The organism is Bacillus sp. FJAT-29937, from assembly GCF_001509555.1.
GTDB lineage: Bacteria > Bacillota > Bacilli > Bacillales > Cytobacillaceae > Cytobacillus.
In genome coordinates this window covers 1-57671 of the sequence record NZ_LMAS01000014.1, presented here as the reverse complement: position 1 = coordinate 57671, position 57671 = coordinate 1, and the positions used below count along the sequence as shown (strand labels likewise).

Here is a 57671-nt window from a genome sequence, read left to right as displayed (position 1 = left end):
CTTGTTATAGCAAGGAATCATGCGGGTTACATTAGGTCATTTGCCTAAAAAAGTCACATTTTATTCATAAAAGAGGTTTCTCATAAGTTCAATGAACTTTTGAGAGGCCTCTTTTTTCGTCTACTGAAGAGTATCTAAAGAAAAATAAGCGGAAGATTTCCGATTGAATTTAGAAATACCCAAATTTCCTTAAAAATAAGGGGAGGTTTTCGGAGGTTTTCCGTTTATAGTATCCAAATCAATGGATTTTGACATATTTTGAGCAGTTAGTCGGAATATCTCCGGTTATATCAGCTTTTTATGCTTCTACTATATACATTATCCGGAAATTCTCCGCCTATGAATTCTCATACCACACGAAAATCAACAAAAAAACACCTACTCAAATAATGCGAGTATGTGTGAGATTTTGTATGCGATTTACTTATTTTGTCCCCTTTAAGAGAACCCGTTGGACTTTTATAGATGGCTCAAAAAAAGTAAAATTAGTTTAAAATCTAATCAATTATATAGAACAAAATAGAAGAGGGTTTTATAATGTTACAAGAATACCCAGAAACCGTTCGAGGAGTGACAGGCACCCTTCATGGGGTTTATAGAGAGTAATTACAAAATCATAAGTTTTATAGATTGTATTTGTCTTTTTTTCTAGAAACATTTCCAAATATTTGTCACTCTCTTGTGACAAGATTTAAGCGCTGGTATCATTGTAATAAGACTATATTCTTATTTAGTATAATAGAAATCCAAAAAGGTAGAAGAAATCTGTCATCTGCTGACTGAAAAGCAGCGTTGAAACTAGAGGCTTCATAATATGAGAAAAAGGAATGCAAATAAGAAAACAATCAAGAAAATAGAAAACAGGAGAATAACAATGAATGAATTGAATCGTAATTTACAAACAGCAATCAATGTTCAGAAGCAAGCCAATCTTATATGGAACGTAGCAGACATTTTACGAGGGCTATACAAGCCTCATGAATATGGGAAGGTTATCCTTCCGATGACAGTTATTAAACGACTTCATGACACCTTGATATCAACACGTGATGAAGTTTTAAAAGCTGCTGAACAATATAAAAATATGAATGAAACAATGCGCAATCGCTTTTTAGAAAAAGCATCTGGTTATTCTTTTTATAATACAAGCTTATATACATTTGAAACGTTGCTTGCAGATCCAGCAAATATCGAAACAAATTTTAGAGCATATTTAAACGGATTTTCAGATAATATGCAAGATATTTTGGCGAACTTTAAATTTGATGTTGAAATCACAAATATGGCTGAAAATGATGCGCTGTATTATGTAATTCAAGAATTCAACAAAAAGGAATCTTATTTAGGACCTGACAAGGTAACAAGTACAGATATGGGCTATGTTTTCGAAGAATTGGTACGAAAATTCTCGGAGAGTTATAACGAAGAAGCAGGAGCACACTTTACAAGCCGAGATATCATTTATTTAATGACAGACTTGTTATTAGTTGAGGATCGAGACACATTAACTGGTCAAGATGTAGTAAAAACAGTTTACGACCAAACGATGGGAACATCACAAATGCTGTCTGCTATGATTGAGCGTATTCATGATTTTAATGAGAGTGCTGAAGTACGTACTTTTGGACAAGAATTAAACCCAGAAACTTTTGCCATTGCGAAAGCAGACACGATGATTCGTGGAGGGAATCCAGACAATATGGCTTTAGGTAGCACGTTATCGAATGATCAATTTGAAGGCTATACCTTTGATTATTGTATTTCAAACCCACCATTCGGAATAGATTGGAAGAAAGATAAAAACAAAGTTGAAGAAGAGCATCAAAAAGGTGAAAATGGTCGATTTGGTGTGGGATTACCTAAAATTAGTGATGGTCAATTGTTATTCCAACTAAATGGTATCTCAAAACTAAAAGAAACAGGACGTATGGCAATTGTTCACAATGGATCGGCATTATTTTCAGGAAATGCAGGTGGGGGCGAAAGTGCAATTCGTCAATATGTAATTGAAAATGATTGGTTAGAAGCGATTGTCCAATTACCTACAGACTTATTCTACAATACAGGTATATCAACGTATGTGTGGATTATTACGAAAAATAAATCGGCTGAGCGTCAAGGTAAAGTTCAATTAATTGATGCTTCTAAAATATTTGAAAAGCGACGTAAAAACATTGGGGAAAAACGTGTTGATATTAGTGAAGAATGTCGAAATATTATTGTTCAAGCATATGGAGAGTTTGATAACAAAGAATATTATTTAGATGAAAAGTTTGTAGAATCAAAAGTGTTTGAAAATGAAGAGTTTGGCTTCACTAAAGTCACAGTAGAAAGTCCTCAAAGAGATGAAGAAGGTAACATCATTTTGAAAAAAGGAAAGCCTGTAGCGAATACAAATTTACGAGATACGGAAGATATTCCACTGAAAGAAGATATTCAGGAGTATTTTGAACGTGAGGTATTACCATTTAATCCAAATGCTTGGATGGATCGTAAGAAAGATAAGGTTGGATATGAAATCCCACTCACACGTTTGTTCTATAAATATCAAGCTCCAGAATCTTCTGAAGTGATTGCAGTACGAATAAAAAAATTAGAAGAATCGATTGTAGCGAACTTTGAGGCTTTGTCAGGTAAGGATGTGAGTAATGTTGACTAGGGCAATGAAAGACTCAGGTGTTAGGTGGATTGGGGGAATTCCAAGTAATTGGGAATTATCAACGATAGGCGCCCATTATAAACAAAGAAATGAAAAAGTATCTGACCTTGACTTTGCACCTTTATCTGTTACAAAGAATGGGGTTGTACCACAGTTAGATACGGTAGCAAAGTCTTCTAATCATAATGATAGAAAATTAGTAAAAAAAGATGATTTTGTTATTAACTCGAGGTCGGATAGAAAAATGTCAGCTGGCATTGCAAATGAAGATGGATCTGTATCTTTAATTAATACAGTGTTATTTTCTAAAAGTATTTCAAAAGAATACACAAAATATTTATTGAAAAATACATCTTTTGCAGAGGAGTTTTATCGATGGGGGACTGGAATTGTTGCTGATTTATGGTCAACAAAATGGGATAAAATGAAAAAAATTTCTATACCTGTACCATTGTTAGATGAACAAATGAAAATAGCAGATAAACTAAATGAAATCACTAATACGATTGACTTAATCATTTCTGATACTCAACAATCTATCGAAGAACTAAAGCAGTATAAGCAAGCCTTAATTACTGAAGTGGTAACAAAGGGGTTAGATAAGAATGTTGAAATGAAGATGGTTGATGATATTGAAATACCTAATAATTGGGAATATATATCTTTAGGGAATATTTTTAATTTTATTGGTGGGAATGCTTATAAAAGTGACAAGTTTAAATTTAAGACAAATAATCAGGTTATCAGAATTTCTAATGTTAAAAACTTTGAACTGAATTTAGATAAAGCACCTGTTTTTATAGATGATGATTATGCAAAAGAAACCGTAATTTATAAAATAAAAGAAGATGATATTCTATTTACTATGACAGGAACAAAAGGAAAAAGAGACTATTTTTATTCCAAATTAATCACCAAATTTGATGTTGATTCTAAGAATTTATATTTGAATCAACGAGTAGGAATTTTAAGAAGGAAATCACCAAATTTAATTATAAATTATTTCGACTATGTTTTAAAAATTGATTCGGTGTTAGATCAAGTTTTTGATTATGAAACTGGTACTGCTAATCAAGGAAACATAGGATTTGAGTATACAAAAAAAGTAAAAGTTCCTGTGCCTAGTATTGAAGAGCAGAAAGAGATAGTCATATATCTTGATAATAATGTTAGTAAAATAGATACGTTGCTTTGTTATAAGGAAGAAATTATCGAAGAGTTTGAACAATACAAAAAATCACTAATCTATGAATACATAACTGGTAAAAAAGAAGTTTAGGGGGTGAAAGGGTTGATAGAGGACAAGGAGATTCGTTTTGAACACGATATAGAGACGAGTTTAATTCAATACGGTGGCTGGCAAAAAGAGAGTTTCAAAGATTCCAATTTTGATGCAACTATTGGGCTTGATTTGAATAAATTAATTGCTTTTATTAAAGAGACGCAGCCAAAGAAATGGGAACGTTATGAGAAAATTTACAAGGAAGATGTACGACGAAAGTTTTTAAAGCGTTTTGAGGAAGAGGTACATATGCATGGTATGCTTCATGTTTTGCGCACTGGCATTAGAGATCGTGGTGTTTCTTTAAAAGTAGCGTTTTTTAAACCTGTTTCAGGGCTCAATTATGAGTTATTGAAAAAGTATGAAGCGAATCGGTTTACTTGCACACGTCAATTTGCATACAGTCCAAATAATCGCAATACTATTGACATGGTGCTTTTGTTAAATGGTATTCCTATCATTGCTTTAGAACTGAAAAATCAGTATACAGGTCAATCTGTTGAAAATGCAAAAGTTCAATTCCAAAAAGATCGTGACCCTAAAGAGTTAGTTTTTCAATTTAATACTCGTTTCTTAGTTTGTTTTGCAGTAGATCATTATGAAGTATTTATGACAACAAAACTGGCTGAGAAAAAGACGTATTTCTTGCCATTTAACCAAGGTTCGAATGGTCCGGGGAATGTAGGTGGGAAGGGGAATCCCGAAAACCTAGAAGGGTACCCAACAGCTTACCTGTGGGAACAAGTGCTGCATCGAGATAATGTAATGGATATTATTCAACGTTTTATGAACCTAGAAGTGAAGAAGGAAAAACAAGGTGACCGAGAAGTTACGAAAAAGACACTAATTTTTCCTCGCTATCACCAACTAGATGTTGTTCGTAAACTGCTTGCAGATGTAAAAGAGCATGGCAGCGGTGAAAATTATTTGATCCAACATAGTGCTGGATCAGGGAAATCAAATAGTATTGCGTGGTTAGCATATCATTTAGCGTCTGCTCATGACAATAACAATAATCCGATATTTGCATCAACCATTATTGTTACTGACCGTACAGTGTTAGACCGTCAATTACAAAATACAATCATGAGTTTTGATCATACAACAGGACAAGTTGAAACGATTGATGATAAAAAAACTTCACAGGATTTAAAACAAGCCATTAACGATGGCAAGAAAATTATTATTACAACGCTTCAAAAGTTCCCTATTATTTATCAAGAGATAGATGCTTCTAATGGTAGAAATTTTGCGGTGATTGTTGATGAAGCGCATACTTCTCAAACCGGTAATAGCGCACAAAAATTAAAAGCAGCTTTAGCAGATAAAGAAGCGACACTAAAAGAATATCAAGAGATTGAAGAAGATATTGAAAACACTACATTAGATGACCAAGACGAGTTAGTGAAAACATTATTAGCTCAAGGACGTCATCGGAATTTAAGCTTCTTTGCTTTTACAGCGACACCAAAAGAAAAAACAATTGAACTGTTTGGAACGAAACAAGCTGATGGAAGCTTTGCGCCATTTCATGTGTATAGCATGCGCCAAGCAATTGAGGAAGGATTTATTTTAGATATCTTAAAAAACTATATGACATATAAAACTTCGTATCGTATTGCGAAGGAAATTGAAGATAATCCTGAGCTCCCTAAAACAGAAGCTGTGCGTGCTATTGCTCGCTATCAGTCTTTCCATCCTTGGGTATTGCGCCAAAAGACAGAGGTTATGGTTGAACAATTCCGATCGGTAACAAAAAAAGCGATTGGTGGTCGTGCCAAAGCTATGGTTGTCACCCCTTCCCGTTTACATGCAGTGCGATACATGCAAGAATTCAAAAATTATATTGAAGAAATGGGATATAAAGATTTAGATGTGTTAGTAGCTTTCTCAGGTTCTGTTACTGATGAAGGTGAGGAATATACTGAACCGAGTATGAACGTTACAAAAGACGGGGATCGCATCAAGGAAAGCCAATTAAAAGAAACGTTCCACACAGATGATTTCAATATTTTAATTGTAGCTGAAAAATATCAAACAGGATTTGATGAACCTTTATTGCATACGATGTTTGTTGATAAAAAGTTACGCAGCGTTAAAGCTGTTCAAACATTATCTCGCTTAAATCGTACAATGCAAGGGAAAAAGGATACGTTTATCCTTGACTTTGTAAACGGTGAGGAAGAAATTTTAGAAGCATTTCAACCGTTCTACGAAGTTACTACTTTGGATAGTGAAATCAATATTAACTTAATTTATGATACGCAAAGTAAATTGCGAAAATATACTATTTACAATCAAGAAGATATTGATCAAGTATTAAAGCTAGTCAAACAGGCACAAAGAAAACAAGATGAAAAGTTACTCGGGCGTATTTCCAGCCTTTTTAAACCAATTATTCAAAGGTATGAAGATCTCCCTAAAGACACACAGTATGAGTTTCGAGTAACCCTTCGTAACTTTGGTAAATGGTATAACTATATCTCTCAATTAGATCGCACATTTGATATGCAACTTTTAGAAGAAAGCATTTTTACAAACTATCTTTTAAAATTCATCCCGAAAGAGCAACGTGAAAAAGTAGATGTGGCTGACAAAGTGAAACTAGAATACTACAAACTTCAAAAGGATTTTGAAGGTGAAATTATGCTAGTGGCAGAAAACTCCGAGAGTGGGATACTAAGCAATCCAAAAGAAATTAATGCAGGCATTAAACCACCGGAAGAACGAGATTCTTTAGAAGAAATCATTTATCGAATCAACGAACGATTCCCAGACGATTTCACAGAGGGAGATAAAGTATTAATTGAAACCCTATATAAATCATTTAAAAGAGAACTAGATTTAAAAGTAGTGAATATGGCTAAAAATAATAGCTCAGAAATGTTTGAGAACAATTTATTTAAAGATATCTTCCAAGACAAAGTGATGGAAGAATACGCTCAAAATCAAAATGCATTTGAGAAGTTAGTTGGTTCTGACGAAAATTATTATAATGTGGTGTACTCTTTACTTGCGAAAGATTTGTATAAATGGTTTAGAGCACAGGCTTAAGAAATTGGAATAATATACAGCTAAGAAATATTTGCATGTGTCTGATGCTGGGTGTGGATTGTTAGAAAAATGAGCATAAGGAAAAACTGATGCTATCACTTTCGGTGATAGATCATGCAAAGCCTGATGTTTCCGTGATATCAAAATAAAAAAGTATGTCAAAAGTGTGTGACAGTAGAACATTACTTTGTCACACGCTTGTGACACCACTAAATAAAATGTCCCCACCCAAATATCAGGCTTTGCCTGATTCCCCTCCGCAAGTGGGGACACATTTCCCTTATACTCTTCTAACTAAATGTCGTAGTATTGGTTGTTTAATTTACAATAAAGGTATTAAAAAAATGTGAGTCTTTCTATTCAACGAACGGTCCATATTATTGAAGATTATGGTTAAACTAAGAATAAAATTAACAAAAAATAAACGGTGACTTTTATGCACATTTCATTTCAATCTGGATTGTTGATATCTTTATATTCCTGACTGTATTCTCTAATGATAAACAGAACTGGAGAAAACATCTCCTTAAGTTTATTTATTTTGCTGTTGGTTTCTCTATTTTGTACTTTCTATTAGAGCTATTGTTAGACAAGCCTTTGTAATTTTTCACCGACAGGGTGCGTTTCTGAAAAAGTTGTATTAGTTTAACAAGACATATAACAATGATCTTCCATAATCGCGATTATGGAGCAATACAGGTATGAAATGATCAAACTTTTTTATAAGCCAACACAATGGTAAAATAAACTAAAAGGGAGATGAAGATGGTGAATGAAGAACTTATCGAAGAACTTGAAGATTTAGAAAGTGAAGATGATAACTTTTTATCAGTAAGAAACCAACAGGATACAGATAATATCTATCCCCAAGCCAATATTAAAGTAGAGAGAGATCAATATTCAATTTTTGAATTGAATCGTAAATTTGAGAGAAATCAGTTAGTATTGGATCCGGATTTTCAAAGAGAAGCAGTTTGGAAAAAGGATCAACAATCAGAATTAATAGAGACAGTTTTAATGGGGATTCCATTACCAATATTTTATTTGAATGAGACAAAAGAGGGGAAATTAGTTGTAGTGGATGGTAAACAGCGATTAACTACATTTTTCGCCTTTTTAAATAATGATTTCAAATTAAAGAATTTAAAAATACTGAGGGAATGTAATGGCATGTATTTTAAAGATTTGGAGGAAAAGTTGCAAGCTAATTTGGAAGATTTTCAAATAATTGCACAAGTAATAAAGCCTCCGACCCCTGACAGAATAATGTTTGACATCTTTGACAGGGTAAATAGAGGTGGAACTTCTCTAAATAATCAAGAAATGAGAAATGCTTTATATCAAGGAAAATCAACTGAGTTAATACAGTCTCTAATAAATTCAGAAATTTTTAAAGTTGTTACATGCAATTCTATAAATTCCACAAGAATGAAGGATCGTTATCTTGTTTTGAGATTTGTATCTTTCTATTTGTTGAATGAAGGTCTATTAATGGATGAAAATAATAAGCCTGTTGAATATAAAAATGATATTGATGAATTTTTAGGTAAATCGATGGAGTTTTTAAATAAGAGAAATGATGTTGAGATAAATAACATAAAAAGTAACTTTGAAAAATCAATGCAAAATAATTTGTTGATTTTTGAAGGAAATGCATTTAGAAGATTGCCAAACGGCGATAGGAAGAAACCGATAAACATGATATTGTTTGATGCATTTGGATATCTTTTTACTCAATTTGATACATCATTTTGTAAAAACAACAAGGATGAGATAAAGAAAATTTGTAATGAACTATTAGCCAATAATCGCTTAAATAAATTACTTACAGATGATAGGGGTAGAAGTATTATTATTACTGAAGTTTTTAATATGGTTAATGATTTGAAAGTGAGGATTAAGTATGATATCAAGATTAAAAATTAATAATATTAAGAGTTTTGATAGTACAATCTTGGACTTGCAAAATTTCACTTTACTTGTTGGTATGAATTCGGCTGGGAAGTCAACTATCATACAGTCATTGTTGTTGGCAATACAAAACATTAATGAGGAGGGGCGTTCTCCTCTAAATGGCAGATTGGTCTCATTAGGTGAATTTTCTGATGTTAGAAACTTTATTAAAAATGCTAAATCGTTTTCTATTGAATTGACATCAGTTAATGAAAAATTAACCTTAACATTTTATGAGGATAATGATTCCGTTATTTGTGAAGTTGAACCAAAAGAGAATGAATTAACTGAATATCTTAACCAGAAAAATAAGAGGATACATTACTTGTCTTCAAAAAGAATTGGATCTCAAGATTTATATGGGAAAAATTACGATAAATATAATGACTACGGTATTTTAGGGGAGTATGCAATTGATTACTTTGATAAGAATAAAAATAAGCAAGTTAACGAGTATCTCATCAAAGATAAGTCGATTGGTTCTACACTTGGCATACAGTTGAATTATTGGTTGAAATATATATTAAATAGTGAACTTCTTACAGAAGATATTACTGATACAGACCAAGTAAAAGCAAAATTTCTTTCCGTTAATAATAGGTATGTAAGACCAAAGAATATTGGTTCCGGTTTAAGTTATGTTATATCAATTTTAGTTAGTATATTGTCATCACAAAGAGGTGATTTAATAATTATTGAAAACCCTGAGATTCATTTGCATCCAAAAGCACAATCAAAATTGACTGAGTTAATGACTTATGCTGCACAAAATGGTATTAAATTAATTGTTGAAACTCACAGTGACCATATTTTTAATGGAGTTAGAAAAACAATCTTCAAAAAAACAATTTCAAAGGAGAATGTATCGATATACTTCTTCGAAATTGATCAAAAAGAATTGGTTACAAAGGCTACGAGAATTAATATTAAAAATGATGGGAACGTAGAAAATCACCAAGATGGATTATTTGATCAATTCGATGATGATCTTGATGAATTATTGGGGTTAAAATAATGGAAGTATTATTAAATGAGTTATCTTTAGAAGCACAATTTGAAAGTCCTGAAACATTTTTAGATTCACTAAAGGATATAATTAGTATTCAAAATATAATGGATTTATGTTCAGTCACATTATTAAAGCACCAAGATTTATATAATTTTAAAGTTACAGGAAATCGAACTTTACATGATATTCTTATTGACAAAAAAATAAGTACTAGAAGTGAGGCTCGTAAATTTAAAATCTTTTTAAAAAAATTAATGTCTGATCCACCTTTTTGGCAGGAGAACCAAAGGCATATAAATAGTGATAGGTATTTTTGCGAATACACAAATGAGGTAAGTGGATATTCATTAGCCGAAGCATGTGAAAGGGACAAAATAGTTTTATCATTTGTTAGTCAACGATTTAGAGAAATATCATTAGATATAAAAAAAAATGGACAATCTATTAGTTTGTTAAATATAATTGATCCTAGAACATTCGCAGACTATTTACTGGAAGAGAAGAAAATTGATTATAAAGAATATTGTAATAGTAGATTTGAAGGTCTTAATATATCATTCTTAAAGCTAGAATCTAATTATGATTTTAATAAATTAGAAGAAGATGAGGCTAAGGCGTTTATTTCCACATTTAAAAATTTTAGCGAAATGACATGGGATGCAATTCAACAGTCTACAGGATTAGATTTCAAAAAATATCAACCTCCTTCGAGAAAAGTTGATTGGTTTTTAAACTCTCCCAATGCTGATAAACAAATTTATAAGTTCAGAACTAGTCAAAAATATAGGTGTTTTGGGTATAGAGAAGGAAATGTATTTTATGTTTTAAGGTTTGAAGTAGATCATTCTGTTAGTGATAACGGCTAATAAAATAATAATAGTTACTACAAGGTTTACATGACTGTTGGCGAATCCCTTCATAAATTTCAAGGTCATATTCTCCATAGACTTTTCCATCTTTGATATAGTAAATGGCATTCACATGCGACATTTCATAATGGAATGGGTTTTTACTTAAACCATCAGCATTTTCGTTTTCACCATCATTTCGAAAGACGTTAAATTGTAAAGCCGTTTCCTTTTTTTCTAGTAACGCTTTTTGAACTTCATCTAAGAATGTGGCATCTGTTTCATTCGTAATTATGACGAACCCACTTTTTGATCATCAATAATTTGTTGGATAACATCTGTTGAAGCTATTTTAGCTCCATAATCGTGGTTACATCCTGATACAACTCGCAACAAAAGCCATTTTAATTAGCTTCATTGTTGAAACCCTCCTTAACAGGTTTATTAATAAAGTTTTATACTTCATCTAAACCTTTCTAAAATATGTGGTCACACACATGGTCATTTTTTTGGTCATGAGAGATTGCGGAACCATTTAACGGTATTTTCTGATTTTATTCGAAACGTTGATTTTAATGGGTTTCTTTGAAGCTATCTTAGAGGATTTATGTGGCGAGCTTATTGGCGGCATGATGTAATCTGCCCCTCAATCCCTTGATAGACAAGGATTTGAGGTTTTTAACGGAGGCTTCCCATTAGTTCACCGAACTTTTGAGAGGCCTTCTTTTTTAATCTCTTGCGTTACATGGAGATACAAATTATAGCCAACTATAAACCTCAATTAGGGATAAAAAACCTTATTAGGTATCAGAAGATGTAAATTGAAAAAGTCCTTGAAGTTTGCAGTTATACAGATGAAAATAAAATGGACATGGTTATATCCGATTAGCAAGATTATAAGAAGGTGGAGATGGGTATGAATCATATTGATTCTTTAACAGTCCATGAATATCTTGAAAAATTGGCTGCCCCCGATTTTCCGGGTCCGGCAAGTGGCAGTGCTGCAGCAACCGTTGCTGCGATGGCGGCTGCCTTGCTGGAAATGTCCTGTAAAGTGACAATAAGAAAGGGATGCGAAAACATACCTATATCCTTAAAACACATAGAAGATGTTCGTAATCAGTGCCTGGCCCTTGCGACAGATGATATGAAAACACTCGCAGTAGTAGTGAAGGCAGCAAAATTAAAGGCAGATTATCCGGATGAGCATGAAGAGGCGATGAAGAATGCGACAAATACGTTAGCTTCAGTTGTGAAAAATTGCGAAGAAATTTTAACTGGAGTCGACCAATTCTTTCATCTATCTGACAAAAGAGTGATAGGGGAACTTGCTGGAAGTGCCAACATGGCAGAGACTGCAGCTGCTTCGGCAAAACATGGGGTAAAAGTAAATCTCTCATTGATACAGGATGAATTCTTCAAAGAAAATGTATGGAATATTGTTCGTGAGAGCTATCAAAATAGTAATGAAATGAAACAGCGAATTGAAAGAAGTATTAATAGATATTAGAACGCATGTAGGGTGATGGCTCTTTTTTTGGTAGAGAAGAAGGTAAGAGCCGGCGTTACTTAAAACAAAATATGTAATTGAAAATGAATGAAGCTGTTGCTACCAATGTTCGCAACAGCTTCCACTTAGATATTAAAGGTGTAGATCCTTGTCAAGCTCAGCTTCTATAGGTATAGGGGCTACCTTCGAACGTTCTAATGCCGGTGTATCAGGACGGGCTGCCTGATAGATAGCCGCACCTAGTACTTGAGCTGTTTTTAATAATTTTTCTTTGCTTATTAATTCAATGTTATCGCGAGAAGTATGGTATTCCGGTTCTAGGGGGGCATACGAAAAGACAGCTGCCGGAATGCCAACCTCTGTGAATGGCTGGTGGTCACTTCTTCCGACTTGGTTATATGAAATCGCTTCATACAATCGAGTTCCGGCCGAATTTCCTAAAGTGGTGACGGTGTTCGGCTTGCCATCTACTGTAAACATGGCAAATTCCCCGGAATTTTTGCTTCCTACCATGTCCATATTAAACATTGCAACCGTACGGTTAATTTCATCCTCGGAAAGCTGCTTAGTATAATGATAGGATCCCAGCAAACCTCTTTCTTCTGCACCAAACGTAATAAAACGAATTTCGGTATCAGAAGGGGTGTTTTCAAGTACTCTAGCTAACTCCAATAAAACAGACGTTCCTGATGCGTTGTCACTCGCGCCTGTACCAACAGCAACTGAATCATGATGAGCTCCAACCATGATAATTTGCTTCGTATCCTTATTGGCTTGCGGCTTTTTGGTGGCGATGACATTATGGGAGGTTGCCACAGTAAACTTTGCACCTTCAATTCGCATTGTGCCGATAAGAGGTGTTTGATCCAAAGTAGAAACTAATGCGTCCCCATCTGATTTGGTCATGAATAAGGTTGGAAGATTCGATTCATCAGCTGCAAGGTTGGACGTGGGTAATCCTGCCACATCGTTGATAATAACGACTCCGCTTGCCCCGGCATTTTTGGCATTTGACATTTTTGTTGCAAAGGGAATTCCTCCGCCTCGATGAATCAAAGCAATTTTTTTGGAAACATCTTTTTCAGCCACTTCAGCTTCACTTCCGAGGCCAACATATACCAACTCACTGCTCGTTCCGTCGGATGGTGTATTTTGCGAGTAATTAAAAGCCGTTACCTGATAACTCGTGCCATTTACAGAAAAAGAGGATGTCGTTGGTCTGTTGTAGCCGGTTACAAATTTAAATGGCTGGATCTCTACATTATTGAAACCATATTGCTTAAATTGATTTGCTATGTACTCTACTGTTTGGTCTTCCTTTGCTGTGCCGGCTACACGCGCGCCGATGGTCTCTGCCAAATAAGAAACATTTTCATAAATACGATCGACATCAATCCGTTTTACAACCTTGTTGTCAAAGGCTTGTTGAGATGGATTGTCCTTTGTCTGTGCAAAAGCATTGTGTGAAGAGGCCAATAAACTTCCAATAAGAACTGTTGTACCTACAATCTTCAAAACCCTTTTCAAAGTCGTTCCCCTCCCTATTTTATTATCAAGTTAATTATATAGTCATAGTGTAAACGCTCTCAATAGGTGGTTTTGTCGTATTAAGACTAGTATTGCTGAATGATTGTAAGAAGGTTGTTTAATAGGGAATCCTTCAAAGAAGGGTTCTTCTTTTCCTTTCAAGTTTTTTCACATCTTCTAAGCGGTCTGATTTATAAAGTCCTGCATGCCATGCGATAATGTGTATGAGAGCTAACATTTTGCTAAGAAAAAGAGCTTCTCTTTAGTCATTGGACTATTGAGAAGCTTCTTTTTTGTTATTAATCAAACGTTTTGATTAATATGCCCTGTGTTTCACAATTTACATTTTCCACCATGATAAGACAGGAACAGATAGTTCTCCAGTTAATTGAACCGTTTCGCCAATTTTAGGGGCGATGAGATTCCGTTCGACTTTCTTTGCCTCTATTAATGCGCGTTCAATAGGGTCAGTCCAACTATGATACGCAAGCGTAAAAGCCCCCCAATGAATTAACATCATATTCTTTCCATTTACATCTATACTGGCCTGTACAGCTTGTTCGGGTGTCATATGAACCCAAGACCAATGTCGGTCGTATTGACCGCCTTCAATTAAAGTGATGTCAAAAGGTCCGTATTTTTTTCCGATTTCTTTGAAATGTGCATCATAACCACCATCCCCACTCGTATAGAAACGGGTATCTTTACCAAGAATGACCCAACCACCCCATAATGTCGAATCCCGATTAAGAAGTCCTCTTCCAGAAAAGTGTTTGGATGGAGTGAATGCAATCGTTAAACCTTGGAAATCCGTTTCATCCCACCAATTAAATTCTGTAATGTTTTCTTTTGCAACTCCCCACCGGATCAAGTGAGTACTTACACCGTAAGGAACGAAGAAATGACCGACCTTGTCCTTCAGCTTTCGAATGGATGGATAATCGAGGTGATCGTAATGATCATGGGTAATGAAGACAGCATCAATAGACGGCATTCTGTCAATAATAGGCAACATATCCTCACTGTAGCGTTTGCTTCCTGCAAATGAAACGGGTGAAGCCACTTTACCTAGCATAGGGTCCACAAGCATCTTTTTGTTATCGATACTGAGTAAAAAAGCTGAATGCCCAAACCAGGTTAAACTATCTTCTTTACTGTTAATTTTGTGCCAATCAATCTCTGAAACGGAAACTTGACCGGCAGGATTGCGATCTTTACGACCTGAAATAGACTCCTTCATCAAAGAGAGGTAATCGGATAAACTCATATTTAACTTTGTTGGCACCTGATTGACAAATTTTCCTCCGACATAATTACCAAGCTTCTCATACACTTTTTTTTGTTCTTTACTAGGTTTTCCCCCGAATGTCGGATGTAAGTTAATAAACAATGAAATGGCAACACAGAATACAACGAAAAAAATGAATAAATAAATCATTATTTTTTCAAAATTCCTTTCCTAGCGGTTATATAAATTTGATGTTCATATAAAAGTAGACATGAGTGCAAAGGGGCGCATATGTATATAATTTAAAATAAAAACATGATAGTTTCAATTGATTATACTTGTGCGATTATGTTTTCAGGAGAAGGAATAATATTGTTAAGATTGAGTATAACGGTTCTCATCACGCAACCGTGAAGTTGCTTATGATTGACAGGCAACTGTGCAGTTGCTTATAATCGATATATGAATGGGAACAAAGATGCTATATTCAAAGCACTCGGCGACTCGACTCGGCGACTGATACTAGACGAATTATCCGAACGCAACGAGTTGACGTTGTATGAACTTACGGTCCGTCTCATTATGAAGCACCACCTTTCCATTTCGCGACAAGGGATAGCTAAACATATTTCCGTATTGGAGGATGCGGGACTCGTAATATCAAAACGAAAGGGAAAGTATCGAGTACTTACGTTCATCAACGAGCCACTTAAAACCTTGCTAAAAGGATGGATAGAGTAATCGAAGTCCTCCCTGATGGTAAATATTCTTTTCGGGGAACGACGAAATTTAGGGTTTTGCTGGAAGCTAGATTGTTAACTGAGCACATACATCGTAAAATTTAGGGAGGCAAAACAGTATGAAAATCATTGTTAAAAGTATATTCGTACAAGATCAAGACAAGGCACTGGAATTTTATTCAGAAACTCTCGGTTTTATAAAAAAAACGGACGTTCCCGCAGGAAAATTTAGATGGATTACGCTTGTTTCTCCAGATGATCAAAACGGTACCGAGCTTGTGCTCGAACCAAATGACCATCCAGCAGCTAAAGAGTTTCAAAAGAAGATATATGCCGATGGAATCCCAGCAACCATGTTTGGCGTTGCAGATGTTCGCAAAGAGTACCAACGATTAGTGGAAAAAGGCGTGAAGTTTACTATGGAGCCGACAGACATGGGCGTAGTCACAATAGCTGTCTTTGACGATACATGTGGCAACCTTATTCAGATAGCTCAGAAATAACTTTATAACGAAATGGGGTTAAATGGCTCATAGGGAGTTTAATACGACGGGCGGAATGATGTAATAATGGCTTACCAATTAAAAGAAGCTTCTTAATTAGTCATTAGACTTATGAGAAGCTTCTTTTTTTGCTGTTAACCAATCGTTTGATTAAAATGAAATGCAATTTGTTTAAAATAATTTGTGGAACTAAGGAGTTAGGGATTACACCTAAGAGTTAAATTAATAGACGGATGAATTCCGCCTATTTAGTAATAATTTCAAAAACGGGCTAAAATAGACGGAGAAGTTCCGGCTATTTTCTTAAAAAGCGCAAATATGGAGGATTTTTCAACCCTTAACCGGAAAAACTCCCCTTATTTCCTCCGAAAACGAGCTCCATTCTGCATTTAACCGGAATAACTCCGCTTATTTTCCCTTTTACATACCAATAACAATGACAATACAATTATCATATCAGGCACGTATTTTTATAAATACAGCTCAAAACGGAACCCTCTGAATAAACTCCCACGAGATTTTTTTCCTCCTCTTCCAAAAAGGGGATTTTGACTTTCAATATATTTTATTTATAGCTAATATTTAAACTAATCACTCAATTTCCGAACATTAACCACTTATTTTTAAAGAGTATTCGTGTTTTTATTGACGACCTGAATTTCGGATGTTACTATGGGTTAGTATAAAATTAATGTTATTCTCGTATAATATTGGGGATATGGCCCAAAAGTTTCTACCAAGCTACCGTGAAGAGCTTGACTACGAGGTTGTGTATATAAATATGGAACAAAACTCCATTATCTACCATCCTAAAGTCAAGCACCGGTGTAACTCGGTGCTTTTTATTTTTCACAATCAGCAGCAATTCAAAATGATGAAAATTTAGGAGGATTATTTCAATGAAAAAGAAAATTGTCATGATATTATTCATAGCTTTAATGACTGCAGTAATGGCAGCATGCGGAAATAACTCTGCGAAGAATGAAAACGAAGCTAAGTCTGGAAAAGGTGAAGAAGGATTAAAGATTGCCATTGTAACAAGCCCTTCAGGCGTTGATGATGCAAGCTTTAATGAAGATAACTATAAGGGAATATTGAGCTTTATTGATAAGCATCCAACAGCAACAGTAAAGGCTGTTAGAGAAGAAAGCGGTGACCCTGCAGCGTCTGTACAAGCTGTTGCTGATATTGTGGCAGATTATGATGTTATTGTCACACCTGGGTTCCAATTTGCTGGAGTTTCTAGTATTGCTGTAGAAAATCCTGATAAAATTTTTATTATAAATGACTCAGAGCCCGCACCTGTAGGGGATCAAACAGAATTCGATAATGTATATGCGATGAATTTCGCTGAACAAGAAAGTGGCTTTTTTGCAGGAATGGCTGCAGCACTTGAAACAAAAACAAATAAAGTAGCAGTTGTAAACGGTGTAGCGTATCCTTCAAATGTAAATTATCAATTTGGCTTTGAATCTGGTGTAAATTATGTAAATAAAGTATATGGTAAAAAGGTTGAAATGGTAGAACTATCTGGTTATGCAGGAACGGATGTAACGGGTGCCAATGTAGGTGGCAACTATGCAGGATCTTTTGCAGATGAAGCTACTGGGAAAGTGATTGGAAATGCGTTAATAAAACAAGGTGTAGATATCATGTTTGTTGCTGCAGGTGGTACTGGTAATGGGGTATTCACGGCAGTTAAGGAAGCTAAGGGCGATATTAAGGTAGTTGGTGTGGATGTTGACCAATTTGATGAAGGTGCAAATGGTTCCGAAAATATCGTATTAACCTCTGCGGTAAAGTTCATGGCTATGAATATTGAAAAGGTCTTAAATTCTGTTGCTGATGGAAGCTTTAAAGGTGGAAATGTCGTTCTTTATGCAGATACAGATTCAACTGGTTTTATTAAAGAAGAAGGCCGCCATCAATTATCAGAGGATGCACTTAGTAAAATGAATGAAGCTTACAAGTTAGTTCAAGAAGGTAAAATCGTACCTGCATCTAATTTTAATGGTCATACTCCAGAAAAGTTCCCGGGGTTATAACATTAAATAGAAAAAACAATGAAATGAACCATTAGAAGTTTATCATTTCCTAATTTAAGTAAAACTAGGGAATGATGAACTTCTTTTAAATTATTTTTCCTGATAAAGGAGACGAAAGATGTCTGATTATATTGTAGAAATGAAACATATAACCAAACGATTTCCTGGAATAGTAGCGAATGATGATGTATCCATTGGTATTAAAAAAGGAGAAATATTTGCCTTGCTTGGAGAAAATGGTGCAGGTAAATCAACTCTGATGAGTATTTTGAGTGGAATGTATGAACCGGATGAAGGTGAAATCTATATCCGGGGAGAAAAGGTGGAAATTAGTTCACCGAACCATGCGGCAAAGCTTAACATCGGAATGGTCCATCAGCATTTTAAGCTCGTCCCTGATTATACGATTACCGAGAATATCACCTTAGGAATTGAGCCAATCAAAAAATTTGCGGGACTCTTCCCATATGTAGATATTCGAAATGCCAATCGTAAAATTGAAGAACTGTCTAAAAACTTTGGCTTAGAAGTGGATCCTACGAAAAGGATAGCTGATCTTACTGTTTCGATGCAGCAGCGGGTGGAGATTTTGAAGGTGCTTTATCGTGAAGCAGAAATCCTTATTTTTGATGAACCGACAGCTGTCCTAACGCCACAAGAAATTGAGTTCTTGCTCGGAATTATCGAAGGCTTAAGAAACGGTGGAAAAACAATCATCTTAATTACACATAAGCTGGATGAAATTAAGAAAGTGGCCGATCGATGTGCTGTATTGAACAAAGGCAAATTAATTGATGTGTTGGATGTAAAGACGACCTCGGTCAAACATATGGCCCAATTAATGGTGGGCAGAGAGGTAAACTTTGAATCTGAAAAAGTACCTGCTCAGTTTAAAGAGGCAGTATTAAAGGTAGAAAATCTAACTGTTAAAAATGAAGATGGTTTTGAAGTGGTGAAAGACGTATCCTTTACCATCCACAGCGGCGAAATATTTGCAATTGCTGGCGTTGCAGATAATGGCCAAGTTGAAATAGCGGATGCCATTGCTGGATTAACAAAGGTGAGCGGCGGGAAAATCTTCCTCGAGGGCAAGGACATTACGAGTGAAAGTATAAGAAACCGAACAGAAACTGGAATATCTTATATACCAGAAGATAGACAAATCTTTGGGCTATTTTTGGATTTTGATTTATCAACGAATTTAGCATTAAAGCAATACTATAGGGAGCCCTTTTCAAGCAAGGGAATCTTAAATAAAGAGGAATTTGAGCAATTCGGCAGTCAGTTGATTGATAAATATGATATTAGAAGTGGACAAGGCAATAAGACGCAAGTTCGTTCGATGAGTGGCGGTAATCAGCAAAAGGCCATTATTGCTCGTGAAATCGAGTTGCAATCACCGCTTATGATATTCGTTCAGCCAACACGGGGAGTAGATATTGGGGCGATCGAAAATATTCATAAAATGATGATTCAAGAACGGGAAAAAGGAAAAGCGATCTTACTTATTTCATTAGAGTTAGATGAAATTATGAATGTAGCGGATACCATTGGAGTGATATATAATGGCCAACTTCAAAAAATTGCTAGCAGTGAATCATTAACAACGAATGAAGTCGGTGAATATATGATGGGGGCAAAGCATGAGTAAAAAGAAAAAAACCTTAAGTTACAGTCTTATTCGACCAATAAGTAATGAGAAATGGCAGCCATTCACCATTCCGTTAGTATCCATTATCATAAGCTTTATCGCTGCTGCTATTGTCATCCTATTAATTGGAAAAAACCCCTTACAGGCATTCTATAATTTATTCCAAGGGGCAGGAATCTTCCCTAAGCCTTTTTATGCTGGCTATAAGAGCATGTTAACAGACTTTTTGATTTTGCTAAATGCCATGACCCCACTTGTGTTTGCAAGCCTTGCAGTTGCTGTTGCATTTAAAGCGGGTCTATTTAATATTGGGGTTTCCGGTCAAATGCTCGTCTCTGGTTTTTTGGCGACGATTATTGTTGGTTACAGTGGTTTAGATGCCATAATCGCAAAGCCGCTAGTTTTAATCATCGGATTTATTGCCGGAGGGTTAATTGGCGGATTAGTAGGATGGCTAAAATATAGATTTAACATTAATGAAGTCGTATCTACGATTATGTTAAATTATATTGCTCAATATGTCATAAGCTTTTTTATTCAGATGTATTATATTGATCCTGTTTCAAGGCAATCCAAATATATTTCAGAAGCAGCAAGATTAACTTTAGTAAATGTTGAAATGGCCAACTTGAAAATGGATATTCCATTAGGCTTTGTTTTAGCCATCATTACCGCTATTTTAGTAAAGTTTGTCATGGACAAAACAGTGGTTGGTTTTGAACTTAAAGCGGTAGGTTCCAACCGAAATGCAGCAAAATATTCAGGAATTAATGTTGGAAGAAATACAGTTTTAGCCATGGTTATATCAGGAGGCTTGGCAGGTCTTGCAGGTGTCACTTATTATTTAGGTTATTTTTCTTCCATCCAGCCAAAAGTATTATCGAGTCTCGGTTTTGATTCCATTGCTGTATCACTGCTCGGAAACTCCCATCCAATTGGAGTAATTTTTTCATCATTTTTAGTATCGATTATCGATCAAGGAAGCACGTATATGAGTTCACAGTCTGGAATTAGACAAGAAATTGCTTCTGTTATCATCGGGTTAATCCTATTGATTAGTGCATGTGGAGAATACATGAAATTTAAAGTCAAACGCCTGAAGGAAAAAGAAGTGGATCGAAAGGAGCGTGAATCATAATGGATACAATAATTATTGATGGATTATCCTTTGCTCTGCCTCTTTTTATATTGGCAATAGGCGGAATTTATAGTGAAAAGAGCGGTATTATTAATTTAGCGCTTGAGGGCTTCCAAGGTTTTGGGGCATTCATCGGGGCACTGTCAGCTGTTTTAATCGCGAATGCTTCTGGCAGAGATATTCAAGATCTATTCTACGTGGCGTTACTATTTGCGATGATTGGCGGGATGACTTTTTCTATTATTCATGCTGTGCTATGTATTAAGTTTAAAGCCAATCAAGTAATCAGTGGTGTCGTAATTAATATTTTGGCGTTAGCACTAACAACTTTCTTAACAACACAAATAAATGCACTTGTATTTGGGGCTGCTTCGGACAAGTTTCGATTAGGTGTATCGCAGCGGTTTACGATTGAAGGCTTAGCCAATATCCCAGTGATTGGTGCGGTCTTTACGAATGTGTATCCGTTTGAAGTGATCATCGTCGTGATTGCCATTTTTGCTTGGTATCTTTTATATAAAACAAAATTTGGCATGCGTTTAAGAGCAAGCGGGGAAAACCCTCAATCGGTTGATGCAGCAGGTGTAAACGTATCAAAAATTAGGTTTTCCGCAGTTCTCATATCGGGTCTATTATCAGGCCTAGGCGGCATGTGTTTTGCCTATTCCATTTCAGCTAACTTTTCTTCAAATATTTATATGGGATATGGATTCTTAGCCATTGCCGCATTAATTTTTGGCAATTGGAGGATTCTCCCTACTTTAGCCGCTTGTCTATTATTTGGCTTTGCAAAATCTGGGGGAGCATATATTGCTCAATCCATGGCATTGCCAAGCAGCTTCACCGATTTATTCATGATTTTACCGTACGTTTTAACGTTGTTGTTATTAATCTTTTTCTCGAAATCTAATCGCGCACCGAGAGCATTGGGTGAGATTTATGATAAAGGGAAGAGATAGAAGATTTTCTAGGCAGTTTCCCCACCACATAAACGTCAAAAGGAGTTTGTACTCTGGGATATTCCGGAGTACAAACTCCTTTTCTGTTGGTCCTAGGGTCTAATTCAAAAATGAAAGGTTCATAACGCTCGTTTTGGGCTGTAGCTAAAGAAAACACGGACTATGAATGGTTCATAACGCTCGTTTGAGGTGGTAGCTAAAGAAAACACGCACTATGAAAGGTTCATAACACTCGTTTGGGGCGGCAGCTAAAGAAAACACGCACTATGAAAGGTTCATAACGCTCGTTTGGGGTGGCAGCTAAAGAAAACGCGTACTATGAATGTTTCATAACGCTCGTTTGGTGTGGTAGCTAAAGAAAACGCGTACTATGAAAGGTTCATAACACTCGTTTGGTGTGGCAGCTAAAGAAAACGCGCACTATGAAAGGTTCATAACGCTCGTTTGGTGTGGCAGCTAAAGAAAACGCGCACTATGAAAGGTTCATAACGCCCGTTTGGTGTCGTAGCTAAAGAAAACACGCACTATGAATAGTTTTTAAAACAAGAAAAGACCAAAACTCCAATAAAGAATAAATATGTTAATGAAGTTTGTGGGGGAGACTTTGTTAATGATATGAATGATTTAGAGTATTAAAATCAAATTATTATTTCAATCAATTGAAGAAGGAGCGTTTTTGGCTCGTATCGCTGGGCGATATAAGTTGCAAATATAACTTAAAACCTTCATATTTAATAGTATAGGAGGTCCGATATGCGACGTGATATACAACCGAATGAACGAGCCTACTCTTCTAAGGAAGTGGCAGAAGAAGTAGGGATTGCAACTCCCACTGTCCGAAAATATGGCCAAATCTTAGAGCGGAATGGATATGAGTTTTTGAAAGATGGCGATCGACGAATCTTTGTTCAATCTGACATCGAAGCACTTATAGCGTTGCGCGATACAGACAAGCCCCTGGACGATACAGCTAAAGATCTTGTGAATCAACAAAAAGAGAGATTAGAAGAATCCAATGAAGCCGAGATAGCGGTAATCGATACATATGAAAATTTGCCTCATGACCCCAATCAATTAAAAGAGGTCTTAATGGTATTAGCCAATGAACTCGCAGCCACACGTGAAATGAACGTCCAACTGACAAACGATATGTCAGAGCTTAAAACAAAGGTTTCCAGACTCCAGCAAGATCATCATGCTATAAGTTCTAGTATTGGAAATTCAGCTCAAAAAACGAATGCTAAAATTGAAAAATTAACTGAACAACAAAATATCCATTACGAAACATTGCTGCAACAAGAAAAACAAAAAAGTGAACTTTTACAAAAAGAAATACAAAATATGAGGGACGAACAAAAAAGAGAATGGAGTTCACAAAGTGATTTTAATAAACGTTTAGAAGAAGCGATACAAAAACCTAAAGAAAAATGGGGAGGGCTTTTCTCCATATTCCGAAAATAAGGGAACAGTTAGACTCCTTAAGAAGTATGTAAAAGCTCTTTTTTTGTGCCGTATCGCTGGGCGATATACTTTGAAATATGTACCCAGAGTCGCTTTTTGTAATTCTGATATGCGATATGACATGCCCCTCGACCCGATTCAATTTAATAAAACACTATTTTTCAAATTTCAACAAATTTCCGGGGAAATATCGACAAATTATGATTTTAAATATACTGACTGATAAAAAGTCGATATGTGGATAGGAAGGATGTATTATGAGGCGATGATTTGCAGCATTCCTCATTCACAAGAGAAACGCCTGGATGTTTATCGATTATTGGCACGGGAATTGCTCAAGTAAAGTGAAGGGCGATTGAAAAGATTCTGACCCCAAATACGGTATTGCTTGATGTATCTGGGGTCAGGAACCCATTTCAATTTTTTCAAGAAAATCTACTGCTTTTTTTTCAACCAGCTAACGACTCCATAAATAATGAGCAGCAACACTCCTATCTCAATTGCATGGTCGGCTAAGTTAAGAATTCCACCAGAGCGAATGATAAAATCTGTCACTTGCCCAAACAAGAACCTATCAATGCCGTTTCCTATTGCTCCACCGACTAGAAATCCAAAACTACTATCGATGAGGGCGCCCTTCATTTCTCCCGTTCTGCGAAAATATAAAACACCTATCACGAACAACACAGCGACAACTCCGAAGAGCCGTGCATAGCCTTGAAATAAACCTCCTGCCATCCCGCTATTTTCGATATGTGTGAGTGGTATTCCCCACAATGAAAATCTAACATTTATGTCAATGTAAGTACGAATTAAATATTTAGAAACCTGGTCCATCACAATAACGAGGATTGCAATGACATTAAAAAGCATATATTGTCCTACTTTCTTGCAGAATGATTTGCATCTTATCATCATTATAATGGAAGGCTATTTTCTATCCTATTATGACGCTTTATTATGTTTGTTCAATAATCCCTGGGTATTAAAAGCAAAACCATTGTTTACAAACCTTCTTTTTTCATTTCTTATGTTACAATGGTGATATCCATATTAGGGGATTTATGAATGTGAGGGGATCGGAAAAAAATGTCCACTGTTCTTACATATTTTGTTACCCTTATTGCCATTGTAATTTCAGTATTTGCTACACTTTATATTAAGTCTGAACTAGAGCGGATGTTTGGGGAAGAAAAAGATGAGTTCGCTTTTCATTTATGTAATGTGATTATTATCTTAATGGCTGCTTTTGTAGTAAATGCTGTCATGACTATTTATATCAGTGGGAATGGATTCAATTGGATGGTCCAGGTAGTCATTCTCCTATTCATGATCATACCCATTTATATTCTGGGGCACCTTGCATTTGAAAAATATAAATTAGTTTATCGAAAATACACTGCTGAGAATGGAAAAGTGATTGTCCTTAATGAAAGGTACATAAAGAAGAAAAAACCATTTTCAAAACTTAAACATTATAATGCTAGTGCAAAAGAAAATAAATCAAAAGAATATAAAAATAAGAGGTTTTCCAGGAGTTAAGAAACTTAGGGGAAGCCTTTTTTCAATCCAGGGGGCGCCTTGGCCCCGTTCTTATTTCGCTAGGCTTTCTGCCAATTGATTTTCTTTCCACATGACTGTAATTCCGAAGCCAATGACCATGATGACAGCGGCAAACAAATAAGGATAATGGATGTTTACGTCAAAAAGTACTCCGCCCATTGCTGGTCCAACGATATTTCCTAAGCTCGTATAGGTAGAATTCATTCCGGCAACAAACCCTTGCTCTTTCCCGGCAGCCTTTGATAAAAATGTCGTCAATGCCGGGCGAAGCAGGTCAAATGCTAGGAAAATAAAGCTAGTTACTACCAGCATTGCCAAAAAGCTAGAAACTAGCGTGGAAACCACTGCTAAAATTGCACCAACTACTAAACATAATTGGATTAGCTTCTTCTCACCGAGTTTATCTACCATTCTACCAAACAAAAATACTTGCACAATAACGCCGAAAATGGAGCTTACTGTAATAATGATGGCAATATCCTTCGGGGTAAAGCCAAATTTATGATCAGAAAAAAGGCTAAAAACAGTTTCATATGCCGACAAACCGAATGCGAGTACGAACACAATCATAAAGGCAATAAAGTATAGTGGGCTAATTGATCTTTTTAAATCGCCAAAAAAGTTTGTTTGATTTGTTTTGGCAGAGATTTCAGCAAGCTGTTCCTTTGTCAGCGGTTCTTTTAAAATAAATATCGATAAAATGCATGCTAAAAAGGCAATAGCTGCCGCAAAGTAGAAGGGGACGCGTATCCCATACTCTGCAATAAAGCCGCCAATCCCAGGTCCTATAATAAAACCAGTACTTATAGCAGCAGAAAGATATCCCATCGCTTTCGGCCGTTCCCTAACGGACGTAATATCCGCTACATACGCAGTAACACCTGGCATAATAAAGGCCGCACTAATTCCCCCTAGAGCCCTTGACAAATAAAGTACTGATACATGCGTTCCTAAACCAAAGATAAGTTCCGAAATGCCAAAAAGGAATAAGCCGATGATAATGATTTTCTTTCTTCCATATCGATCAACCCATCGTCCCGCAAGTGGCGACATAAGCAGTTGTGCCACAGCAAATACGGCAACAAGATACCCCATCGTCTTTCCAGATAAATGCATGATATTCATAAAAGACGGCATAACGGGAATAATGAGACCAATTCCTAAAAATGCAATGAATATATTGCTTAAAAGAATAATTAATACCGATTTTTGTTCTTTAATTGTTTTCGTCATGTAACCTCACCTTTTTCTTCACGAATCACTGATGTGAAATACCCCTCCAAAACACGGACCATGATGCTTCTAATTTATCCTTTAGCCGTTTCTCATCATTGCCGTATACGAGTTCCAGCATGATTGAATCGACTACTCCTAAGAAGGCGAAGGTCGGTGTTTTTGCAGCATTCCAGGCAATGACTCCGGTATCGATCCAATCCTGGAATTTATCTTCTAGTACCCCTTGAACCTTATCCTCGAGATCGATGACTTCCTTTTCAATTGCTTGTGCAAGGTGTGCCGGCGGAAAAAAAGACATACGCAGCCAAAACTTTAAATGCTCATTTTTTTGAAAAAGATCGATAACCAATTTTAGAAATCCGTATAAATCCTTTTCAGGCTTTTGTGAATCAATTTTACTGAAATATTGGAGTTTTGAAGATAGCTCAGTCTCTTTCGCATCCCATAATACTTGCAGAAAAAGATCATCCTTCCCTTTAAAATGGGCGTAAATGGACTGCTTTCTCATCCCAACTTCTTCAGCTATTTGGGAAAGCGAGGCTCCTTCATAACCATGAATGGTGAAATATTTTAAAGCCGCCTCTTTAATTTCAATGCTTTTCAAAAGAATCACCTCGAATTTAACGAACGTTCGTCAGTTATAATAGCAAATTAGGTAAGTATAATCAAGCGGAATATATCATAAATTTTAACTTATAAAAGCGGGTAATCTTATGGACACAACTTGATATATAAGATTCTATGTTGAAATGGAGGATTAAAATGATTGTTGATTGCCATTTTCATGTGGATGAAACAATGCTGACTTTAGAGAGAATGATAGAAGGTATGGATAAAAACGGTGTAACTAAAACAGCACTAATTGCTCCTATGAACGAAACAATGTTTGAATTGGATAGCGGTTTTCAACGAGCTTTACAATACCTATCCCGTTATTTAATACTAAATGCAACTCAAATTGGGCTCAAAGTTTATGATGGTCTAGTAAAAGGTGGCTATTTGAAACTCTACGGCAATTCATACAAGATTTTTACCAAGCCGAGCAATGATATTGTTGCTGCTGCAATTGATAGATTTCCAGATCGGTTTCTAGGCTGGGCAGCAGTCAATCCAACCCTTCCTGAATCAGTAGAAGAAGTAGAATTATATCTTAATAAACCTGGCTTTATTGGGGTGAAAGCTCATCCATTCATGCATGAATATAGTATTAAGGCACTTGACCCAGTTGCGGCTATGTGTGAATCAAAAGGCATCCCGATGATTATCCATCTATCTTCAGAACCAGAATCCTATAAATATTTACCTGAAAATTATCCTAAACTTAAATTAATTTATGCTCATGCAGGTCTTCCATTTTGGAAAAAGCTATGGAAATACATTAAGGATCAACCAAATGTATTTGTTGACACATCAAGTGATTATCTTAATCCTGCTATTGTAAAGAAGGCGGTGGAAACTTTAGGATATCGTAAAGTTCTTTATGGTTGCGATGGACCATATGGAATGGAAAAATTTAATGAATATGACTATTCGGCAAAGAAAAGTTGGATTGATTTGCTTCAAATTCCTGATAACCAAAAGGAATATATACTTGGAAAAAACTTTTTAGAATTGATTGGTTAAATCAAAGGGAAAGTATATTCATTACATCAATCTATACGAACTTTTTTGTTCAGAATACATTGATTAATGGACAAGATTAAAAGTTGAATGACCTTACTGTATGGAGCGATTATTTTATAAAGGAAGGTGTTTAAATGGGAATTTTGTGCGGTTGTGGTGTAACTGCAACTTCGAATGCAAGTCCTGTAAACTATCTTATAAATGGAATAGCTCATTCGGGAACTTTGACTGTGGATTTAAGTGTTTGCCCAAGCTGCCATCAAAGAAACGACTTTGTAAAAGTTTTATATGCAGATAATGTAAATGCAGATTTCGACTTTTCCTTTACCTCACAGTCAGTTAATTTGCCTTCATGTGAATTTTTGGGAGAAGGAAATTTTGCTACCTTAAATTCCATCGTAAAGGGGAATGCTGTTGGGACAATTATTAATGGAGCGGCTACAGTAAACGTTTTTGCCGAATCAGAGCCAGATATTGTTGTTTTTCCAACTAATCAGTTTTTTTTCGGGATCGATTTAGAAGATGAAAATGGAAACAAATTCATACAGGACTCACCTATTCAGCGTGATTCAGGAGAATTTGATTTTTGTGCTTTTGTTTAGGGCTTTGCTTTTAAAGTAACATAACTTCAAGGACATAAGTCTCTTAAGTGTAAATGGCATTTATTATGCAGGGGATGATTTCACTTTTAATCTTGCCACCTATAGGTTGCACGCTTGTCCGCAACCAATTTTTGTCCTTATTTTTAAAAAAATGCTTACTCGAAAGGGATTATTGGTTCTGTAATTATGTTGAGTTTACCGTGTTTGAAAATAAACGGATAAATTCCGGCTATTTTTAGAAATACTCATTTTTCCCTAAAAATAAGGGGAGGATTTCCGTCTATCTTATCCAAATCTATGTATTTTGTCCTTTTTAGAGCAGTTTATCGGAATTTCTCCGCTTATATTGACCTTTTAAGCCTTTCCAAATACATTAGCCGGAAATTCTCCGCCTATGAATTCTCATACCTGCATGAAATTCTTAGGCATATCAAGCCGATAGTTCTAAAAAGGTAATCATGTTGACAAATAAACAGGAAATCCAAGCATTTATAGAGAACTTTAGTAGATAATTGGGTTAAAATCTATAATATAAAAAAATAAATAAGAAAAGTGATAATCTATCATTCGTAGAAAACTCTTAAACATAATATGAATATTTTAAAGACAATCTCGGGGATATTAATCATTTCTAAGGAAGTGTAAGCCTTGTCTAATCTAATTAAGAATGACAATAGCTTAAAAGCAGACTGTGAAAATTGTTTTGCCTTATGTTGTGTGGCTTTGCCCTATGCAAAGTGTGCAGATTTCGCACATAATAAAGATGGGGGTACTCCTTGTCCCAATCTGCAATCAGATTATCGATGCAGCATTCATAGCAATCTAAGAGAAAACGGGTTTCGAGGCTGTACGGTTTATGAATGTTTTGGTGCTGGGCAAAAAGTTTCACAGGTGACATTTGGCGGAAATGATTGGCGGGGCAGCCAAACTTTAGCTAAAGAAATGTTTGACGTATTTCCGATCATGCAGCAGCTTCACGAAATGCTATATTACTTATATGAAGCAATTGGTTTGGAAGAAACAAGATCCATCTATGATGAATTACAAACAGCCATTAAAAAAACAGAAAACCTTACCTATTTAGATTCGCAGTCAATTTTAGACTTAGATGTACCAGCTCTACGTGGACGCATTAACGAGCTGCTTCTGCGTACAAGTGAACTCGTTCGTGCAAAAGCTCCTAAAAATCCAAAGCAAAATAAATGCACCAAAGGAAAAGATCTTATCGGTGCAAAGCTAAAAGGTGCCGACCTGAGAGGATCTAATTTACGGGGGGCTTTGCTCATAGCCGCTGACCTCCGACAAGCAGATTTAAGATGGACCGATTTTATTGGTGCCGACTTAAGAGCTGTTGATTTAAGCGGTGCTAATGTGACAGGCAGCCTCTTTCTCACTCAAGCACAGGTGAACTCGGCAAATGGTGATAGGCACACCAAACTACCATCTTCCTTAAGGTTTCCCGATCATTGGCTAAAATAACCTGAACTAACATCTTTGTTAAAGCAGAGGTGTTTTTTTATTACTCGATTTTTTATCCCTTTAAAGCCCAAAAGATTTTTTCAATTTTCTGTTGTTTATAAGTAGATAGACATGGTATTATCGAAATATTAACAATTTATTACTTGATTTCAAGTAGAGAAAAAACTAGTAGAGTAGAGGAGCGTAATACCATGAGAAAAATTTGGATGACCCTATTATGCGGGATGTTGCTCATACTTGCGGCTTGTGGTTCCAACAGCAGCGGGGGAAGCAGTAGCAGCAGTAGCGATAGCAATAGCAGCAGCTCGGATGGCGGCGGAAGTAAAGAGGCAGAGAAAACGGTTAAAGTTGGAATTATTCAGCTAGTAGAACACCCGTCTTTAGATGCAGCACGGGAAGGTTTTGTAGCTGCATTAAAGGATGCAGGATATGAAGAAGGAAAAAATTTAAAGCTTGATTATCAGAATGCTCAAGGTGATATGAATAATAATATGTCAATTGCACAAAACCTTGTGGCAGATCAAAACGATGTTATTCTAGCTATTGCCACTGCTAGTGCTCAAGCAGTTGTACAATCTACTAAAGAGATCCCGATTCTCTTTACAGCGATTACAGATCCAGTTGGCGCGAAACTAGTCGAAAGCTTTGAAAAGCCAGGCGGAAATGTATCAGGTACATCAGATACACATCCGGACGCCATCAAAAATACAATTAACGCTATTAAAAAATTCATCCCTGATGCGAAAAAGGTTGGAATTATCTACAACTCAGGTGAGCCAAACTCTGTGGTAAACGTTGAGAATGCGAAAAAGGTTATTGCAGAAATAGGACTAGAAGCTGTGGAAACATCCGTATCTACAAGCTCTGAAGTGAAGCAAGCTGCTGAATCTTTAGTCGGAAGAGCAGACGTATTCTATATTCCAAAGGACAACACAGTCGTATCGGCTCTTGAATCTGTTATCACAGTAGCAAATGAGAAGAAAATTCCAATGTTTGTAGGAGAAGGCGATTCCGTAAAGCGTGGAGCATTTGCTTCATACGGGCTTGACTATCATGACCTTGGCTATTCTACTGGAAAAATGGCATTAGACATTTTAAACGGTAAAAAGCCAAGTGAGATCCCAGTTGGCTTCCCTGAAAACTTAGAGCTAGTCATTAATAAAAAGGCAGCTGAGCTTCAAGGAATTACATTAACTGACGAGATGTTGAAAGAAGCAAAAATAGTAGGGGAATAAGATAAAAATCACACTGCAAAGTTTAAAGCAGTGTGATTTTTTATTTTAAGATATTTTATGATAATTTTGCAGTAAATCTCAAATATTAAACGTGAACTAAATTTTATAAGCACTTTATGATCCTAATTAGGAGGAAAAACAATGGAAGCAGCTAGTTATAAAGGTACAAATAAATTGATCATTGGAATTGTGTTTGGGGTCATCACGTTTTGGCTATTTGCTCAGTCAATGGTTAACGTAGTTCCGGCTGTTCAGAAGGATTTAGGCATTTCACTTGGCACATTAAACATCGCCATCAGTTTAAGTGCTTTATTCTCGGGTTTGTTTATTGTGGCGGCCGGCGGGCTGGCAGATAAAATTGGGCGAAAAAAAATGACATATATCGGGTTAAGCCTAAGTGTGATCGGCTCCCTTTGCATCGTTTTCACACAAGGATCACTTTTACTGATCATCGGGCGAGTTATTCAAGGACTGTCAGCAGCTTGTATAATGCCTGCAACAATTGCTCTTGTGAAAGCTTATTTTGAAGGTGCAGATCGGCAGCGTGCTCTAAGTTACTGGTCCATCGGATCTTGGGGCGGCTCAGGAGTGGCTTCTTTCGCAGGTGGTGCCATTGCAACTTATCTGGGGTGGAGATGGATTTTCGTTTTTTCAATCATTTTCTCTTTACTCGGGATGTGGCTGATTAAAGGTACTCCAGAAAGTAAAGGTGAATCAAAAGGTGCATTTAAATTCGATTACACTGGATTAATCGTATTTATTGTCACCATGGTTGCATTAAACATATTTATCACCTACGGTTCAGATTTAGGCTGGACAAGTTTCATTACGATCGCTCTTGCCGTTGTAACCATTATCGGAGCCATTGTTTTTATCAAAATTGAAAAAGGGAAAGATATCGCTCTCATTGACTTTTCTATTTTTAAAAACAAACCATATTCAGGTGCAACGATTTCCAATTTTCTATTAAACGCAATTGCTGGAACACTTGTTGTGGCAAATACTTATGTTCAAGTAGGCAGAGGCTTTAGTGCCCTTCAATCAGGCATGCTCTCTCTTGGATATTTAGTCGTTGTCTTAGCAATGATTCGTGTCGGCGAGAAAATTTTGCAAAAAATAGGCGCAAAAAAACCAATGGTTTGGGGAGCCCTTATCACGACTATCGGTGTAGCCATGATGGGGTTGACCTTCTTGTCTGATCTAGCCTACACAGTGGTCGTTTTCAGCGGATTTGTATTATTCGGACTTGGGCTGGGAATGTATGCCACACCATCAACAGACACATCTGTATCGAACGCGCCTTCAAACAAAGTTGGAGAGGCAGCAGGCGTTTATAAAATGGCAAGTTCACTTGGCGGGGCGTTCGGCGTTGCGATTTCAGCTACTGTATATGGTGCGATTTCCGTCGCTTCAAGCTTGGAAATGGCTGCAACAGCGGGGATTATCGTAAACGTTATTTTCGGAGTTCTTTCTATTCTTTCTATTCTATTCATGGTTCCTTGGGATGCTGGAAAAACAGGGAATGAAAAAGCGTCAAAAAAACTAAAAATACCAACTCCTGGTCAACCAGAACCAGAGCCTAGTCACTAAATAAAAGGAGAATAGACAGATGTTGCTGAACGAAATAATGAAAAAGCTAGATGATAAAAATGAGCGGATTATTGATATTCGCCGCTATCTTCATGAACATCCGGAGCTTTCTTTCGAAGAAGAACAAACAGCTAAATATATAGCTGATTTTTATAAAGAAGTACCAGTGGATTCGGTAGAGACCAATTTCGGAGGACAGCGTGGAATCGTTGTAACCATTAAAGGTTCCAAGCCGGGAAAAACGATTGCCATTCGTGCTGATTTTGACGCCTTGCCAATCAAGGAAGAAACGGGGCTTCCTTTTGCATCGAAAAACGAAGGAGTCATGCATGCTTGTGGCCATGATGGTCATACAGCCTATATGTTGGTATTAGCTGAGACATTAGCTGAGTTTAAAGATCATTTAAAGGGAACGATTCGAGTCATCCATCAGCCAGCAGAAGAAGCTCCTCCTGGCGGCGCAATCGGCATGATTAAAGCGGGGGTTCTTGATGGTGTAGATGCAATCATTGGGATCCATGTCATGTCTACAATGAAAACAGGTCATATTTATTACAGAAGCGGGAATACACAAACTGGCCGATCCTATTTTAAATTAGTTGTTCAAGGGAAAGGCGGACATGGGTCGTCTCCTCACCTGGCAAATGATGCTATTGTGGCAGCAAGTTCATTCGTCATGAATGTACAAACAATCGTTAGCCGCCGAATCAACCCATTTGATACAGCTTCGGTTACGATTGGTAATTTCGATGGAAAAGGGACATTTAATGTCATTAAAGATGCCGTAACCATTGAAGGAGATGTCCGGTCCATGTCTTCTGAGACGCGTGATATCATCGAAAAAGGTGTAAATGCTTTTGCAGAAGGACTAGAAGCTTCATACGGAGTAAAGTCTATTCTTGAATATAAAAATGATTACCCTGTTCTTTATAATGACCCTGAAGTAACCGAACATGTACATCAAGCTCTGGAACAAGCATCCATCCCCGAAGTTGAGGCTGTTTTGGAAACACCGCCGCAGCCGCCTTCTGAAGACTTTGCTTACTATCTTGAAAAAGTGCCAGGATGCTTCTTTTATGTAGGTGCGACGCCTGAGTCAAGTGAGGCCTATCCACATCATCATCCTAAATTTAATATTAATGAAAAAAGCCTGATCATTTGTGCGAAAGCGATGGCAGCCGTCGTCACCTCTTACTGCGATGGAAGCGAAAAAGATACTGAATAATGATAAACAAAAATGCAAAAAACTGCTGTCAGAGATGACAACAGTTTTTTGCATTTTTCAAGTCTACTTTTTTAGGACGGTTTTACTAGTTTTCACAAAACCGCTTTCATTATTCGACAATATTAATTTTTATTTAAAAACCAAAAAATAATAAATAAGCCCTATGAATTGTAATTTTTGACATATAAGATTTACGGAAATTTTAGTTATATTTTTATTACTCAATTGAAAAATGATAAATGGACTACTTCTGTCTGATTCATTATTCCTAAAAAACATTCTCATTTCAAGATATTTACAGGAGTAATATAACAGACAATATTCGACAAAAAACATGGGAGTATTTGACCAAATTGTGAACAGATGTTACTAAATATATAACGAACAATTAATTTCAATAAATTGGATTTTAATGGTCAATGATACAGCGCTGTTAGGAATGGTGAAAGATGAAGCAAAGTGAGAAAAGCTGTTCAGGATTATTACGGAGCTATTAAAAACTGAATATTGACTAAAAGAATAGTACCTCTTTCATATTTTCTAAAAAGGATCCGGACTATACCGACTTTTTGCTGAGATATAAAACGCTCGATTGGAGCAATTTTAGAAGTTAAGTGCAATATTACACTTATTTTTCCAGAAGGGAAAGTTCTTAGAATGATTAAGTGCCTAAAAGGCAATGTAACACAAAATAATAAAAACTAAGAAAAACAGGATTAAAGGTCTATAAAATGTAATATTTGTAAAAAAACTACAAGACATTTCAATAAAAAAACTGAAACATAATTTTCTCTGCCTAGATACATATGATCCATTTGTACTAAAAATCATCTTGGGATTGAGATATTACAGGGATTAAATTCATAGATAGATTTTCATGTAGCGATATGCGGGTTTGACGGGAATTTGAGCCCATGCTAGAAATTAAATAACAAAAAAGAAAATGTATTCGTCCAGATAAAAAACCTACATTGGGAGAGAATCGAAGAATGTTAGAGTCAAAGAGAAGGGCCATTATATTTATTTCCATCTCGTTAATTCTTGCGCTCGTTGCAGGATATATGCTGCTAAAGAAAGTCCAAGAGCTTAATGAAGACCTTGGTGGAATGACAAAGATATATGTAGCAAGTGACAATATCGCATCAAGAGCCATTATTACACCTAAACAAGTGGAGACAATTGATTTACCCAATAAGTTTGTTACTCCTTCACATGTTACAGATCCAGCAGATATTACGAATCGAGTTTCGGTTGTTCCATTATCAAAGGGAGACATGATTACAAAAAATCTGTTAAAGCCAATATCGGAAGTTGCAAATGAGAATAACCGCCTTATTTCCTTCTTTGCAAATGAAAAAATTTCATTTGATCAAGACTTAGAGGCGTTAGATCGAGTTGACATTATTGTCTCTCAGCAATTTGAAGGAAAGCCAAAAACGGAAATTTTTATGACAGATGTTCCGGTTTCAATGGTAGCGAAATCGGAAGGCAATTTAAGAGGGGTTGCCTTGGAGGTTTCTAAGGAACAAGCTCCTAAATTAATTCACATGCAGCATTATGCAGATAGTATAAGAGTTTTAAAGGCTAATGTAGGAAAAACAAATCCAATCGAAAAGCCGGAAAAAGCGGAAGAAAAACCTGCTGAAAAAATAGAAGAGAAACCTGTAGAAAAGAAAGCGGAGGAAAAACAAGATTCTAAGCCTGCTGAAGAGAATCCAGCTGAAAAACAGGGTGAAAAGCCAGCAGAACAAAAGCCGCCTGGACAGGGATAAATTAAGAATGTTTTTTGAATGAATTTCATTTTCGGAGGTAATATTCATGGGTACAGGAAGCAATATTTTGCTTGTTAGTGATGATAAACAAATAAGCGAACAGATCACACAGCAAGCGTTACAGTTGTATCCTAATTTTCAGAAGGTCACACCATTTGAAGTAAAAAAAGAGATTGATCGAATTTCTCCAGATGTTGTACTTCTTGTGAATCCTGATGATGAATCAGGTATAGAGATAGTCCAATATATTCACAGTGAATATCCGGATATCATTATCGTGTTTATAGCTAAGCAGCAGGACTTTCTATTATTCCGCGATGCTTCAAGGGCAGGGGCAAATGATTTCTTCGTACTCCCGGATGAGCTAACACAGTTTAGTGACAGAATTGAAAGGATTCTTCTGGTTTCAAAGGAGCAAAACAAAAAGAACACGTTAAACACATTGACAAACCAAGGTTTGCGTCGGGGAAGAGGGCAAATTTATTCCTTTTACAGCGGAAAGGGAGGCAGTGGGGCTACGCTGCTATCAAGCACATTTGCTCAAACAATCAAATTAGAATCAACGGCACAGGTCATATTTATTGATATGAACCTGCAATTTGGAGGGGCAGAAACCTTCCTTGGTATTGAGAGTAACCGTTCGCTAGCGGATCTAAAGCCAGTTATAAACGAATTAAATGAAAATCACATTCGAAATGTTAGTGAGAAAGAGCCATTTTCCAAATTGGAAATATTATTGAGTCCAAGGGATGCAGAAATTGCAGAAGGCCTAAACGATGACTTCTTTACGAAATTATTAAGGGCATGTCGACGCAGCTATGATTTTGTCATTGTTGATTTGCCTTCCAATATGACAGCCACTACATATGTAGCCTTAGAAGAAGCGGATACTATCTTTTATGTAATGAACTTGGATACACCTTCTTTTAAAGTATTTAAACATGTAGAGGAATTATTTAATCGCCTAGGGATGGATGCGGAAGGGCGCTTGCAGATCGTTGTCAATCAAAAAGGAAGAGAGAATGAACTTACTCCGTCTGATGTAAAGAATTTTATTTCTTCTCCTGTAGGTGCTGAAGTAAGAAGGGATATTAAAGGAATCCAGTCGTTTGTTAATAAAGGGGAGCCGCTTAGAAAAGCAACGAAAGAAAAGAGATTAACTCCTGTTGCTAAAGATATTCGCAAATGGGTTTTAAATGTTTTGAAATGATGAAGTGAGGAAGGAGGGGGAATCATGTCATTATTTAACCGCTCAGAGAAAAAACAACCAGAAGAAGCATCAGAAACCCAGGTAAGCTATTCAACTTATAATAGCCCTTATATTGAAGAACTGATTGAACATTATAAGGGAAGGCTGTTAAGAGAAACGAACCTTGAGCAGTTAACAAGCATGACTCAAGGAGAGATGCGCCTTGCTATTGAAAGACTAATCAGCCAATTCATGACAGAAGAAAAGGTGATTATTTCAAGACGGGATAAAGAAACTCTCCTAACTCGCTTAATTGATGAATCGGTAGGATTTGGCCCGCTTGAGCCTCTTCTTCAGGATCAAGAGATTACTGAGATCCTGATAAATGGTCATAAAGAAGTATATATCGAAAAGAAAGGTCAATTGCAATTAACGAATTTACAATTTCGTGATGAAAATCATGTTAGGCATATTATTGACCGAGTTGTCGCTCCATTAGGAAGACGAATTGACGAAAGCTCGCCAATGGTAGATGCAAGGCTGCATGATGGAAGCCGTGTCAATGCTGTTATCCCTCCAGTTAGTTTAAATGGCACACTTATTTCCATTCGAAAGTTTAGAGCAGATCCCTATAAAATGAATGATTTAATAGATTTTGATTCGATAAATACAGCAATGGCTGAATTTTTAAATGCGGCTGTATTTGCTAAGTTAAGCGTTCTTATTTCCGGAGGTACAGGTAGTGGAAAAACGACCTTACTTAACGCATTAGCGCAGGCTATCCCGAATGGGGAAAGGGTTATCACCATAGAAGACTCAGCTGAGTTGAAGCTGGACCGCCCGAATGTAGTAGGAATGGAAGCGCGTCCACCTAACGTTGAAGGAAGCGGGGAAATTTCGATTCGGCAGCTTGTGCGAAATGCACTGAGAATGAGACCTGACCGAATTATTGTTGGGGAGGTACGTGGGGCGGAAGCATTTGATATGCTTCAGGCTATGAACACAGGACATGAGGGCTCGCTAACGACTGTCCATGCAAACTCCCCGCACGATGCCCTAAAACGTGTTGAGGGGATGGTGATCATGGCTGGTATGGATCTACCCTCGAAGGTTATTCGAGAGTACATTGTCGGTGCATTAGATCTAATTATTCAGGGAACCCGCCTGCCTGATGGTCAGCGGAAATTAATGTCTATTTCTGAAATTGTAAAAAAGCCAAACGGTGAAGCTGAGATTCAGGAGATTTTCAGATTTAAACGGACGGGAATTGACGGAAATGGAAAGGTATTAGGCTATTTTACTCCAACAGGTATTATCCCAAAATGTTTAGATAGATTAAGAGTGTTTGGTGCAAATATTGATGAATCTATCTTTCAAGCAGATGAAGAGGTGAGTACCCGTGACCATATCTATTCTTTATAGTCTAGCTGTTCTTTTTGGCATTTGGGGAGTGTATTACTATTTAGGTTATCGTTCATCAAAGAAGGAATGGCGAATCAAAGTTGGCAAGTGGTACGGCAATCAGAATAAAAGAAAAAGCGTTGTGCTCGTATTAGGGGATAAATTCGATAAAACCAAATTTGGCGAAAAAACATTACTCCAGTTAAAAAGGGCTAACATTCAATTAATGCCATCAGAATTTTACGGGATTCTTCTGCTTGGCGGATTCACGCTTGCTTTTGTTTTAAACAACTTTTTCGGTATAAAATTCCCGATAAATATGGCCGTCTCCATTGGTCTTATGGAAGTAATCAGGCGCAGTTTATTCTTTATTCGAAAAAACAAGTTTCAAGAGAGAATGAATAGTCAGCTTCCGGAAATATGTCGGATACTTGCCAACTCTACTAGGTCCGGAATGACCTTAACGCAAGGAATAGGTGTAGCTGCCCAGGAATTAAACGAACCAGCAAGAGAGGAATTCCAAAGATTATACGGTGAATTACAGCTTGGTGTTAATTTTAACCGTGCATTAAGAAATTTACAAAAAAGGGTTCCTAGCAGAGAATATCAACTATTTATTGCATCCCTGCTTATCCAGAAACAAGCAGGAGGGAATATCCATGCTGTACTTGATGAAATGGGGCATACGCTTGAGGAGAGAAAGCTACTGCTTCAGGAAATTAAAACGATGACAGCAGAACAAAGATTTGTCGCCTATATCATTCCTGTTATGCCAGTTTTTCTTCTATTAGTGATGAATAGCATGAACGAAGGATTTATTGACCCATTGTTTTCAGGAATTGGATTAATTCTTTTAGCGCTATTCCTCTTTGGGACATTTTTAACGTTCTTTTTAGTAAAAAAAGTAACGAATATAAGGGTGTAGTGAATGGATGGGTTTATTTTAATTTGTGTAGTCATGTGTTTATTCTTATTAGCGCTAGGTTTAAAGTTTCTCTTTGATTATGCTGTGGCAAAACAAGAATTAAAACAGCATATTGAGGAACAAGTTATCGATCATTCTTTTAGTTTAAAAATGAAAAAGTCCAGACGAGAAAAGACATTGGAAAAGATGTTTCACTATGCAGATGATTTTTCTTCATTGGGCAATAGAATAAATTTCTTTAGTGAGTCCCATGAAGTAGAAAGATGGTTAATGCAAGCAAGCTATCCGTATAAATTGACTGTCGAACGTTTTCAGGGTTTGAAAATTTTCATGCTGCTTGTAGGCTTTGTAGTTGGATTTATGCTCATGATTATTCGATTTCCGCTATCACAGTTATTGATTATCTTGCTTCCGCTAGCGGGGTACTTTAGCACAATTATATGGCTGAAAGGAAAAGCAAAGGCAAGACAGGATGAGCTAGGATTTGTCCTTCCTGACTTTTTAGATACTGTCAGTGTTACTTTACAGGCTGGAGTGGGGCTGGATCAGGCTTTGCGGGATATTGTTCCTTACTTTGAGGGACCGGTGGGAGAGGAGTTCACGCGCTTTAACCAAGAAGTTAACCTCGGGGTATCAAGGGAACAAGCATATAGACATCTGCTTGAACGAAATGATAATGAAGCTTTTCAATCTTTAATAAAATCGTTGATTCAAGGGTCAAGACTAGGAGTTCCAGTAGCAACGACATTTAAAATCCAAGCCAATGAAATGCGCAGTATGAAGAAGGAAAAGGTGAAAGAAATAGCAGCAAAAGCTTCACCCAAAATAACATTAATAACAACCTTTATCGTTATGCCTACAGCGATGTTTTTAATTGGCGGCTTATTATTGTTAAATATGTTCACAGGTGAAGATAGTCTATTTAAGTTATTTGAATAGAAAGGCAAATTTATATATTGAAAGGAGGTGGGAATCTTGAAGAACATGGCAATTAAAGTATTCTCAAGGTTAAAAAACACAGTAAATAACGAACAGGGTGCACAAACTTTAGAGTGGATTGCAGTTGGAGCAGTAGTAGTTACGATTGCTGCATTTCTTGCCAATGCTTTCGGTGATGGAGGCGGAATCACGGATGTAGTTGATACTATTATAAACAAAATAAAGACTAGTGCAGGATAAGTCATAATATATTTTTATTTCAAGTATTTAGTGGTAAGGGATTATTAACCCTTACCATTAAATATTCATTTTGTTTAGGAGTGTTATATCTTATGGGAAAGAAACCATTATTCGCAGTCCTTATCTTGTTCGGAGTTTTTTTCCTATCAGGATGTAGCGAGCAGGAAGCAAAAACACCGGCTAGTAAGACTGACCAAGTGGAGATAAAGAAGAAAACAGATTCACAAACAGAAGGGGAAAAGGAAAAGGACTCAACAGTGCAAACGGTTTCTTCCTTACTAGAAGAGGTCCCGGCCCCTACAACAACCATTGAAGAGCTTGCAAATGCGGTTCCTGGACCATATTCAGGAAAAAGATATAAGGACTTGCCCCAGGAACAAAAAGAAGAGATTATTCATGAGTTTATGAAGTACCCGAAAATAGGTGACAACCCGACAGAAGAAGAAATAGAGCTGTATTGGAGAAAGGCAATTGTTCTATTTCATGAGGATTATCCAAATCCAACTGAAATTATTGAACAGCTCGCAATAGAATCCTTTGGAAGCCCAGAAATCGAGGATGAGAGATACCATTTCAAAGATCAGCTAAATGTTCAAATTCTTTTAGATGCGAGCGGAAGTATGGGGAATTATATTAATGGAAAGATGATGATGGATATAGCAAAGGAATCTATTCGGGAATTTGCTGAGTCTTTACCAGAGGGGGCTAACATCGCTCTTCGGGTATACGGACATAAAGGCAGTGGATCGAATCAAGATAAAGAGCTTTCTTGTAAAAGCAATGAGCTAATATATGATCTTAAAACCTATGATCCAAAAGAATTGAATCATTCATTAAGTTCAATTAAGCCAGCAGGCTGGACTCCCCTTGCAAAGGCAATTGAAGAGGCAAAAAATGATTTAATTCAATATAAAGGTGAAAACAATACAAATATCATTTACTTAGTAAGTGATGGTATAGAGACATGTGGCGGTGACCCGGTTTCAGAGGCTGAAAAGCTTGCGAATTCTGATATTCAGCCAATAGTGAACGTAATCGGCTTTGATGTTGATTCAAAGGGGCAGCAGCAATTAAAAGAAGTGGCATCCGCGGCGAAAGGAATTTATAGCAACGCTAGAAATCAGGAAGAATTAAAGAATGAGCTAGAAAAGGCTCAAAGGATTGCGGACAAATGGAGTGAATGGAAGGATAAGGCCATAACAAGTGCCTCAAATGAGAAATGGAATAAAAAGATCTACGATATTCCCAATTTCAATATAGAATGGCGTCATGCACATGGCAGTGAATTTACTAATATTCGGGCTCCGTTATGGGAGTTATATGAAATGGAGCATATTAGTAAGAAGGCGTATCAGTTACTAGAGGATAAGACAAGTGAAAGGGCTGAAAATGGCAGAGTACTAGGAAATCAATTATCAGATGACCTAAGAAATCTGGCTGATCAAAATTTTGAAAAAATGAAAGAAGAAATCAATAAGAAATATAAAGCCAATACAAAATAATCGATAGCTTTGCAGAAATAAAACATTGCTTATTTCTACAAAGCTATTGATATAAACATAGAGTGATTGTTTCAGCAGCATTAAGGAGGGGTTTAAATGTTAATGAACAAAAAAATGCTGCGCGAAGAAAAAGGCTCAATGACCCTTGAATTCCTAATGGTCCTTCCTTATTATTTTTTCTTTTTCTTGCTTCTTTGGCAGGTTGTAGCTTCAGGAATCACATTTATGAAGGCGCAGTCTGCTGTTAATGAGGCGGCCAAGGTGTATTCAATTACAGCTGATATTGACGAGGCAAAAATTAAGGCTAAGGAAATTCTTGGTTCAAGTGATATGATGACTTTTAAAGATTTTTATATAGATCCGCCGCACTCCTCGGATGATTTTAAAGCAACAATTGAGTTCGACCATGGTTTTGTGTTCATACCAAAACAATGGCGAAAGGATGCTGCGATTGAAAACATATCCTTAAATGTTCACAGCAAGGTGATTAAATGAGAAAGATTATTCATAATGAACGGGGAAGCGGCCTCTTTTTTACGATGTTTTATATAATGATTTTTGGCATAGCCCTTATTCTAATCCTCAATATTGCCTTAGTTTTCATGGAAAAGGGTCAGGCTAATATTGCTGCCGAGCAAGCAAGCTTGGCTGCTACGAGTGTTATATATAAAGAGGTTATACCTATTGTTAATAGCCATGTAAAAATTATAGAAGTTAAAGATGCAGATGGAAATATTATTGAAATAATAAAGGAACCCTTAATAGACAAATTCAATATAGTGAAAATTTCAATTGGAAATGCTAATTCGGAACTATCCCATAATGAAGTGGACTTTCTAGCTGCAAATAAAGTATTAATTCAAGAAATTCCCGATGACGAAGAGCTTAGTAATAAAATATCAGGGGCTTTAAGTTCAGCAAAAAGTAAAATTTCTTCAGTTGTAGAAAGAATAATTAGAGATAATGGCGGAAAGGATTCCCCAACAGAATATGACTGGTTTCTTAATGAACACAATCGTATTGAAGTCTTGGCAAAATCCGAGTTTGAGGCTGTCCATCATAACGGCATAAACTTTGGAAGTGATAATGACATTTCACAAAAAGGGGAAGGTCCAACTATATCCCTTTTTGAAATTATTAGCTGGTAAGAATCTTTTTAGAAAGGCGTGAGTAGAATACTTGATAAAAAAGCGAAATTAATGATTCGGAAGGTCGGTGCGGGCTTTTTCGCTTTCTTTTTTGTGTTAATGAGCTTTTTACCTGCCGCAGTCTTGGCTGAAGGAAATTTTAATCCTGGTACCTTTTCACCTGGTTCTTTTTCACCTAACTCTTTCAGTCCAGGAAGCTTCAAACCTGGCGAATTTAACCCGGGGGAGTTTAGTCCTGGCCAATTTGACCCTGGTGAATTTAATCCTGGCCAATTTAGTCCGGGAATTTTCAACCCAGGTCAGTATAATCCAGGTCAATTCAGTCCGGGTCAATTTAACCCAGGTGATTTCCAACCAGGTGCCTTTACGCCCGGTCAAACTTCTCCTGGACAACACTCTCCCGGCAACAATACTTTTGATCCTACAACCAGACCTGGAAACCATACTGGAGAGCCAAAACCTATTTCTCCGTTTGATCCACCAACAATAGACCTGCCTGGTAATGTAAAACATCCTAATGATAATACTGATAATAATTCAAATGATCCAAATACAACAAACCCCGGTGAGAATGGTTCGGACAATCCGCCTCGTTTTGACTTTGAAGATAACGAGAATTATAAGAATTTTAAATTTGTTCTTGACAGTATGGTTGTTCCGGCTGTTGAAGGAATTGACAAATTTACGCTGACTGATATTGATTGGGATAAGTATGGAATGGATTATCAAAAGAGTTTATCATTAGGTTTATTAAAAAATCAGTTAGAGCGGACTTTTACTGGTGAATCCTTTATTAGTGATGTGGGGAATATTGGATTAGATGTCTGGTCTGGAGTTGAGCATGCTAAGCATATTGGGGGCTTCGTGAATTCCTGGACAGATATTAAAGCAGCATGGAATGCAGCTCAAACAGGAAGCAGCTTTAGTACTGCAGCTTCAAGTACGGGATCAATCCTCTCCAATGCAACAAAAACCTTTGATATGGGAACAGGAATAGCCGGCAAGGCAGCACCTTGGATGGCAGTAATCAGCACGGGTATTTCTAGCGCCGAGACAGTTATGCACTTTGCTAATGGCAATAAGCTAGATGGATTCGCTAGTTTAGGAGAAACATTAATGTCGGGTGCAGTTGTTTTATCAGCATCAGGTGTTGGAGCCCCGATAGCTGCTGGGGTAGCTATTGTTGGAGGAGTACTTTGGGGCGTATCAACAGTCATTAAGAATAAAGACAAAATTGCTAGGACCGCTAAGAAAGTAGGGAAATTCTTTAAAGACGGCTTTAATAAAGTGAAAGGCTGGTTCGGCAAATAGAGTATGGGTCCCTAGAGTTATAGGGGGCTTCTCAAGGAGGAAAAGATCATGATTAGAATGAACAACTTACCAGAACATATCAAGAATTCATTAAAACCTTTTTACAAACAGAACGAAACACCAGATGTCTTTCCTTCTATGTTTAAGATTGATGATGAAATATTCTATTACTTTACTTTTGCCCCCATTGCAGAGCAGTTAATTATGAAGGAGGATGGCACCGTCCCATCATTCCATCAGGTTCAAAAAGAGGCATTAATTTTTAATAGTTATAATGTTTCCATTGAAACAGTAGCAAATATAGGGAAAAAGTGGGCTGAATCAGGAAAAAAGGAAAAATACCAAAAGCTCATAGAGGTTTTAAATGAAATCAAAGAAAAGTTGGGGCCTTTTTCACCTGAATTAGAAAATGCGTTTCAAGCGTATTATATGACCGCAAAAGAGATTATTGAATTTCAAACCATTATTAATGAATCTGTAAAAAGAGCAACGGCGATTTGGGACAGAACAAACCTTGACGAGCTTGCAACACATCAGGACCAAATTGATATGAGAAACTGTATTGTCGATATGACGAGAGCAGCATATAGACAAAACGAAATACAGCTGAAGACGGAATATGAGCGGGAGCAAATTTGGGGATTTGTTTCTTCTAAAAGATGGGCAAAAGGTATCACAGGAATGGGTCTGTACTTAAAGCTAAAGCCTTATCAAAAAGATATGATGAAAAATACTTCAGAAAATGTGAACCAAGCAAATGAACTAGGAAAGATGGTATTAAATGATGATCTCCCATTAGAACAGCATGAAAATGCCAAAGGTGTTTTAACAAGTTTACGAAATCCAAAAACAATATAAGGAGGAAGCCCAGTGTTTGATTATTTGAAGGGGTCCCTCAATTTTTATAAAAATAACTTTTTCCGTGTATTGCTAATTGCCCTAACTATTATTCTTCCAGTTCAAGTTATTTATACAATTACTATCAATTACATCACTTTGCCTTTTTTGTATTTTAATATACCTATTTGGCCAACTATTTTTCAAAGCGTATTTATGTTGATGGCGCTTTTTATTATGTTAATTCCAATGGTTAGTTTAGTAGTTCAGGATATGAGAAAGGAGCGTGTTAAACTAGGAAAAGTGTATGGGGATACTATTAAATATGCTTTTTTTGTATACGCAATAAGTATTCCTGCTTCCATTATCACAACAGTTGGATTACTTTTTCTTATTGTACCGGGCATTTTTTGTTTAGTATTCTTTATTGGTCTTCCGTTAGCAAAGGTCATCGAAGATGCTTCAACCTTAACCATAGTGAAACGTTCCTTTGCTTTTGGTAAGGAGAATTTTCTCATGATTTGTGGGTTCCTTTTATTGTTTGCATCGATTGATTTTATAGGATCATATTTATTGTCGTTCTTAGCACTACTTGTAACCGGACAGATGGCTATAATTAATTGGATGCTAATGTTATTCAATTCTTTGTTACTGCCACTTTTTATCTTTATCATTTCTAAAGTATATCTAGATTGGAATGGAGAAGCGGATTTTGTTCACGAGAAAGAATATGATTATCAGTTAGAATTATATAAATCTTAATTTTCACAAACAAGAAGCAAACACTGCATGACTTGGCAGCTCATACAATTGTGATAATGGATGAAGCTAGACCTTACATAAATTCGGAGGAACAAAAATGAATGCGAAAAGGAATTTTTATGCGTTTGTAATATGTTTGTTGAGCAGCGTTTGGATCCTTTCTGCTTGCAGTAATGCTAGTCCAAGTGATTCAGAGACAAAAGCGCCTAAGAAGCAGGAAAATAAATATGAAAAGCTGGCTAAGGAAAAAAATAAAGAATTTGAGCTGGAGCCAATCGAATTAACTTCTTATAGCGAAGAGATTGGTGTAACGCTTAAGAATCCAGAACATAAGAAATTTGCGGTTAATGGAAAAGTCATGGTTGAGGGAGAAATTGAAAAGCACGCCCTATTGAAATTTCATTATGCCTGGATCAAGGTCCAATCTGATGAAGAAGGGCCAGCAGGGAATAAGCATGAATACTACACACCAATAAAGGACGGCAAATTTAAGCAGGAGATTCATTTCTTCAAAGGAGAGGGCGAATACCGAGTAACTGTCCAACTACCTAGTAAAGATCGTGATAATTATTATTATGATACGGCGAAATTTGACGTTTATAATGTAAATCCTGAAATTCAGCGGGATATTACGTATACACCATTTGGGCAGGATGCTGAACTTGCCCTAAATTTAGATTCTAGCTTTGTAGAAGAGGATGGAATTTTTCAGTTAAAAGGGAAGGCGGGTAGTTTGACAGACGAGGATACACTTATGCTCAGGCTCAATAAGGACTCTGAAACATGGAAGCATGTGATTCCTGTTAAAAATGGGGGATTCTCCTATGACATTCCTTTGTTTTATGGGGAAGGGGTACATACGCTTGAAGTGTTAGTTCCAGATAAGGAGCGGGATAATTATTACCAGACCGCTACAACGGTTTTAATCGATAACAAGTCTAGTCGGACGATGAAGCCAATCGAGTATTCAAAAACTTATATGGAGCGTGGAGTTACATTAGAATATCCTCTATTTGGCGGGGAAGAGTCAGAAGGGACTTTCAATATTAAAGGTTCCCTTGACCCGGAAGCTGAGTTTGCACCGGAAACAACACATATTTACATTACTTCGAAAAAAGACGAGGATGAAGCTTTAGATGTGATCCCTGTTAAGGATTTTCAATTTGATGGCTCTTTTTATTTGCGATTTGGTCCCGGTACGTATGAAGTGACAGTAAGTGTACCTGAAATAAAAGAAGAGAACAGTAATTACTTCCGCTACTTCGGCTTTGCGCAGTTCGAAGTAGAATCAAAAGCCCTTAAAGATGAGCGGGATCTTCTCCCTTCCCGAGGGGTTCAATCAGACGCACCTCAAATTCAGTCGCTAGCAAAAGAAATTACCAACGGGAAAAGTACTGGCCGGGAAAAGGCAATGGCTGTTTATGATTACGTGGCTAAAAACATAAGTTATGACGTTGGAAAGTTAAGGAATGATGAATTTGAATGGGATGACAGCGCCTTAAAAACGCTCGAGCTAAAATCAGGCGTTTGCCAGGATTATGCGTACTTAGCGGTTGCTCTTCTTAGGGCGAGTGATATTGAAGCCAGATATGTGGAAGGAATGGCACGCGGCGGATTTTGGCCTTCAAGGCATGCGTGGGTTGAAGCGAATATTGATGGCAGCTGGCTGACGATGGATCCTACATGGGGAGCAGGATATTTAAAGGATGATAAGTTTGTTCCTAAGTATACTGACACTTATTTTGACCCCGACGTAGAGGAGTTTAAAAAGACGCATACACGGACAGGTGTTTCTTATTAATTTATTCATGAGTAAATGGAATCTCTGAATCTTGCTAATTCGGAGATTCCTTTCAATTTATTGGTTAGATTTTTATTCGAGGGAGCATGTTTTCTTCTCCATCATTTTAGTATTCCCCTATAATTCCCAAGAGAAAAGCCCTCCAGTTTTTCAGAAAAGATATTATACTAGAAATATGGAAATAGAAGTAGTAAAACTCTTTTATTCCATATGCCATCTTTCTTCAAATAAAAGATTAGCAGAATATTACAGGAATTTGACGTAATTTATCGAATAAATTACATGGTAAAGGAATGGCAATTTTTAAACAGAATGGCAGGCTTGTATTTCTTAATAAATAATGAAATGACGCACAACAGGAGGATATATATGACTAGTGAGCACATGCATCCTATGATAGAGAAGGTTTTAGCCAATATTGAAAAGGTTATGATTGGAAAACGCCAAGTTGCTGAATTAAGCTTAATTGCCTTGCTGGCGGAAGGGCATGTTTTATTAGAGGATGTACCTGGTGTAGGAAAGACGATGATGGTTCGGTCCCTTGCAAAATCGATCGGGGCGAATTTCAGACGGATTCAATTCACACCCGATTTATTGCCTTCAGATGTGACAGGGGTATCCATCTATAACCCAAAGGAAATGGAGTTTCAATTTAGACCCGGTCCAATCATGGGGAACATTATTTTGGCGGATGAAATCAATCGTACCTCACCGAAAACTCAATCAGCTTTACTGGAGGGAATGGAAGAAAGCAGCGTGACGATTGACGGTGTGACACATAAGCTTGAAAGGCCGTTTTTCGTTATGGCGACTCAAAACCCGATTGAATACGAAGGAACCTATGCTCTTCCGGAAGCTCAATTAGATCGATTTTTATTAAAAATGAAAATGGGCTATCCGGATATGGCGGAAGAAATGGAAGTGTTAAATCGCGCCCAAAGGTCAAAACCCATCGATGATCTTGAGCCGGTTATTGATTTAATAGAATTAAGAGATTTACAGGAACAAGTAAAACAAGTTCATGTGGATGGAACGATCAAGCGCTATATCGTTGATTTGGCAAACCGTACGAGAACCCATTCAAGTGTTTATTTAGGAGTTAGTCCAAGGGGGTCTATTGCGCTAATGAAGGCTGCGCAGGCATATGCCTTTATGTATGGAAGGGATTATGTTCTTCCAGATGATATTCAATATTTGTCACAGGCTGTTTTTGCTCATCGCATTATTTTAAAATCAGAGGCGAAGTTCGAAGGCATTACGGCTGAAGATGTAGTGGGCCGTGTCATGGCAAGGACGCCGGTTCCGGTACAAAGGCTTGTGAAGTAGATGAAGCGTCTATTATCTACTGTAAGAAAGGCATGGAAGCTAGCTGTTTTGTACCTGTTAATTCTGGTTACCTTCTCCTATGCCATGTTCCAGGGAGGGTTTGTCAGCTGGTTTTTATTTTATAGCTTTGTCCCTTTTGCCATTTATGCGCTTTTTCTTTCCTTCTATCGTCTCCAGCATTTACAGGTGTCCCGCGTATTCTTAAAGACGGAATATAATGCGGGCGAGTCCATAAAAGTGGAGATTACACTGAAAAGAAATATATCGTTTCCATTATTTTATATCGTCATAGAGGATGAGTTAGGTGAGAAGCTCCGTTATTCGCAAGAAAAGAATTGGACTAAATCCTTTTTGTTTCCTTGGTTCAAAAAGGAAATCAATTGGGATTACCAAGTCAATGATCTGCCAAGAGGAGAGCATCATTTTCAGTCCATAAGGGTGAAAACGGGTGACCCCCTCGGCTTAATTGAAAAAGAAATACACTTACAGACAGATCAGAAAATTATCGTGTACCCGGCCTATGAAGAATTAATTTACAGACCGCTTGAAAACCATTTTGATCAAGGAATGACAGCTTCTAAGGAACGTGTACAAAGAGATACGTCTATGGCAATCGGAATACGTGAGTATCAGCCAGGCGACCGATTTTCATGGATTAATTGGAAAGCAACGGCAAAACGAAATGATATTATGACGAAGGAATTTGAGCAAAGGCAATCCCATGATGTGTATATTCTTATGGATTGTATGCCGTCAGGCCGTTTTGAAGCCATTGTTTCTTTCTCAGCCTCCATTATTAGAGCCATTCTCCAAAAGGGTGCACAGGTTGGTTTTCTTTCCTCTTCTTCTGAAAGAGTGGCTTTTCCTATAAGAGGAGGGGAAGGCCAGCAAACGCAATTATTCTATCATCTGGCAAAGGTGAAAGATGATAGCCCTGTTCCATTAGACCGTATCCTTGAGGCTGAGGGGTTTTTGCTTCAGCAAAATAATCTCATGCTGATCACTGCTCAATTGACTAGAAGCTTAATTGAAAAAGCAGGTCTATTAGTCACGAAAAATGGCTCAGTGACGATATTTATCGTAAAAAATGAAATGGAATCTCTTTTACCGGATGAGCTGGCACTTAAGGGAGCTGCGAATGCAAGGGGGCTGCGAGTTGTTTTAGTTCACAGCGGAAACTTTAAGGCTGTTTTTTCGGAGGTGGCTCGGGCATGAAGTCTCGTAAGGTCCAAAAGGATTTAGCTTCTTTTCTGCTATACACATTTGGCTTCCTGTTGCTTTGGGAGTGGCTAAGACCGTTAGAGCAGCTAACAGATACATCGAATATATGGGCTTTTCTCCTATTCAGCATCGTGTCACTGCTGTTAGCTTTTTTAGGCGCTCACTTTTTGATCAGCGGTTTGATTAAATGGATGTTCATGTTCTATGTTTTGCATTTCTTATATTTTGAGGGATCGTTTTTTAGATTAGAATGGATACCTACTTTATTGGGGGATTTTTACAAGAGCTTACTGCTGCTTGTCGAAAGGGACACATCTGGCTTAAGTAATCTTTTTAAAAGCTTTCTATTTTTTGTCCTCCTTTGGTTAATGACCTATTTAATTCAATATTGGCTCATTAGGAAAAGGCAGATTTTTATCTTCTTTTTCATGACAATGATTTATATTACTGTACTTGATACGTTCACTCCATATGAAGCGGAAGTGGCGATTGTCAGAACAGTCATTTCGGGATTTGTCATTATGGGGATGCTGACCTTTTATCGGGTTATGGATCGGGAAGTTATTCAGAGAAGGGCCGATCTGTCACGAAAATGGTTAACGCCTTTAATGATCATGATTGTTATTAGTGTTGCTTTTGGGCTAGCTGCACCAAAGGCTGATCCAATTTGGCCTGACCCCGTTCCGTTTATTAAATCGTATGCAAAGGGCAGCGGGGATGAAAGAGGCGGAATTCAGAAAGTTGGCTATGGCTTAGATGATTCAGAGCTTGGGGGCCCTTTCTTAGGGGATAATCAGGTTGTGTTTCGGGCGGAAATTGAATCACGCCAATATTGGAAGGTAGAGACGAAAGATGTGTATACAGGGAAAGGATGGATTACCTCTGGTCCAAGAGAGGAAGTCACTCCATTCCGTGTGGAGGATGTTGTTCCGGTTTCTTCGTTTATCGATCATGAAGGTGTAAACAAAGTCGAGGAAACAAGCTTTATCAATGCGTCCATGGAATATCAACATATTGTGTATCCTTTAGGAATTAAAAGAATTGATGCACCCTTTCATCCTGATATTTCTTTTCAAATCGAAAATTTCACAGAAAAAATCCATACTTTATTAGGCGGCGTACCTAGGACAATATATAACTACTCAGTTATTTATGATGTGCCGAAATATAGTGTGACTGCTCTTATGAATGCAAGTTCCGATAGTAACAATGACCAAAACAATGCATTCATCAATCGGTATACTCAGCTTCCGGATGAATTGCCTCAACGAGTTCGAGATTTGGCTGTGGAAATAACGGAAGGAAAGAACACATGGTTTGAACAGGCAAGAGCGTTAGAGTCATATTTTAAAAGGTCGGGATTTGTATATGATCAGAAGGATGTGGCTGTCCCTGGTGCCGATGATGACTATGTTGACCAGTTTTTATTTGATACGAAACGAGGGTATTGCGATAACTTCTCTACTTCCATGGTTGTGATGGCGAGGTCTCTCGGTATCCCTGCAAGATGGGTGAAAGGGTATACAGAGGGGGAGTACAAGGGGCTCGCAGAAAATAGCCGCCGGATTTTTGAAGTGACGAACAATAACGCCCATTCATGGGTAGAGGTGTATTTCCCTACTATCGGATGGGTTCAATTTGAACCAACACAAGGCTTCTCTAACAATGTTCAATTTAATTTCGATCAGACGTCACAAAATAATACCCCAACTCCAGAAAATCAGCAAAAACCAGAAGAAAAAGAAAAGCCTGAGATTGAAAAAGACAAACCTGAAAAATCAGCTTCGTCCTTTTCATTCACGAAGCTTGCTCAATCTGTTAAAGGATTTTTCGCAAAGACTTGGAAGTGGCTGCTAGGGTCTGCTCTTGCATTGTCCTTATTGCTGCTAATCATTTATCGCTTACACGGCAAGTGGCTTCCTTATTATTTAGCCTTAAGATTTAAATGGACAAAAAGGGATGAAAACTTCCCTAAAGCATACTTGCTGCTATTAAGAGAATTGCAGCGTTATGGTCTGAATCGTAAAGACGGGCAAACCCTTAGAGATTATGCTCAATATGTGGACCGTTTCTATTCAACTAGTGAAATGAGCAAGCTTACCTCCCGTTACGAGAAATTAATTTATCGTGGGGAAGTAGCAGAAGGCAGCTGGGAAGAGACGAAAGAATTGTGGGAAAATTTAATTAAAAAAACAATCGCTTGACCGGAAAATTAACCTGTTGATACAATAGGTTCGTTAATCTGTGAAATATTATAATTGAATGCATACCTTCATATATCCTCGATAATATGGTTCGAAAGTTTCTACCAAATCACCGTAAATGATTTGACTATGAAGGCAGATTCTTCTATCCCTTTATAGGGGTTTTTTTACCAGAATGTCTGCCTTCACCAATAATGGGGGAGCAGCGTCTGGTTTTTTATTTTATTTGCCTGGTTTTATTAAATGTATCTGCGTTATTTTTTTATGTAATAGAGAACACTATTCATAATAAATGGTATTTTATTAAATTTGTGGGGTGAACAGCTTGACGGCGAAACTAGAAGGACAAGAAATGATCGTTGTATTAGATTTTGGAAGCCAGTACAATCAGTTAATTACACGTAGAATTAGAGAATTTGGTGTGTATAGTGAATTACACCCTCATACGATTACAGCTGAGGAAATTCAAGAAATGAATCCGAAAGGTATTATTTTCTCAGGGGGCCCAAACAGCGTATATGAAGAGGGGGCTTTCCGCTGTGATGAGAAAATCTTTGATCTCGGCTTGCCGATTTTCGGAATTTGCTACGGCATGCAATTAATGACGATGCATATGGGCGGGAAAGTGGAGAAGGCGAAGAATCGTGAGTATGGCAAGGCTGAGCTGAAAATTGAAAATGAGTCTAAGCTTTTTGCGAATCTGCCTTCCGTTCAAACGGTTTGGATGAGCCATGGCGATTTAGTTGTTGAGGCTCCTGAAGGTTTCACAGTAGATGGTGTCAATCCATCATGTCCAATTGCGGCAATGAGCAATGAAGAGCGCGGAATGTATGCTGTTCAATTCCACCCAGAAGTCCTTCATTCTGTCTATGGAAATGACATTTTGAAAAACTTTGTTTTTGGTGTTTGCGGAAGTAAAGGCGACTGGTCGATGGGGAACTTTATTGAAGTAGAAATGGAAAAAATCCGTCAGATGGTTGGCGACAAAAAAGTACTTTGTGCACTAAGCGGCGGCGTGGACTCTTCAGTAGTGGCTGTTCTTATTCATAAAGCCATTGGCGACCAGCTGACATGTATTTTTGTTGACCACGGGTTGCTTCGTAAAGGAGAAGCGGAAGGTGTCATGAAGACATTTGCTGATGGCTTCCATATGAACGTTATTAAAGTAGATGCGCAAGAGCGTTTCTTAAGCAAGCTAAAAGGTGTATCTGATCCAGAACAAAAACGTAAAATTATTGGAAATGAATTTATTTATGTATTTGATGATGAGGCTACTAAACTTGAAGGCATTGAATTTTTAGCACAAGGTACGCTTTATACAGATATTATCGAAAGTGGTACAGCGACTGCGCAAACAATCAAGTCCCATCATAATGTAGGCGGACTTCCTGAAGATATGCAATTTAAGCTGATCGAGCCGCTTAGTACATTATTTAAAGATGAGGTCCGCGCTTTAGGAACAGAGCTTGGCATTCCAGATGAAATTGTTTGGAGACAGCCATTCCCAGGTCCGGGTCTAGGCATTCGTGTTTTAGGTGAAATTTCAGAGGACAAGCTTGAAATCGTCCGGGAATCTGATTATATTTTACGTGAAGAAATTGCAAAGGCTGGTTTAGATCGTGATGTTTGGCAGTACTTTACTGTCCTGCCTAACATTCGAAGTGTTGGGGTTATGGGGGATGCCCGTACCTACGATCACACAATCGGCATTCGTGCAGTTACATCCATCGATGGCATGACATCCGATTGGGCAAGAATTCCTTGGGACGTTCTGGAAGTGATTTCTTCAAGGATCGTTAATGAAGTAGCCCATGTGAACCGGGTTGTGTATGACATTACTAGCAAGCCGCCGGCAACGATTGAGTGGGAATAGGAAAAGCGTAAGCGAATTTGACAGAAATACGAACAATACAAAGAGCGGACATATAAATGTTCGCTTTTTGTATTGACGGACTTTTGTCATGCTGGTAAAATAAATTTGAATTTAATATAAGTACTTCATCGTATAATTCTGGAGATATGGTCCAGAAGTTTCTACCGGGCTGCCGAAAATAGCTTGACTACGAGGTAAGTGTGATTATTCGGGCTTTTTCAATCTGTCTTCATGTTCATTTATTTTTCCCCGATTTATTGCATGTAACTTGTCGTCGAGCGCTCACGTATTAACTTGAGCGTATTTTTTATGGCTTGCGGTAAAACTATAATAAAAATTTTGTAGGGGGAAATATAGTGAAAAAGTACTTCAGATTTGAAGAACTGGGCACAAACTATCGTCGTGAGTTTTTAGGTGGGATGACTACGTTCTTAGCAATGGCTTATATACTGGTTGTTAATCCGGCCATTCTAACTCTTGCGGATGTAACAGATTTTCCTGATGCTTTACGAATGGACCACGGAGCTGTATTTGTCGCAACGGCCCTTTCTGCAGCAGTTGGTTCCATTATTATGGGGTTAATAGGAAAGTATCCTCTAGCTCTAGCACCAGGTCTTGGATTAAACGCCTTTTTTGCCTATACAGTTGTTTTAGTAAATGGAAGCCCGTGGCAACACGCGCTTGCAGCAGTTTTTATTTCAGGTGTTTTCTTTCTTCTTTTAACACTTACTGGACTGCGCGAAAAATTAATTAACGCGATTCCGATTGAGTTAAAACATGCAGTTGGAGCCGGAATCGGTTTGTTCATTACATTCATTGGGTTCCAAAACGCAGGTATTATTGTAAATAGTGATGCAACGCTCGTAGGGTTAGGTGATCTAACGAACGGAAATACTCTGCTTGCAATATTCGGATTGCTAGTAACTGTTATTTTTATGTCAAGAGGGATTAAGGGCGGTGTGTTCTATGGAATGATTATCACCGTAATTGTAGGGATGATCTTTCAATTAATTGACATGCCTGAAAAAGTGGTTGATAAAGCACCAAGTCTTGCACCAACGTTTGGCGCACTCTTTAGTTCATTTGGCGACAGTTCTTTCTATACAACAACCATGCTTGGGATTATTTTAACCTTTTTATTCGTTGATTTCTTTGATAATGCAGGGACGTTAGTTGCTGTTGCAAACCAAGCGGGGTTTGTGAAGGACAATAAGCTTCCTCGGGCGGGAAGAGCACTTATTTCAGATTCAATCGCTACCATTTCCGGTTCTGTACTTGGGACTTCAACCGTTACTTCTTTTATTGAATCATCGGCAGGGGTGGCAGCCGGAGCAAGAACGGGATTTGCCTCACTAGTAACTGCAGGATTTTTTATTATATCTATTTTCTTCTTCCCGCTATTAGCGATTGTTACACCAGCGGTCACAGCACCTGCTCTTATTATTGTCGGGGTATTGATGGTGTCATCGCTTGGGAAAATTGATTGGAATAAATTCGAAGTGGCTGTACCAGCATTTCTAACAATGATTGCGATGCCCCTTTCATATAGTATTGCAACTGGAATTGCCGTTGGATTTATTTTTTATCCAATAACAATGATTGTGAAGGGACGCATTAAAGAAATTCACCCAATTATGTATTTCTTCTTTGTTATCTTTATTCTTTACTTCATCTTTTTAAAATAACTAATTTTGCGGAGATTCGATTCAGTGAATCTCCGTTTTCTTTTTAAGTGCACATGGCATGAATATAGTTCACCTCCTAATCGCATCAGGGAGTTGATAATTCGGTGCAAGTGCACTCGATACATTTATTCATTAGAAGGGCAGGCTACGCATTTAGTCACTAGATTTCCATCATTATCAACTGTTAATAGCCAGCAGGAACTATTAGGGGATTTTAAAATAATCCCATTGCCTTCACCGAGGATCGCAATATTATTATGTGCTTGAACTCTAATAGTGCCATTCACACTATTATTTAGCTCACCAATTATATTAATCGATTCGTTGCCGATATTACCTAACTGTGTATTTTCGTTAACGACTAAAGACTTGTTTATAGAAAAATTCCCAGATATGAATCCTTGGCCATTAATATGAACTGTATCTAAATCGCCGTTTCCTAATTTAGTATTTCCAACGACTTCAAGTTCATTTAGTTTTGTGTCTCCAGAAACAGATAATCCCCCAATAATCTTAACGGAATCATCATGATGTTGGCTGCCTAACTGAGTTTTTCCATTTACGGATAAATCCCCTTGTACCGTTAACTTACCGGCAACATTTACTTTTTCCGTCATGGACTTGCCGAGCTGAGTATTCCCATTTACAGTTAAGTTCCCCTGTACGGTTTCATTGCCGGCTATATTAACCGTGTCTGTCAATGTCTTACCTAATTGTGCATTCCCGTTCACTGTTAAATTCCCGGCTAAATTAACAGTGTCTGTCACAGAACTTCCTAATTGAGTATTTCCGTTTACTGATAAGTTCCCAGCAACTTTTACCGAATTTATTAACGAACTCCCTAATTGAGTATTTTCATTTACATTTAAATTTCCTTGTACAACCTCATTGCCAGCTATATTTACAGAATCCGTTAAGGAATTTCCTAATTGTGTCTTCCCGTCTACTGTTAAATTATCAGTTACAATTATAGAATCATAAGTTGGCAAACTAATCATTCCTCCTTAGAAAATAATATTCATATGTAAGGAACAATGTTACCTAAGCATATGTTTGCATAGAAAAATTCTAATCGCTTTATTTAATGATCATTATAGGTACTGTAAAACGGGTTTTATTTAGGATGGAAATTTATTCGAGAAAATTGTTGAAAAGATGTTGACGGATTGGGTATGGGCTGGTATTATATAAAAACAGTCGCTGACAGGTTAACAACATTTTGATGATAAAAAAAGTTGTTGACATCACGATTGAGAGATGATATATTAATAAAGTCGCTTCTGGGCGATAAGATAGTTCTTTGAAAACTGAACGAACATAAACGTCAACGTTTTAGTCTTTTTATCAAAAAGACATTTATGAGCTAATCAACTCAACTTTATTGGAGAGTTTGATCCTGGCTCAGGACGAACGCT

General features: G+C 37.1%; 45 protein-coding genes and 3 riboswitches. Of the genes, 39 read left to right on the top strand and 6 right to left on the bottom strand.

Features of this window, described 5'->3' with window-relative positions; all coding sequences use genetic code 11:
• The first annotated feature begins 874 nt into the window (after nucleotides 1-874).
• The 7 genes from AR328_RS20350 to AR328_RS20320 all read left to right on the top strand — a co-directional run bounded on the left by AR328_RS20350 (nucleotide 875) and on the right by AR328_RS20320 (nucleotide 12315).
• Entirely contained in the window at nucleotides 875-2659 is a 1785-nt protein-coding gene (locus AR328_RS20350; protein ID WP_066301031.1) for a type I restriction-modification system subunit M, read from the top strand.
• A complete protein-coding gene (locus tag AR328_RS20345; protein WP_066301028.1) occupies nucleotides 2649-3938 on the top strand; it encodes a restriction endonuclease subunit S in 1290 nt (429 codons plus the stop codon). Before AR328_RS20350 ends, AR328_RS20345 begins: the two co-directional genes overlap by 11 nt.
• A gap of 12 nt (nucleotides 3939-3950) precedes the next feature.
• Nucleotides 3951-6995, top strand: a complete 3045-nt coding sequence (locus AR328_RS20340; RefSeq protein ID WP_066301022.1) for a type I restriction endonuclease subunit R — start codon at nucleotides 3951-3953, stop codon at nucleotides 6993-6995.
• Nucleotides 6996-7760: 765 nt separating this feature from the next.
• A complete protein-coding gene (locus tag AR328_RS20335) occupies nucleotides 7761-8921 on the top strand; it encodes a DUF262 domain-containing protein (RefSeq protein ID WP_066301020.1) in 1161 nt (386 codons plus the stop codon).
• Complete coding sequence (locus AR328_RS20330) at nucleotides 8899-9963, top strand: AAA family ATPase (protein WP_066301018.1); 1065 nt, start codon at nucleotides 8899-8901, stop codon at nucleotides 9961-9963. Before AR328_RS20335 ends, AR328_RS20330 begins: the two co-directional genes overlap by 23 nt.
• Nucleotides 9963-10823 carry an MAG6450 family protein gene (locus tag AR328_RS20325; RefSeq protein ID WP_066301010.1) on the top strand — a complete coding sequence of 287 codons (861 nt, stop codon included), beginning with the start codon at nucleotides 9963-9965 and terminating at the stop codon, nucleotides 10821-10823. The genes AR328_RS20330 and AR328_RS20325 overlap by 1 nt, the downstream gene beginning before the upstream one ends.
• Nucleotides 10824-11721: 898 nt before the next feature.
• Complete coding sequence (locus AR328_RS20320) at nucleotides 11722-12315, top strand: cyclodeaminase/cyclohydrolase family protein (RefSeq protein ID WP_066301007.1); 594 nt, start codon at nucleotides 11722-11724, stop codon at nucleotides 12313-12315.
• Between the two features lie 132 nt (nucleotides 12316-12447).
• On the opposite strand, the gene AR328_RS20315 is transcribed toward AR328_RS20320, so the two are convergent.
• The gene (locus AR328_RS20315) at nucleotides 12448-13842 is read right to left on the bottom strand and encodes a DUF4910 domain-containing protein (RefSeq protein WP_082677335.1); all 1395 of its coding nucleotides are present in this window, start codon (nucleotides 13840-13842) and stop codon (nucleotides 12448-12450) included.
• Between the two features lie 340 nt (nucleotides 13843-14182).
• Nucleotides 14183-15280, bottom strand: a complete 1098-nt coding sequence (locus AR328_RS20310) for an MBL fold metallo-hydrolase (protein WP_066300998.1) — start codon at nucleotides 15278-15280, stop codon at nucleotides 14183-14185.
• 252 nt (nucleotides 15281-15532) lie between these two features.
• On the opposite strand from AR328_RS20310, the gene AR328_RS20305 reads away from it, so the two are divergent.
• The 7 genes from AR328_RS20305 (at nucleotide 15533) to AR328_RS20275 (ending at nucleotide 23567) form a co-directional block, all read left to right on the top strand.
• Entirely contained in the window at nucleotides 15533-15811 is a 279-nt protein-coding gene (locus AR328_RS20305) for an ArsR/SmtB family transcription factor (RefSeq protein WP_066301110.1), read from the top strand.
• 118 nt (nucleotides 15812-15929) lie between these two features.
• Nucleotides 15930-16313: a VOC family protein gene (locus AR328_RS20300; protein WP_066300992.1), complete on the top strand. Its 384-nt coding sequence runs from the start codon at nucleotides 15930-15932 to the stop codon at nucleotides 16311-16313.
• 680 nt (nucleotides 16314-16993) lie between these two features.
• Nucleotides 16994-17095, top strand: a riboswitch (purine riboswitch).
• A gap of 117 nt (nucleotides 17096-17212) precedes the next feature.
• Nucleotides 17213-18358 carry a BMP family lipoprotein gene (locus AR328_RS20295; protein WP_066300989.1) on the top strand — a complete coding sequence of 382 codons (1146 nt, stop codon included), beginning with the start codon at nucleotides 17213-17215 and terminating at the stop codon, nucleotides 18356-18358.
• Nucleotides 18359-18476: 118 nt separating this feature from the next.
• Nucleotides 18477-20009, top strand: a complete 1533-nt coding sequence (locus tag AR328_RS20290) for an ABC transporter ATP-binding protein (RefSeq protein WP_066300986.1) — start codon at nucleotides 18477-18479, stop codon at nucleotides 20007-20009.
• Nucleotides 20002-21147, top strand: coding sequence for an ABC transporter permease (locus AR328_RS20285; RefSeq protein WP_066300976.1), 1146 nt, complete (start codon nucleotides 20002-20004; stop codon nucleotides 21145-21147). Before AR328_RS20290 ends, AR328_RS20285 begins: the two co-directional genes overlap by 8 nt.
• Nucleotides 21147-22106 (top strand): ABC transporter permease, encoded by a 960-nt coding sequence (locus AR328_RS20280; RefSeq protein WP_066300973.1) that lies wholly within the window; start codon nucleotides 21147-21149, stop codon nucleotides 22104-22106. Before AR328_RS20285 ends, AR328_RS20280 begins: the two co-directional genes overlap by 1 nt.
• A gap of 753 nt (nucleotides 22107-22859) precedes the next feature.
• Nucleotides 22860-23567, top strand: coding sequence for a hypothetical protein (locus AR328_RS20275; RefSeq protein ID WP_066300967.1), 708 nt, complete (start codon nucleotides 22860-22862; stop codon nucleotides 23565-23567).
• Between the two features lie 435 nt (nucleotides 23568-24002).
• Here the strand turns inward: AR328_RS20275 and lspA are convergent, their stop codons facing one another.
• Nucleotides 24003-24440: a signal peptidase II gene (lspA, locus tag AR328_RS20270; protein ID WP_066300965.1), complete on the bottom strand. Its 438-nt coding sequence runs from the start codon at nucleotides 24438-24440 to the stop codon at nucleotides 24003-24005.
• Nucleotides 24441-24656: 216 nt separating this feature from the next.
• On the opposite strand from lspA, the gene AR328_RS20265 reads away from it, so the two are divergent.
• Nucleotides 24657-25109: a hypothetical protein gene (locus AR328_RS20265; RefSeq protein ID WP_066300961.1), complete on the top strand. Its 453-nt coding sequence runs from the start codon at nucleotides 24657-24659 to the stop codon at nucleotides 25107-25109.
• A gap of 51 nt (nucleotides 25110-25160) precedes the next feature.
• On the opposite strand, the gene AR328_RS20260 is transcribed toward AR328_RS20265, so the two are convergent.
• Together AR328_RS20260 and AR328_RS20255 are read right to left on the bottom strand one after the other, a co-directional pair.
• Nucleotides 25161-26363, bottom strand: a complete 1203-nt coding sequence (locus tag AR328_RS20260; protein ID WP_066300957.1) for an MFS transporter — start codon at nucleotides 26361-26363, stop codon at nucleotides 25161-25163.
• A 25-nt stretch (nucleotides 26364-26388) separates the two neighbouring features.
• Complete coding sequence (locus AR328_RS20255) at nucleotides 26389-26979, bottom strand: TetR/AcrR family transcriptional regulator (RefSeq protein WP_331457207.1); 591 nt, start codon at nucleotides 26977-26979, stop codon at nucleotides 26389-26391.
• A 149-nt stretch (nucleotides 26980-27128) separates the two neighbouring features.
• On the opposite strand from AR328_RS20255, the gene AR328_RS20250 reads away from it, so the two are divergent.
• From AR328_RS20250 to AR328_RS20135, 24 genes are all read left to right on the top strand, one after another.
• Nucleotides 27129-27989 (top strand): amidohydrolase family protein, encoded by an 861-nt coding sequence (locus tag AR328_RS20250; protein ID WP_066300952.1) that lies wholly within the window; start codon nucleotides 27129-27131, stop codon nucleotides 27987-27989.
• Between the two features lie 134 nt (nucleotides 27990-28123).
• The gene (locus AR328_RS20245; RefSeq protein ID WP_066300949.1) at nucleotides 28124-28591 is read left to right on the top strand and encodes a hypothetical protein; all 468 of its coding nucleotides are present in this window, start codon (nucleotides 28124-28126) and stop codon (nucleotides 28589-28591) included.
• A gap of 648 nt (nucleotides 28592-29239) precedes the next feature.
• Nucleotides 29240-30070 carry a pentapeptide repeat-containing protein gene (locus AR328_RS20240; RefSeq protein ID WP_066300947.1) on the top strand — a complete coding sequence of 277 codons (831 nt, stop codon included), beginning with the start codon at nucleotides 29240-29242 and terminating at the stop codon, nucleotides 30068-30070.
• 191 nt (nucleotides 30071-30261) lie between these two features.
• Entirely contained in the window at nucleotides 30262-31305 is a 1044-nt protein-coding gene (locus tag AR328_RS20235) for an ABC transporter substrate-binding protein (protein ID WP_066300941.1), read from the top strand.
• A 141-nt stretch (nucleotides 31306-31446) separates the two neighbouring features.
• A complete protein-coding gene (locus AR328_RS20230) occupies nucleotides 31447-32895 on the top strand; it encodes an MFS transporter (RefSeq protein ID WP_066300938.1) in 1449 nt (482 codons plus the stop codon).
• Nucleotides 32896-32914: 19 nt separating this feature from the next.
• Nucleotides 32915-34120, top strand: a complete 1206-nt coding sequence (locus AR328_RS20225; RefSeq protein WP_066300927.1) for a M20 family metallopeptidase — start codon at nucleotides 32915-32917, stop codon at nucleotides 34118-34120.
• A gap of 989 nt (nucleotides 34121-35109) precedes the next feature.
• Nucleotides 35110-35892 (top strand): SAF domain-containing protein, encoded by a 783-nt coding sequence (locus AR328_RS20220; protein WP_066300920.1) that lies wholly within the window; start codon nucleotides 35110-35112, stop codon nucleotides 35890-35892.
• Nucleotides 35893-35938: 46 nt separating this feature from the next.
• A complete protein-coding gene (locus tag AR328_RS20215) occupies nucleotides 35939-37102 on the top strand; it encodes an AAA family ATPase (protein WP_066300916.1) in 1164 nt (387 codons plus the stop codon).
• 24 nt (nucleotides 37103-37126) lie between these two features.
• Complete coding sequence (locus AR328_RS20210; protein ID WP_066300910.1) at nucleotides 37127-38503, top strand: CpaF family protein; 1377 nt, start codon at nucleotides 37127-37129, stop codon at nucleotides 38501-38503.
• Nucleotides 38481-39407: a type II secretion system F family protein gene (locus AR328_RS20205; protein WP_066300906.1), complete on the top strand. Its 927-nt coding sequence runs from the start codon at nucleotides 38481-38483 to the stop codon at nucleotides 39405-39407. The genes AR328_RS20210 and AR328_RS20205 overlap by 23 nt, the downstream gene beginning before the upstream one ends.
• Nucleotides 39408-39410: 3 nt before the next feature.
• A complete protein-coding gene (locus AR328_RS20200) occupies nucleotides 39411-40346 on the top strand; it encodes a type II secretion system F family protein (RefSeq protein WP_066300902.1) in 936 nt (311 codons plus the stop codon).
• A gap of 36 nt (nucleotides 40347-40382) precedes the next feature.
• On the top strand, nucleotides 40383-40586 hold the full coding sequence (locus AR328_RS20195) for a hypothetical protein (protein WP_066300898.1): 204 nt from the start codon (nucleotides 40383-40385) through the stop codon (nucleotides 40584-40586).
• A 92-nt stretch (nucleotides 40587-40678) separates the two neighbouring features.
• On the top strand, nucleotides 40679-42088 hold the full coding sequence (locus AR328_RS20190) for a vWA domain-containing protein (RefSeq protein WP_066300895.1): 1410 nt from the start codon (nucleotides 40679-40681) through the stop codon (nucleotides 42086-42088).
• A 96-nt stretch (nucleotides 42089-42184) separates the two neighbouring features.
• Entirely contained in the window at nucleotides 42185-42583 is a 399-nt protein-coding gene (locus tag AR328_RS20185; protein WP_066300888.1) for a TadE/TadG family type IV pilus assembly protein, read from the top strand.
• The gene (locus AR328_RS20180) at nucleotides 42580-43236 is read left to right on the top strand and encodes a Tad domain-containing protein (protein WP_066300887.1); all 657 of its coding nucleotides are present in this window, start codon (nucleotides 42580-42582) and stop codon (nucleotides 43234-43236) included. The genes AR328_RS20185 and AR328_RS20180 overlap by 4 nt, the downstream gene beginning before the upstream one ends.
• 51 nt (nucleotides 43237-43287) lie before the next feature.
• Nucleotides 43288-44547, top strand: coding sequence for a hypothetical protein (locus tag AR328_RS20175; protein ID WP_066300885.1), 1260 nt, complete (start codon nucleotides 43288-43290; stop codon nucleotides 44545-44547).
• 48 nt (nucleotides 44548-44595) lie between these two features.
• Nucleotides 44596-45405 (top strand): hypothetical protein, encoded by an 810-nt coding sequence (locus tag AR328_RS20170; RefSeq protein WP_066300883.1) that lies wholly within the window; start codon nucleotides 44596-44598, stop codon nucleotides 45403-45405.
• A 12-nt stretch (nucleotides 45406-45417) separates the two neighbouring features.
• Nucleotides 45418-46146, top strand: a complete 729-nt coding sequence (locus AR328_RS20165; RefSeq protein WP_066300875.1) for a hypothetical protein — start codon at nucleotides 45418-45420, stop codon at nucleotides 46144-46146.
• 97 nt (nucleotides 46147-46243) lie between these two features.
• Nucleotides 46244-47947, top strand: a complete 1704-nt coding sequence (locus tag AR328_RS20160) for a transglutaminase domain-containing protein (protein WP_066300873.1) — start codon at nucleotides 46244-46246, stop codon at nucleotides 47945-47947.
• A 369-nt stretch (nucleotides 47948-48316) separates the two neighbouring features.
• Nucleotides 48317-49273 (top strand): AAA family ATPase, encoded by a 957-nt coding sequence (locus AR328_RS20155; protein WP_066300870.1) that lies wholly within the window; start codon nucleotides 48317-48319, stop codon nucleotides 49271-49273.
• Nucleotides 49274-50488, top strand: coding sequence for a DUF58 domain-containing protein (locus AR328_RS20150; protein WP_066300867.1), 1215 nt, complete (start codon nucleotides 49274-49276; stop codon nucleotides 50486-50488). It abuts the gene before it with no gap.
• Nucleotides 50485-52698: a transglutaminase domain-containing protein gene (locus tag AR328_RS20145; protein ID WP_066300865.1), complete on the top strand. Its 2214-nt coding sequence runs from the start codon at nucleotides 50485-50487 to the stop codon at nucleotides 52696-52698. The genes AR328_RS20150 and AR328_RS20145 overlap by 4 nt, the downstream gene beginning before the upstream one ends.
• A gap of 48 nt (nucleotides 52699-52746) precedes the next feature.
• Nucleotides 52747-52848, top strand: a riboswitch (purine riboswitch).
• Between the two features lie 202 nt (nucleotides 52849-53050).
• On the top strand, nucleotides 53051-54571 hold the full coding sequence (gene guaA / locus AR328_RS20140) for a glutamine-hydrolyzing GMP synthase (RefSeq protein ID WP_156422759.1): 1521 nt from the start codon (nucleotides 53051-53053) through the stop codon (nucleotides 54569-54571).
• A gap of 108 nt (nucleotides 54572-54679) precedes the next feature.
• Nucleotides 54680-54781: riboswitch (purine riboswitch) on the top strand.
• Between the two features lie 146 nt (nucleotides 54782-54927).
• A complete protein-coding gene (locus tag AR328_RS20135) occupies nucleotides 54928-56256 on the top strand; it encodes an NCS2 family permease (RefSeq protein ID WP_066300860.1) in 1329 nt (442 codons plus the stop codon).
• A 125-nt stretch (nucleotides 56257-56381) separates the two neighbouring features.
• On the opposite strand, the gene AR328_RS20130 is transcribed toward AR328_RS20135, so the two are convergent.
• Nucleotides 56382-57245, bottom strand: a complete 864-nt coding sequence (locus tag AR328_RS20130; RefSeq protein WP_066300857.1) for a hypothetical protein — start codon at nucleotides 57243-57245, stop codon at nucleotides 56382-56384.
• Nucleotides 57246-57671: the final 426 nt, after the last annotated feature.

What these genes read in the sequence shown, in the direction of transcription:
- AR328_RS20220 (WP_066300920.1), top strand. Translation starts at nt 35,110, where the DNA reads ATGTTAGAGTCAAAGAGAAGGGCCATTATATTTATTTCCATCTCGTTA.
- AR328_RS20230 (WP_066300938.1), top strand. Translation starts at nt 31,447, where the DNA reads ATGGAAGCAGCTAGTTATAAAGGTACAAATAAATTGATCATTGGAATT.
- AR328_RS20215 (WP_066300916.1), top strand. Translation starts at nt 35,939, where the DNA reads ATGGGTACAGGAAGCAATATTTTGCTTGTTAGTGATGATAAACAAATA.
- AR328_RS20305 (WP_066301110.1), top strand. Translation starts at nt 15,533, where the DNA reads ATGAATGGGAACAAAGATGCTATATTCAAAGCACTCGGCGACTCGACT.
- AR328_RS20350 (WP_066301031.1), top strand. Translation starts at nt 875, where the DNA reads ATGAATGAATTGAATCGTAATTTACAAACAGCAATCAATGTTCAGAAG.
- AR328_RS20150 (WP_066300867.1), top strand. Translation starts at nt 49,274, where the DNA reads ATGAAGCGTCTATTATCTACTGTAAGAAAGGCATGGAAGCTAGCTGTT.
- AR328_RS20280 (WP_066300973.1), top strand. Translation starts at nt 21,147, where the DNA reads ATGGATACAATAATTATTGATGGATTATCCTTTGCTCTGCCTCTTTTT.
- AR328_RS20170 (WP_066300883.1), top strand. Translation starts at nt 44,596, where the DNA reads ATGATTAGAATGAACAACTTACCAGAACATATCAAGAATTCATTAAAA.
- AR328_RS20275 (WP_066300967.1), top strand. Translation starts at nt 22,860, where the DNA reads ATGCGACGTGATATACAACCGAATGAACGAGCCTACTCTTCTAAGGAA.
- AR328_RS20285 (WP_066300976.1), top strand. Translation starts at nt 20,002, where the DNA reads ATGAGTAAAAAGAAAAAAACCTTAAGTTACAGTCTTATTCGACCAATA.
- AR328_RS20335 (WP_066301020.1), top strand. Translation starts at nt 7,761, where the DNA reads ATGGTGAATGAAGAACTTATCGAAGAACTTGAAGATTTAGAAAGTGAA.
- AR328_RS20235 (WP_066300941.1), top strand. Translation starts at nt 30,262, where the DNA reads ATGAGAAAAATTTGGATGACCCTATTATGCGGGATGTTGCTCATACTT.
- AR328_RS20250 (WP_066300952.1), top strand. Translation starts at nt 27,129, where the DNA reads ATGATTGTTGATTGCCATTTTCATGTGGATGAAACAATGCTGACTTTA.
- AR328_RS20180 (WP_066300887.1), top strand. Translation starts at nt 42,580, where the DNA reads ATGAGAAAGATTATTCATAATGAACGGGGAAGCGGCCTCTTTTTTACG.
- AR328_RS20310 (WP_066300998.1), bottom strand. Translation starts at nt 15,280, where the DNA reads ATGATTTATTTATTCATTTTTTTCGTTGTATTCTGTGTTGCCATTTCA.
- AR328_RS20325 (WP_066301010.1), top strand. Translation starts at nt 9,963, where the DNA reads ATGGAAGTATTATTAAATGAGTTATCTTTAGAAGCACAATTTGAAAGT.
- guaA (WP_156422759.1), top strand. Translation starts at nt 53,051, where the DNA reads ATGATCGTTGTATTAGATTTTGGAAGCCAGTACAATCAGTTAATTACA.
- AR328_RS20185 (WP_066300888.1), top strand. Translation starts at nt 42,185, where the DNA reads ATGTTAATGAACAAAAAAATGCTGCGCGAAGAAAAAGGCTCAATGACC.
- AR328_RS20160 (WP_066300873.1), top strand. Translation starts at nt 46,244, where the DNA reads ATGAATGCGAAAAGGAATTTTTATGCGTTTGTAATATGTTTGTTGAGC.
- AR328_RS20265 (WP_066300961.1), top strand. Translation starts at nt 24,657, where the DNA reads ATGTCCACTGTTCTTACATATTTTGTTACCCTTATTGCCATTGTAATT.
- AR328_RS20260 (WP_066300957.1), bottom strand. Translation starts at nt 26,363, where the DNA reads ATGACGAAAACAATTAAAGAACAAAAATCGGTATTAATTATTCTTTTA.
- AR328_RS20290 (WP_066300986.1), top strand. Translation starts at nt 18,477, where the DNA reads ATGTCTGATTATATTGTAGAAATGAAACATATAACCAAACGATTTCCT.
- AR328_RS20210 (WP_066300910.1), top strand. Translation starts at nt 37,127, where the DNA reads ATGTCATTATTTAACCGCTCAGAGAAAAAACAACCAGAAGAAGCATCA.
- AR328_RS20295 (WP_066300989.1), top strand. Translation starts at nt 17,213, where the DNA reads ATGAAAAAGAAAATTGTCATGATATTATTCATAGCTTTAATGACTGCA.
- AR328_RS20175 (WP_066300885.1), top strand. Translation starts at nt 43,288, where the DNA reads ATGATTCGGAAGGTCGGTGCGGGCTTTTTCGCTTTCTTTTTTGTGTTA.
- AR328_RS20200 (WP_066300902.1), top strand. Translation starts at nt 39,411, where the DNA reads ATGGATGGGTTTATTTTAATTTGTGTAGTCATGTGTTTATTCTTATTA.
- AR328_RS20245 (WP_066300949.1), top strand. Translation starts at nt 28,124, where the DNA reads ATGGGAATTTTGTGCGGTTGTGGTGTAACTGCAACTTCGAATGCAAGT.
- AR328_RS20190 (WP_066300895.1), top strand. Translation starts at nt 40,679, where the DNA reads ATGGGAAAGAAACCATTATTCGCAGTCCTTATCTTGTTCGGAGTTTTT.
- AR328_RS20345 (WP_066301028.1), top strand. Translation starts at nt 2,649, where the DNA reads ATGTTGACTAGGGCAATGAAAGACTCAGGTGTTAGGTGGATTGGGGGA.
- AR328_RS20300 (WP_066300992.1), top strand. Translation starts at nt 15,930, where the DNA reads ATGAAAATCATTGTTAAAAGTATATTCGTACAAGATCAAGACAAGGCA.
- AR328_RS20320 (WP_066301007.1), top strand. Translation starts at nt 11,722, where the DNA reads ATGAATCATATTGATTCTTTAACAGTCCATGAATATCTTGAAAAATTG.
- lspA (WP_066300965.1), bottom strand. Translation starts at nt 24,440, where the DNA reads ATGCTTTTTAATGTCATTGCAATCCTCGTTATTGTGATGGACCAGGTT.
- AR328_RS20145 (WP_066300865.1), top strand. Translation starts at nt 50,485, where the DNA reads ATGAAGTCTCGTAAGGTCCAAAAGGATTTAGCTTCTTTTCTGCTATAC.
- AR328_RS20330 (WP_066301018.1), top strand. Translation starts at nt 8,899, where the DNA reads ATGATATCAAGATTAAAAATTAATAATATTAAGAGTTTTGATAGTACA.
- AR328_RS20225 (WP_066300927.1), top strand. Translation starts at nt 32,915, where the DNA reads ATGTTGCTGAACGAAATAATGAAAAAGCTAGATGATAAAAATGAGCGG.
- AR328_RS20155 (WP_066300870.1), top strand. Translation starts at nt 48,317, where the DNA reads ATGACTAGTGAGCACATGCATCCTATGATAGAGAAGGTTTTAGCCAAT.